This window comes from Paenibacillus sp. HGF5 (genome assembly GCF_000204455.1).
Classification (GTDB): Bacteria; Bacillota; Bacilli; order Paenibacillales; family Paenibacillaceae; genus Paenibacillus_AQ; species Paenibacillus_AQ lautus_A.
This window is the reverse complement of sequence record NZ_AEXS01000008.1, coordinates 1-41,860: the sequence shown is the minus strand read 5'-3', so window position 1 is coordinate 41,860 and position 41,860 is coordinate 1. Positions and strand designations below refer to the sequence as shown.

The window sequence follows — 41,860 nt, the reverse complement described above, 5'->3', positions numbered from 1 at the left end:
GATGACGGTCAGTTCTTTCGGGAAGGAGGTCAGCACCTCGACGCCATCGCCGGTCACGATGACATCGTCCTCGATTCGCACGCCGCCGATGCCTTGCAGGTAAATGCCGGGCTCGATGGTGAAGACCGCCCCAGGCTGCAATATGTCCTGATTCAACCCGTGAACGGACGGATATTCGTGGACATCCATGCCAAGCCCGTGACCTAGGCGATGTACGAAGGCATGGCCGTAACCCGCGTCGTCAATCACTTTGCGTGCCGCTTGGTCGATCGAGCCATAGGTCACGCCGGGTTTGACGGCCTGAATCCCGGCCAGATTCGCAGCAAGAACCGTCTCATAGATGTTAACGGCTTCCGGCTTCAGATCGCCTACGGCAAAGGTACGGGTAATATCCGACGCATAACCGCCGGCGTATACTCCCAAATCGAACATGAGCAGATCCCCGGCTTCGATTCGGCGCGCACCGGGAACGCCATGAGGCAAGGCGGTGTTGGAGCCGGATAATACCATCGTGGCGAAGGAGGGCGCGTCCGCGCCAAGCTTTTTCATCAAGTACTCCAGTTCCGCGACAAGCTCCAGCTCGCTGACGCCGATTGTTACCCGGGCCAGGCCTTGCGTCAGAACATCTTCGACCAGCCTCACCGCATTCTTGATGATCTTCACTTCCTCGGCAGACTTTCGAATCCGAAGATCCCGCAGTGCAAGGCCGACATCTTCGATGCGGTCCGCGTTCACATGCTGTCGCAGCTGTTCATAGCGGGAGACGGTCAGCTGATCCTTCTCCAGCGCCAGCGTTCCGGCGGTGCCTTGAATCTGCTCCTTAAGCAAAAGGTAAGGGTTATCGGTATCCTGATGCGTGACAATGTTCTTCACGGTTGAAGCGGCCTCGGCCGCGTTCGCGTCCAATGCCGGCACGATAAGCACCGGATCATTGGCGGAGGAGAGGAGCAGGCCGAGAAAGCGCTCATGGGGATCGCTCGCAAAACCGGTCAAATAATAAACGTGCTTGGGGTCTGTCACCAGGACATGATCCCAGCCCTGATCCTTCATGGATAACAGCAAACTTTGCAGTCGTTCGTTCATCCTGTTCATTCCTTTCTTTACTCAAAGACGTTCATCATGCCGTTAATGTAAGGGTATCGCGTTCCATCACGTAAGTAAAGTTCTCCTCGTGAATGAATCGCGGCTTGAGAAAATAGAAGCGTTTTTCCGTTACCTCTTGTACAATAGATCTCGTAATAAAGACATCTATTCGGAGGTAGAACATCGTGACGCATCCATACCGTATCGATTATGCCGTCAAAGAGGATTTGCCGGCCATTGTGGACATTTACAATTCAACGATTTCAAGCAGAAAAGTAACGGCCGATCTGGAGCCGGTCACGGTGGAGAGCCGCATACGCTGGTTTGAAGAGCACAGCAACGATTTTCGCCCTCTTTGGGTCATGCGATCTGATGACGGGCTGGTTGCGTGGATGAGCTTTCAATCCTTCTATGGCCGTCCCGCCTATAACGGGACAGCTGAAATCAGTATCTACGTTAACGAGAAATATCGCGGCGTTGGTGCCGGCAGCCTATTGATCCAGAAGGCCATCGAGGAGTGCCCGCGTCTTCGCGTCAGCAACCTCGTCGGATTCGTCTTCGGTCATAACGAACCAAGCCTCAAGCTGTTGAAGAAGTTCGGCTTCGACCAGTGGGGGCTTCTCCCAGCGGTAGCGGAGCTTGACGGAGTCAAGCGGGATCTGGTTATTGTAGGACGTGCGATCTAAGTAACGATACGTGAAGAATGAATTTCAGGCCCAATAGAGAAGTCATCGCAGCGCGAAGATGAAGATACGTGCAAACCCTTCATGGTATTCTGCATTCCAAACCTTAACCGATATCCAGTACACTTGGGGAAAACAAGGGACGAAAAGGGTGTGGAGGATGTGAAGGCAGAGATTCGCATATATCAAGCAGAGCTGAAGGATCTGGACAAAGCGGCCGCGATGTTGAATCAGTATCGGCAATTTTATGAGCGTGAAGATGATTTGGACGGGGCCCGGCAATATATCAGGGAAAGGCTGACCCGTGGCGATTCCGTTATATATTTAGCGGACTGCACCCGCGGGGAAACCCTGGCCACGCCAGGCTTTCCACAATTATATCCATCCTTCTCGTCGCTATCCATGTCCAGGTTGTGGATTCTGAATGATCTGTACGTGGATTCCGAATATCGCGGGCTTGGCATTGGAAGGGAACTGCTTCATCAAGCCCGTGCGCACGCCGTTCAGACCAAGGCTAAAGGCTTGACACTCTCGACGCAGCTTCACAACACGGCCGCTCAACGCCTGTACGAATCCGCAGGATATAAGCGGGACGATGAATTTGTGCATTACCATTTGAATTTATCCTGACGCATTGGGCATCCAGAACAAACAAAGACGATACCCCTAAGGAGTTATCGTCTTTGTTCTTTATTGATAAATCGAGCGTATTTTTCGAAAAACCTCAACCCGGGCAATTTTCAGCTCCCACATTTGGTCCAGCAGCTTCCGCTGTATATCTTTATCGTCTGTTGCTTTCAATTCATGATACAGGGCAGACATCCGTTCATTGATTTGATCCACGCATTGCCACAGCTCCTGTTCCGTGCATTCCTCCGACTTCGCTTGTTCCTCGCCCAGCGATTCCTGCATGTGGTGAAGTGTACGAATGATGTCTGCTTGCCACTTCCGATCTTCCAAGCGAATCGCCAAGTTGAGAAGATCCAGATAATCATCAAGGGACAGAGATGTCGGTTCTTTATCGCCATGTTCCATGTTGAATGCCCCCTTAGCAAACGTATAAACCTGTTTATACCAAGTATTATACTTGGAATTATGAGTTTTTCAAGTGAAAAAATAAGAGAATATTGTCATAAACATGCTTTCGATTGTTGCAACCGTGCGCTGGAATCAATATAGTTTACATAGGACCGTATTTTTCCAATCCAAGGAGTTATATGAATGAAGGTAATTCTCGTAGATGACGAACCGTTGGCCTTGAAGTATTTAGAACGTCAGCTGTTAAAACTGGATACCATGCCTATAGATGTAATCGGTACGTATACGAATCCTTTTGAGGGGCGTAAGGAAATTCTTGCAAGGGACGTGGATATCGTGTTTTTGGATATCAGCTTGCCGGAATTGAACGGGATCGAGCTGGCGGAACAGCTGCTGGAGCAGAAGCCCCATCTCTGCATTGTATTTGTGACGGGATATCACGAATATGCAGTTACCGCATTTGAATTGAATGCCGTCGATTATATCGTCAAACCGGTCCAGATCGATCGAGTAGCCAAAACGATGGAGCGGTTGCGAAGCCGCATTGCGTCCAGACCGGAAGAGGTCCTGAACCCCAATCGTAAAATTCGGATGACGATGTTCCGCCAGGTTATGATCGAACAGCCGAACGAGCAGGGGCAATTCGCCATGCTTCATTGGCGGACAACCCGGGCCCAGGAAATATTCATTTACTTGCTGCAGCATCGGGGGCAGCTGGTGCGCAAGTCGGCACTGATCGATATGCTATGGCCGGAGTTTGACATGGATAAGGCCTATCCCCAGCTGTATACCGCCATTTATCATATCCGGAAAACATTGGAGCCCTATGATACCCGATTTCAAATCACCAACACGACGGAAGGCTATGTGCTGAATGTCGAAGACGTGCAGCTGGACATCGAGGAGTGGGAGAACTGGTTCATGGCGACCCCCTCGGTATCGGCCGATTCGATCGATGGCCATCTTGAAATGATGAAGCTGTATACGGGCGATTACCTGCAGGAATATGATTATTGGTGGGCGGAAGGCGAGCGTCAAAGACTGAAGGAGCTGTGGCTCAGCGTATCGTTATCCATGGCGGAATGGTATGTGGATCAGGAACGCTTCGAAGAGGCCGTACTGTGCTTCGCCTCGATCCAGAGGCTGCATCCTTTGGAAGAGAAGGCCTATTATTCATTGATGAAAATATACGGCTTGCAGGGGAACCCGGCCCAGGTACACCGTCAATTCAGCCTGCTGCGTCAAGTGCTGGAGGATGAGATGGGTGAGGAGCCGAGCCCTTACATCAAGAAATGGTATGACGAGTGGAGCGATGGAATCCAAATCACCCATGTGCAATAAATGACCTAGCCAAGCAATCATAAGATAGGGAATCACCGGTCGCTGTGACCGGTGATTTTTTTTGTATGTGTCAGCCGAAGGGCCGTTCTTTTTGGTTCCTGTTCAGAAATTGTAGAGGACCGCCTCTTATACTGTAGGGTGTGAACCATAAGAATCGGGAGGTACAATATTCGGTTATGAAATTCATTCGGAAATTTAAGGAATCTTCGCTGCATAAAGCCATGGGGCTGGAGCTTGGTACGTTTCGGGAGATCGAGCTGGATGCAGCTAAGGATGTCCAGCATTGCCGAGGCTTCTATGTTTACTTCAACGGCAAGCGGATTGGCATCGTTGCTACGGACGAGGGACCGGTATTTCTGTGTGATCAGGAGAAGTTTTTGCTGGATGAGCGTACCGTTCATTTTTTGCTGCAAAAAAATGCCGAGTTTAATACGTTTATCTTCATGTGGAATGGAGGCGTGAAGCTCCAGATTCCATATTTGCGGTCGTTAATCGAATATAACGGAAGATGGGTGGATGATTCGATATTCGACTTTTTTTCGTGGATTTATGAAGCTTCCGGGAGAAAAAGATTCTACTCCTACTATACGGTGAAGTATGTATCCGCTGACGAATTATGCCCGCACCAGCCTCTTCAGCGTTCGGGCAAAACGCTTTCGATTGTTTAGGCGACCTGACGAACCCGTGGATTCATGTGAACTTTAGGGAATGGGAACAGACAATTGCATCGTAACGATGTAAAATAATGGACAGTTATGTAGTGTTATTGATTCTTACAATACGTTATATAAAGGACTGTTAATATTGTCGATCTATTCCAATATCAAATCGAAGCCCGTCTCCGGCAGAAGGTTGCTGGGGATTACTTTTCTGTTTATCGTGATTTTACTTTCCGTGCGCTTGGTCTGGTTCAACACCATTACGGTACCCGAGGAACTTCCATTCCGGGAAGGCGTGCTGGATCTTCGGGCTTGGCCGGCGGATGACCGGAGCAGGGTCGCCCTGAACGGGGAGTGGGCCTTTTATCCGAATCAATGGAAGGGCCCGGATGGAACGTCCCGAGGAGAGCCTGCGGGAGCCGACCCGCACTGGATACAGGTTCCGGGGCCATGGGAGGGCGTGAACGAGAATGGAAACCAAATCGGCTACGGGACTTACCGCCTCAAGCTGCTCGTACCGGATCGGAACAAAACTTACGGCATCTGGATCAGCGATATCCGTACAGCCTATCGTTTGTATGTAAACGGGGAATTATTGCACGCATCAGGACATCCGTCCGATCTGCCAGAGACCCATGTGGCCAGAATCGTCCCCCATATGGAGCTCATCCCCCCGACTGGCGGTGATGAGCTGGATATCATCGTGGAAGTGAGCAACTATCAGTATGCCGATTCAGGCGGGATCCGGCTGCCGATCCAATTCGGAACGGCGGAAGCGGTGATGAGGGGAAAAGCCTTCTCCGAGAACATGCAGCTGCTGGTGTGCATCGTGCTATTGCTCCATGTGATCTATGTTTTTATTTTGTACTTGATCGGCTATCGAAGTAGAGGGCTTTTTTATTTTGCCGGGCTTATTCTGTTTACGCTGCTGGCTACGCTGAGCGACGATGATAAGCTTCTGTTGGTATGGCTGCCAGGCATCCCTTTCGAGTGGGCGGTGAAGCTTAAGGTTATTGCTTATGTCGCGATATCTTTATGCTTGATTCTGTGCACCAAGCATTTGCTAAAGCCGAGGATCAAGGAGGGCTTTTACCAAGCCTACACGATGTTTGTGGTTTCGTATGCCGCAGTTTATTTGCTGCTTCCGTTTCATCTGATGGTCCATCTCTCTAAATATTTGTCGGTGGTATTGATAAGCGCCGTGCTGTTCGTGCCTTCGCTAGCCAGGAAGGCGGTCAGCGAGCGGACGGAAGCTGCGATCTTCATCCTGCTGTCGGCGGTTGCGGTTTCCTGCAACATTATGATAAGCGGAATTTTAAGATTCCGGTATTTTAAGGAACTGCCTTTTTACCCGATCGACCTGATCGTTGCGTTTCTCGGGTTTGCTTCCTTCTGGTTTATCCGGTTTACCAGAAACAGCGTCATGCTTAGGGAACAGGCCGAGCAGCTGCAGCGTGCGGATAAGATGAAGGATGAGTTTCTGGCGAATACGTCCCATGAGCTGCGAAATCCGCTGCACGGCATCATCAACATGGCACAAACGCTGCTGGAACGCAAAGGGAGCGTATTGGAGCAAGAGGATCGCAGTCAGCTGGAGCTGATCACCGGCATCGGCAGACGGATGTCACTGCTCCTGGACGACTTGTTGGATGTTTCGTTATTGAAGGACAAGCGCGTTCGGTTGAATGTTCAGAGCGTCCACCTCGGTTCGGCTGCTCAAGGCGTGCTGGACATGCTCCGTCCGATGGCGGAAGGCAAGCGAATCGAGCTCGTATGCGAGATCGCGGAGGAGGGCCCCAAGGTATGGGCGGATGAAAGCCGCTTGGTTCAAATCATGTTCAATCTGATTCACAACGCCATCAAATATACGGAGGCCGGACGTATCACGGTGGCTGCGGAGGTCATTGAAGGAAGGGCTAATGTCCACGTTCGCGACACGGGGATCGGTATGGACGAAAAGACGTTAAGCCGAATATTCCTCCCCTACGAGCAGGGAGATTCCGGTTTTGCCGCTTCGGGAGGCGGTTTGGGGCTTGGACTGGGCATCAGCAAGCAGCTGGTTGAGCTCCATGGAGGGGATATTTCCGTAACATCCGCTCCGGGTCAGGGGAGCGACTTTACGTTCACGCTGAAAGTGGACGGTATGATGAAGCAGGAGAACGCGGATAAACAGGAGGTTATCGCGGTCTCCCCAGCTTCAAATCCAGAGAAAGAGAAGGAGACGCAATCGAATATGTCAGATATGCACGAACAGGATGACGCCGAATCGGAGGCTCTGGCGCTTGCCCGTCCAAGCGACGGCAGGCTGCTTATCGTTGACGACGATCCGGTTAACCTGAAGGTCATCCATCATTTGCTTGCAGACGAGGGGTATCGGATCGTGGCCGTTACCCGCGCCGAGGAAGCTCTTCAGCTGTTGGAGCAGGGAGAATGGGATCTTATCATTTCCGACGTGATGATGCCCCAGATGTCGGGGTATGAACTGTCCAGGACGATTCGGCAGAGGTATATGCTATCGGAGCTTCCCATCCTGCTGCTGACCGCCAGGAATCGGCCGGAGGACATTCATATGGGGTTCATCTCGGGAGCTAACGATTACTTGATAAAACCGGTGGATCACCTGGAATTAAAAACGAGGGTACGCGCCTTGCTGGAGCTGAAGCACTCCATTAAGGAGAGGCTGCATATGGAAGCGGCTTGGCTCCAGGCCCAAATCCAGCCGCATTTCCTGCACAACACCTTAAATTCGATCGCTTCGCTAAGCGAGGTGGATCCTTCCCGGATGATTGCGCTCATCGCAGAATTCAGCCATTATTTGAGAGCCAGTTATGATATCAGCAACTTGGATCGTTTCATACCGTTGGAGCAGGAGCTTGGCTTGGTTCGCTCTTACCTGTATATCGAGGGGGAGCGGTTCGGGGAACGGCTGCGTGTCCGTTGGCATATCTCCGACGAGGTTGCCGTGCAGCAATGGAAGCTTCCTCCCTTGACGATGCAGACGATCGTGGAGAATGCGGTCGTTCACGGGGTGTTGGCACGGACCCAGGGAGGGACCGTAACCATCCGCATCGTACGAGAGGCTGAATCAGCCAAGGTGATCATCGCGGATGACGGCGCGGGGATGGATCCCGAGAAGCTCCGAAGGATGCTGGGAAGCGGACATCGCGCCACCAAGGGGGTCGGGCTTATGAACACGGACCGCCGTTTGAAGCAAATTTATGGGCAGGGCCTCATGATCGACAGCTCAAGGGACAGAGGAACCACGGTGTCATTTGTCATCAGGAAGATGGCATAATCAAAGCCTGAGCCTATTAGACCTATAGTCTTTGAATCTTGGACGAATGCCGCAGGTTTAGGTTAGGATGTAGAGATGATGATATTTTACTTAGTATAAGGGTGGACTTCATGATCTCTTCTTTCTTGGCTACGATTTACAGCGTATTCCTTCCGATATCGCTGCCCGTCATCGGCGGAGCGCTGCTTAAGCGATTTAAAGGAATTGAAACCAAGGGGCTCTCGGCCCTGTCTTTATATGTGCTGAGCCCGGCACTGATCTTCGAGACGCTGGAAAAGGCTTCGATCACCTCGAACGAGGTGACGGTGACGGTTGCCTTTTGCCTGTTGAACGTGATCATCCTCTGGGCGCTCAGCGCCTTTGCAGGTAAAATGCTCGGCTTGTCCCAGACGGAGAAATCGGGCCTCGCCTTGACCACCATTTTTACCAACAGCGTGAATTACGGGCTTCCCCTCGTGCTGCTTGCATTCGGGCAGGCAGGGCTGGATAAGGCTTCCGTGTATGTCATCGTGCAGATCATCATCATGAATACATTAGGCGTGTATTTGGCAGCGCGGTCTCATTTTTCGGCCGTAAAAGCGATCAAGACCGTATTTACACTTCCTTCGGTTTACGCCGCAGCGCTTGCCGTACTCTTCCGGTTGACGGATTTCCAGCTCCCCGAAGGGATGAATACCGGTGTTTCCATGCTGTCCGCCGCCTATGCGCCGCTGGCTCTTGTCATACTGGGCGCCCAGATGGTTGGGGTTCGGGAGGGTGGAGCGTCGCTCGCCGTCTCAAAGCGCGGATTCTGGTCGGGCATGGCGATGCGAATGCTGGTGGGCCCGTTGGTGGCTTGGGGATTGCTCGCGATGTTATCCATTGAGGGAACCTTGTTTGCAGTCATTCTGATTCTGTCGGCGATGCCTGCAGCCGTGAATGCGGTCATCCTTGCCGAAGAGTACGATGCCGCGCCCAAGCTTGTATCCAGGTGCATTCTGTGGACCACGCTGGCTTCTTTTATCGTTCTGCCTGCTATGATTGGCTTTCTTTAAGATTTCTCGCCTCCGGAAGATTGGTTCAACTCTTGGACGTGCGTGTAAAGAGTAGTAAGCGTCAAGAGATAACCATCATCTGCGAATCCGAATCGGATGGAGGTGGAAACTATGAGCAGACCGCGTGACCGAGACGTGGAGATCGAGACCCGCAATATCGAGGAGCGTAACGACTCCAGCAGGGTAGCTTCTACGTTGATCAAGTATGTTGCTTATCTGATCATCTTTTTTGGTTTCTTGTACTTCCTGATCAAATACGTATTCCCGATGTTCTAAGTTCAGGCCGGGTTACGTCGGTGAGAAAGCCTCTCCTTAGCCACAAGCGGGATGGAGGCTTTTTTCATGAAGCTAGGGCAGGATCGCAATGTGCCGTAATGGATGAGCAAGTTTTTCCTATCATTCCATGGACACGGCGGGAGCGTTGACTTTGGAGTCTAATGTAACTATGATGGTTACATGCTAGTCATCTGAAGATTTGGACCGTCAGGAGGGATCGCATGAACATAAGCAGCCGATTTGCAGTGGCCATTCATATTCTTTCCGTGCTGGAGATGAATAAGGCTGGCGTCAGCACTTCAGATTATATTGCGGAGAGTGTGAACACGAATCCGGTGGTCATCCGGCGGATTGTCGGCATGCTCAGCAAAGCGGGCCTGGTCGAGGTGAAACCCGGCGTAGCGGGAGCGAAGCTGGCTAAGCCTCCGTCCGGGATTACGCTCCTGGATATTTATCATGCCGTTCATGTCGTGCAGGAGGGTTCCCTGTTTGGTATTCACGAGAATTCGGACACGAAATGTCCTGTTGGCAAACATATTCAAACGGCGATCGTTCCGGTGTTCTCGGCCGCTCAGAAGGCAATGGAGGATACGCTGCATGAGGTGAATTTGGAGCAAATCGTCCGGGAAATCCATGCGTCTGCAAACGGAACATCCAGTGAATAGATGATATAGGATACGCTCAATCCTTGCAGGATGGGCGTTTTCTTTTGGGCCTGGGTTGGTGTGCCTTTGTTTATATGTTAATTACTGGGTTTGACAACGGGATGGTCCTGTAACTATAATGATTACAAGTAAGATGTAACTGTTTTGATTACAAGTTAAGCCTGTCGCGGACCTGAATATATTTTATGAAAAAATCAAACAACAACATTCAAGGAGTGAGAATATGACAGCCATTATACATCCATCCACAAAGCTCGGACCCGTATCTCTTCGGATTAGCAATTTGGCACAATCGGTACGCTTTTACACGGAAGTCGTTGGATTAAAAATGCTGCGCCAGCATGGCCGGGTGGCCGAATTGACGGCTGACGGCAAGCAGCCGCTGCTGATCATTGAGGAGGTTTCGGACCTGATAAGACCGCAGACCCGGACGGCAGGGCTGTACCACTTTGCGATCCTGGTACCGGATCGGGAATCGCTAGGGCTCGCGCTTGCCAATCTGATCGCTCATAACATGCCGGTCGGCCAAGGCGATCATCTGGTCAGCGAAGCGCTGTACATTAATGATCCGGACGGAAACGGCATTGAGATTTATGCCGACCGGCCACGGGATACCTGGAAGCGCGATGCCAAAGGGGAATATGTGATGGCCACCGACCCGGTCGATGTTGAAGGACTGCTGGCTCTCTCCAAAGAGAAGGAATGGCTTGGACTTCCGGAAGGGACCGTCATCGGGCACGTGCATTTCCATGTGTCCAACCTGCAGGATGCCCGTGCATTCTATTGCGATGTGCTGGGTTTTGAACTGACCGCCCATTATGGGGGAGCAGCGTTGTTTATATCCGCAGGAGGATACCATCACCATATCGGGCTCAATGTTTGGGCGGGAATCGGTGTACCGAATACGCCGCCGAACGCTGCGGGAATGGAGAATTATACGATCGAGCTTCCGAGCCATGAGGCGCTTGAGGCGGTAACCGGCCGTATTCGCGAAGCGGGGCTGCACCTGGAACAGCGAGACGGCGTCTGGGCCGTTCAAGATCCTTCGGACATCTGGATCCGGTTGGTTGTTGCTTAATATCATACGAACGAAGAAGCCTGCCCGCTATATTAGCGGCAGGCTTTTTTTAATGAATCATCACCGTTAGGATGATCAGCTAGACAGAAAGCAGGCAAGCTAGATCCGGTTTAATTCAACCAGCGTACGGAGCATGAACTCTGTGATATTCGGAATGTCTCCCATCTGCTCTTCGTTGATTTTGCGGGGAAAGCGAAGCTCGATCGCGTTATGGATGGGGACCGTATCGTTGCCGTAGGCGTAGCGTATCGTTTGCACCGGCGGGAGCTCGGGGTTCCATATCTCTTTAATCATCTGCGCGATAACCGGGCACGAGTAGGCAGGATCGGCAATGTTTTTATGAAAGCGGAGCTTCAACTCGCAGCCCGGCTGTTCTTCCGGAATTTCCAAAATCTCGGCAGCCAAATCCCGCAGCCCGGTCTCCAGGCAAATTTCGGCTGAAGCCGCGGATTGCTGAACCAGCTCGAATCGGAGGCTAAAACTTCTGGACAAGGTCGCCATATCCAGGAGGTCCTTCCGATCGGTAACGCGGATGATTTCATCGAGATTGTCGAGGTCATAAACCGTATTCTCGATGCCAACCTTTAAATTTTCGAATATAGTCGGGTCAAACATGGAGACACATCCTTTGATGAACATAATGTCATAATAGACGATTGTGGATACTATATCACAGCCGCCAGGCGAAGGGGAATGGCTCGTCTGATAAGCCGGAGACCGGCGTCCGGATTGACCGATAGATCTAAGTCATGGTAGGATGAAATCCAATCAAACAGTAAAATTAATTTTACCGATAAAATATATGGAGGTGTTAAAATAAAAATGACTGGTGTCTATAAAATTCAGACCCATGAGCAGCTCAAAGCGATTGCGGATCCTCTCCGCACCAAAATGCTGATGAATCTGGTGAAGGATGCCTACACCGGTCAGCAGCTGGCCGAAATGCTCGGCATCACGCGGAACAATATTTACTTTCATCTCAAGGAGCTGGAGAAGCATGGCATCATCCATGTGGTCAGGAAGGAAGAGAAGAACGGTATCGTGCAGAAATACTATCGCGCCGTTGCAAGCCGCTTCATTCCGGAGGATCATTTGCTGCCAAGCCTGGATTTGGTGGAAACCTCAAGACAGGTATTCATGGAGACGCTTGATGTAACGCGGGCCAAAATCGAGACCGCCCCGGCTTCTTCTTTTGCATTGGACAGTACGAGTGAGCACCACAGGAAAAATCTTGCGGGAACCTACCGCTTTCGTGCAACGCAGGAAAGCTTCCATGCTTTTGTGGAAGAATTCAAGGGGCTTCTGGATAAACACTTCAAGATGGAAGGGGCCGAATCCGGCAGAAGCTCGCTTTCCGAGGAGGAGAAGAGCTATTATATGTCGTTGATAGCATTCCAAGATGATCATGAGAATATCACCATTCGATAATCCTGGACGGGGGATACATACATATGGACAATAATCAATATACCATCGTGATCGATGATACGTGGTTTACGATATCGCAGCTGGATGAGGGCACGTTTGCCATCAGTGAGTACGGGCATTGGGAGAAGGTGCATTCGTTTCTGTTGATAGGGGACGAGCGTGCCGCATTGATCGATACGGGCCTAGGCATCGACGACATGAGGCGGATGACCGATCAGCTGACGGATTTGCCTATCATGGTACTGACCACGCATGTTCACGCAGATCATATCGGCAGTCACGGGCAGTACGGGGAGATTTACGTGCATGAGGCCGAAGAGGATTGGCTGGTCAGCGGCATTAAAAAGCTTTCGATTGAGCAAATCCGCAAGGATATATCGCGCGATATTACGAGACCCGTACCGGCTTCCTTCGATCCGGCAGCGTACACCCCTTATCGGGGGCGGCCGACCGGTCTGCTTCGGGATGGGGACGTCATCGAGCTTGGCGGGCGAAGCCTGGTCATCTACCATACGCCGGGCCATTCGCCCGGACATATTGCAATATTTGAACCCGACCACGGGTACTTGTTCACTGGCGATTTGCTGTATGATGAGACGCCGGTATATGCCTTCTACCCGACGACAAGTCCCGGAGATCTCGTTAACTCGCTGGAGCGGATCGCGAATATCGAAGGCGTAAATCGGATCTTCGGTTCTCATAATACGCTTGGACTGGACCCGGCATGGCTGGACGTGGTAAAAGAAGCCGTGCAGGAGCTCCGGGAAAAAGACCTTGTCCGATTTGGAACGGGCATTCACCGGTTCAACGGATTTTCGGTTCAATTCTAATATTGCCAAGAAGTAAAGCCGCCTCCGGATCAGCTATTGGCATCCGGAGAGCGGCTTTTTAGGCTAGCGATTGTCTTTAGGCGATTAAGCTATTTCCACATGCTCATGAGCGTCCATGCCTGATAAGACAAGTTCATCCGGGCTCTATCCGATATCGCACCGGGTTTCTTATGCTCCTCCAGCTGAGAAACGAATGTATTTAAAAATTTGAGCGCTTGTTCCCTGGAGCCCTTGCTCATGTGATGCTCTGCCTGTTTCAAGGCATTGCCCAACCGGGGCAGCAGCGGGTTAGCCAGTTCCCCTGCGCGGGCATACTCGCTCACCAGTTGATCCAGCACGTTCAGCATGCCCGGGGATTGATAGACGGGGATAGGAACCTCCGAGAAATCCGTATCGGATGCGAAATAAAAGCTGGTGTAAGAGGGCTGGTTATACGTTGTATTTTGTCTGGCAACCTCGACCCGATACTGCGGATCATGCATGAGCGTATAGAGCTTACGGTCGGTGACCTCAGTGCTCAGGTAAATCCGGAGGGCCGAGCTGTCCGTGGTCCGGACCACCAGTTCCTCTCTCCAATCCCCGAAAAGATCGGCGACGAGGGCAGGATTTCCCTTCGTCCCGTTATTGGTGCGCGTGCCTTCTGCAGTTAGCAGCGTCCCGTTGCGCCAGCTTTCGATGAACGGCGTCTGATCCAAGTTACCATTCACGATCTGGGTGGTCATATCCGCAGACCATTTGATGTTCATGTTCGTGCCCGGCATGGCCGTAGAGAGCTGTTCTCCATTTGCAGACCACGTGCCGACGGCCCATGTTTCGAGTCCCCGCTGATCGGGATCGATATCGCCGATCATGCCGCGTCCGGTGTCTTTTCCGGTATAGCCGCCGTAGAGGAGCCCGCCTGTTGCCGCATCACGGAGGGAATAGCCGTAAGAGGCGTAGGCACCGCCTTCATGAACCATGAAGATCTCAAGACCCGGCCGATCCGGATCGATGTCGGTGACGTGCATGGCGTCCCCATGACCAAGGCGGGCCATCGCTCCCGGATCCGCGCTTTGAGGAGGAAGCACATCCATGGAGCTGTACAGCAGCGTGCCGTCATGGTCAATCGTTGCCGAACCGTAGACGATTTCCTGCTTGCCGTCGCCGTCGACGTCCGCCGCGCTTAACGAGTGGGCCCCTTGCGTCGTTAACGTACCGAATGCCGCATCGGTCCCGTCCCGGCCATGCGGACTGTCGTTAAACGGATTGGTCATCGGGGTCCAGCCGCTGTCCACAACCCAATGCTCGCTTAAGTGCCGGCCATCCCACTTGTAGGATACGAGTGTGGATCGGGTGTAATAACCGCGGGCGAATACGGCATAGGGTTGTTCCCCGTCAAGGTAAGCAACGGCGGCAAGGAAGCGATCCACGCGATTGCCGGGTTCGATCCGGGCCATGGCGTAATCGCCCCACATGAGACCGTCGTCATGCCTGCCGGGTTTATACCGGATCGTCTCGAGCTCTTTGCCGGACGCGCCTTCAAATACGCTGAGATATTCCGGACCATCCAAGATGAACCCTTCGAACGCCCGGAGATTGTTGCGGGCGCTTCGCTGCGGCGCATAGGTGTCCATGAAGTGATCGACCATGCTTACGGCATCGGTACGGGATAACGGATAATGGTACTTCTTATCGATGCCGAAGCTTTCTTCGAGCGTGGCCGGCCAGCGGCCGCTTACGACCTCTTCATGCTGATGCCAGTTCATGAAGAGGTTTACCATGTGCTCGTAGTAGCCGGTTTTGCTCAGCCGGTAATCGTCCTGATTGGAATATCCGGCCTTCATATCCTCGGGCAGCAGCGTGATGTATCTCTGGGAGATCATGTTGCCGGCAGGATCATAGCGAAGAATCTTGGTGCCCGGTGCCGTTTTGAGCATCATTTCCGCTTTGCCGTCCCCGTCAAAGTCATACACCATGAACTGCGTATAGTGGGCGCCCGAACGGATGTTGACGCCGAGGTCGATCCGGTACAGCAGGATGCCCTCCAGTGTATAACAGTCAATGTACGTGTTGCCGGTATACCCGATTTGGGAAACGTCCTTGGAGTTGGAAGGGTCCCATTTGACAAAAAGCTCGTACCGCCCGTCGCCGTCCACATCGCCGACGCTGGCGTCATTGGCAGAGTAAGTATAAGGCTCCCCGGCCGGGGTGACTCCGCCATCCGGCTTGTTTAGCTTCAGATCGTAATAGGGGGAGGACCAGGGAGTGGAGGTGGGGCTCTGGTCGACCTCTTTTCCATTCACGACGGCAGATACGTAATAGGAGGACGATGACGTGCCGGATCGGTCCAGGTAATTGGTGCTGTTCTCGACGATGGCAATCCGGGTGCCGTCCCGATAGACATGAAAGGTTGGACCGGTAAGCCCCGTGTCGCCATATCCGGTTACTTCTCCGGCAAGCAATCGCCAGCTCAGAAAGTTGCCCTCTGAAGTGGGGGCCGATACGATCCCCCTATCCAAATACTCCAGCTGAATCCGGCTGGTTTTAGTGGCAACTTGCTGCGTGCCGCTTGCCGCTTGATGCGAGGGCGCCGCTAACGACTCGATGCTCCCCGTGATGATCATGGGGAGCGTAAGAGCCGCTGCCAACAGCTTGCGATGCAAGCTGAGTCTACTAAGATTCTTCATGTTCAGCCACCTTTCTCCTTGTGGTTCGGATGCTGGTGTGCAGCATCCCGTATGCGCTTTCACAAATGGTTGTGCGGCTCCTCCTTTCTGGTTGGAATGGGGTAATAATTAAATCACTTTCATTGTATGGAACCTGGAAGAATGACAACATACAAAAAACAGGCCATTTGATTTAAAAACAGAGTTAATTCTGATTCCGAAAGTCGATTTTCTAGGGTCAAGCCATAGAAGCAGCAAACAGGCCGGGCTCCTGGGAGCCCGGCCTGTTTGCTTGCTCGCATGATGGTCATGCAAGAAAAGAATAGCCGCCGCAGGGTAGCAAGCCATTCAGTAACTCCGGTCCATGTTCTTGCCGTAATAAATCTCGTCCATCTCCAGTTTGATGCGTTCGGTGATTTCCTGCTGCTCGGCCTCGGACAGCTTATCCTTCGTGTAACCGAACAGATAGTTGTCCAGATCGAACTGCTTCAGCTTGCACTTGGTATGAAAGATGTTCTCCTGGTATACGTTGACGTCGATCATATCGAACAGCTCCTTGGCTTCGTCCGGAATATAGTTCTGGATGGAACTGATCTCATGGTCGATAAACAGCTTGTGTCCGTGAATATCCCTCGTGAATCCCCGGATTTTATAGTCTATCGTCATAATATCCGTATCGAAGGAGTGGATCAGGTAGTTCAGGGCTTTGAGCGGTGAGATTTCCCCGCAGGTCGACACGTCGATATCGGCCCGGAAAGTGCTGATGCCCTCGTCCGGATGGAATTCGGGATACGTATGGACGGTAATATGGCTCTTGTCGAGCTGGAGCACCACGTTATCCGGCAGCGGACCCGGCGATTCGTCATAGGATTCCTCCGGCACCTCCACGACGGGGCCCTCGGAGACTAGCACCGTCACGCTGGCGCCCTGCGGAATATAATCCTGCTTGGCAATGTTCAGGACATGCGCGCCGATGATTTCGGCCACATGGCTCAATATTTTCGTCAGCCGATCCGCGTTATACTGCTCATCAATATATTCAAGGTACGCTTCCCGTTCCTCCCGGGTCTTCGTATAGCAGACGTCATACATATTAAAGCTGAGCGATTTCGTTAAGTTGTTGAACCCATGCAGGGTCACGCGTTGTTCTGGTGTCATATCCATATGAATTTCCCCTTGTGTCGTTAATATATCAGTTCGAGTACCTATTATTTCCGAAACCGTCGATTCCTAATCTGCCCATGCTCCGCCTTCCGGAGCAGCATTACTATGTTCTTACCCGGATCGGGTTCAACGTTAACAGAGGCGGAGCAATGCCAGAGGGGAAGCAGCGGCGGCTCCCAAACTCCAAAAAGGCCAACCGGATTTCTCCGGCTGGCCTTATCTATCAGAACGACACCTGCTGCATGCAGCTTATCCCTCTGACGTTTATATGGATTCACTTCGTATGCTTGAACATTGATGCTGCCGAACGGATGGATTACTCCGTAAATTCCAGCAGCTCGATCACATTGCCAAACGGGTCGCGGATGGCGCTGTACAGCCCGGGAGGGCAAGGCTTGGGCGTATCGAAGATGACGTCGACGCCTTTCGATTTGTAGTTCGCAATGGCTTCGTTTACATCCGGGGTCTCGATTCCGATGATCACCTGTGCCTCATGCGGGTATTCCGTATCCGTTGGACGGTCGCATTTCTGCAGAACGAGGGACATGCCCTCATGCTTCAAGCTGACGATCTGGTCATCATAAACCCTCGAGATTTCGAAACCCAGAACATCGCAGTAAAACTGTTTGGCTTGCTGTATATCGCTTACATTGATCGATAGAACGCATAGGTTCGGCATATGCTCGCACTCCTCCGCTCATGGTTTGTTTTACTTGCAGCACAGAATCCCGTTCCCGGATTCGATATTAGATTTCAAGCTGGCCAGCATCCCCTTCCACGCATCGATATGCCACTCCCGGGCTTGCCGGGACGCTTCGGAATCCTTCCAGCCTGTATGCTCAGGGTAATTCTCGTGTCGTCCGCCTCAGGGAAAAAGGCAACCTTAACCGCCGTCAGCTCGCCTTGATTCATCGTTTCCGCGAAGGGATCGGGACCTTTCCACTCAAAAACAAGCACGCGTGGCTCGTCATACTGCAAAATGGTACACCCGGCGGTGCACATCGATTCTCGATCGGCCGGGTTAAAATACAGCTCGAATTTTCCGCCCGCTCTCGGCTCGATTTCCGCAGCCGGCGCAAACCACTCGGTTATCCTTGCGGACTCGGTCCATGCTCGCCACAGGAGCTGCACATCGGCCTGAATCACGGTTTCTTGAATAATGGTCATGTTTAATCCTCCATCATATAGCGCTCATTGCTTTTGGGATAACGCTTCTTGCAGTTCCATTATAAATGGATAGGCGATTCAAAAATTCTTCTACTTTGCGCTGTTGTTCCGATCCTTCTCAAACAAGAGCAGAGGTAGATTTACAACAATCGGCGGGTCATAGGGCAGAGGCTCGCGCAAGGTAATCTTCACGGCGAGATCGGTTCCTTCGTCGATATGGACAGGCTCCTCCATCTTGCCTCGCAAGGATTTGCTCAGCAGAAAATAATCCCGCGGATTGAGGCTCCAGGGGATGCCCGCTGCCAGCACATAATACGTACCGGCCGGGATGCCGGTTAACGTGCAGGTCCGGTTCTTGAGGTTGACGGCCGTACCGGTTACGGGCTTCTGATCGGGCACGGGTCTTGGAAACAGACCGACGTAAATCATGCCGCGAAACCTCTCGGGAGCTTCGATCCGGCAATGAATCCGGGGCAGAGCATGCCCTTCTTCATCTGTCCAGGTTAATGGCTTGTGCTCATATTGATTCACGTAACGATGCAGGGACTCCGTGGTGGTGCGGAACTTTTTTGGAGACAGGCCGACAAACTGCTTAAAGCGGGTGTTGAATGTGCCGGGACTTGCCAAACCGATGTTCATTCCGATTTTCACAAGCAGGGAAGGGCTTTGAAGGAGCTCGGTTTTGCCCGATTCGACCCGGAGGGCGGACAGGTACTGCCTGACGGAAATGCCGGTTACCCGCTTGAATATCCTGGAGAAATGGTAGGGGCTGTACCCCGCGAGATCGGCGAGCAGCTCGGTTGTCATCGGCTCGTCCAGATGCTCCTTCATATATTGAATGGTTTGCCGCACGGCTTCGGCATGTTCATCGTTCATTAGGGATCACCAACTTCGTTTTAATGGCTCTACATGATATCAGGCTTATTTCCACATTTATGAAATTCCGCTCGTCGAATGCAATTTCCTTCCCCGATTCGGTTGCCCATTCATGGAAAGGCCGTTAAACTTAAAGGATGAGGGCTTTCTAAAACGGAAAACCAAGGCGAAATAAGGAGTTTATATCCATGAATGTGGAAACAAATGATAGAGAATCGATGAATATGGACACAGCGCGGGAATACCTGCAAAAATATTACGGCTATCCCGATTTTCGGGACGGACAGAAGAAAATCGTCGCGAGCCTGCTAACCGGCCAGGATACGCTCGGGATTATGCCGACGGGCGGGGGCAAATCCATCTGTTATCAGATCCCGGCACTCCTCAGCCCGGGCCTGACGTTGGTCGTATCGCCTCTGATCTCCCTGATGAAGGATCAGGTGGACGCACTTACGACGGCGGGCGTGGCGGCGGCTTATATCAACAGCACGCTCAGCGGCAAGGAAGTGAACGAGCGCATACGCGCGGCCAAGCGCGGCGACTTGAAGCTGTTATATGTCGCCCCGGAACGGCTTGAGCTGGATTGGTTCCGTGAGGAGATGGCAGGCCTCGACATTTCGATCGTTGCTGTCGACGAAGCGCACTGCGTATCCCAGTGGGGTCATGATTTTCGGACAAGCTATCTCTCCGTGGCTCCTTTCGTAAAAGGGCTGCCGAACCGCCCGATTGTCGCGGCCTTTACGGCGACGGCTACGCCGGAGGTTATGGAAGACATGCAGCGCCTGCTTCGACTGGAGCAGCCGCAGGTGTTCGTGACGGGACTTGGGCGCGACAATCTGGAAATGTCGGTGCTTCGCGGCGAGAACAAGCGGGAGTTCGTGCTGGATTATGCGGCTTCGCATACCCACCAGCCGGGCATCATCTATGCTGCCACCCGGAAAGAGGTGGATGATTTATGCCAGCGCCTGCAGGCGAAGGGGCTACTTGCCGGACGTTATCATGCCGGCATGAGCGATGCGGAGCGAGCGGACAGCCAGGAGGCCTTCCTGTATGACGATATTCGCGTCATTGTCGCAACGAACGCGTTCGGCATGGGGATCGATAAATCCAACGTTCGGTACGTCATCCACTACAATATGCCGAAAAATATGGAGTCTTACGTCCAGGAAGCCGGCCGCGCCGGGCGGGACGGAGAGCCCAGCCAGTGCATCCTGCTGTTCAGCGCCCAGGATATCATGACGCAGAAATTTCTGATCGAACAGAACCCCCAGGAGGGCGAGCGGAAGCAGAACGACTACCGAAAGCTGCAGCAGATGATCGATTACTGTTACACCACAAGGTGCCTGCGCAGCGCAATGCTGGATTATTTCGGGGAAGAACACGAAGACAAGCCCTGCGGTACGTGCAGCTCCTGCACGGACGACCGGGAGCTGGTGGATATCACGGTGGATGCGCAGAAAATCTTCTCCTGCATTCATCGGATGCGCGAACGCTTTGGCGTGTCTATGGTCGCCTCCGTGCTGAAGGGCTCACGGGCCAAAAAAGTACTGGAATACGGCTTTGACCGGCTTCCAACCTATGGCGTCATGTCGAACCGAACGGAGAAGGAAATATCCGAGACGATCAATGTGCTCATCTCGGAAGGGTTCCTGGCGCTGACCGAAGGCCAATATCCCGTCGTGAAACTTCAGAGCGAGGCGGCCGACGTGTTAAAGGGCCAGCGCGAAGTGATGCAGCGCGTTCCGCGGCCTTCCAAGGCTGCAGGCAGCCAGCGCAGCGGCAGCCGCCGCGACTACTCGCCGTCTGCCGTTAACGAGACGGTGTTCGAGCAGCTGCGCTTAATTCGGCGCGAGCTGGCAAGCAAGGAGCATGTGCCGTCCTACATCATTTTTAACGATGCAACGCTGCGCGAGATGAGCGTGGTCTGCCCGCAAAGCGAGGATGAGATGCTGAACGTCAAAGGGGTCGGCGAAGTGAAATTCCGTAAATACGGACGTCCGTTCCTTGAGTTTTTCCTGAATGGTCAGGGCGCGTCGAATGACGGTGACGATTTGTATGATTATGAAGAATAGGCTTGCATGACAGGCGGCACTCATGGCTTATTCCCGTTTTATCACTAAGGATAGTAGCGTTCGGTACCGTTCGATAATAAATAACATTATGTAGAAGGAAAGTGGGCCCTACCATGAAAGTCATACTATCAACCTTGAATGCCAAGTACATTCACACCTCCTTGGCCATTCGCTGCCTGAAGGCATACAGCGAGAAGGATTTCGATATCGAACTGACGGAGTACACGATCAAGGATCCCGTGATGAATATCGTCTCCGACCTGTTCCAGCGCAAGCCGGATGTGATCGGATTCTCCTGTTATATATGGAATATTGAAGAAACGATTAAAGTGATCGATATCGTGAAGAAGATTATGCCGGAGGTCACGATCATACTGGGTGGACCTGAAGTATCCTACGATACGGAGTATTGGATGAAACGGCTGCACAATGTCGACTTTATCGTTATGGGCGAAGGCGAGGAGACCTTCCACCATTTGCTGCAAACGATTGAAGGGGACCGGAAGTATCATTTCGTTTATGGCGTGGCTTACCGCAAGCAGGACGAAATTATCGTGAACCCGGGAAGACCGAAAAGCATCCTGGCCGAGCTGCCTTCCCCGCATCGTTTTCCGGAGGATATCCCGCACCTCGGGAAGCGGGTTGTCTATTTTGAGACCAGCCGGGGCTGTCCCTTCAGCTGCCAGTTCTGCCTGTCGAGCATCGAGGTGGGGGTTCGTTATTACGACATTGAACGGACCAAGGCGGACATTCTCTACCTGATCGAGAACGGGGCCAAATTGATCAAATTCGTGGATCGGACCTTTAATATTAAGCGGGATTATGCGCTTGAAATGTTCGAATTTCTGATCGAGAACCATGGCGGCTGCGTATTCCAGTTTGAGATCACGGCGGATATCATGCGTCCGGAGGTGCTGGATTATTTGGCAAACCATGCGCCTCCCGGCATTTTCCGCTTTGAAATCGGCGTGCAGTCCACGAATGATCCGACCAACGAGCTGGTGAAGCGCCGCCAGAATTTCACCAAGCTGTCACGCACGGTGACGATGATCAAGGACAGCCGCAAGATCGACCAGCATTTGGATTTGATCGCAGGGCTTCCGGAGGAGGATTACAATACGTTCCGCAAAACGTTTAACGACGTGTTTGCCCTTGGACCGGAGGAGCTGCAGTTGGGCTTCCTGAAGATGCTCCGGGGAACCGGGCTGCGGATCGATGCGGACAAGTATAACTACACTTACATGGACCACGCTCCATACGAAATTCTGGGCAGCGACGTGCTTCCTTTCTCGGATATCGTCCGGTTGAAGAGGCTGGAGGACGTGCTGGAGAAGTATTGGAACGCCCATCGGATGGACCATACCCTGAATTATTTGATGAAGCATGAATTTTCGTCGCCGTTCGATTTCTTCCAGGAGTTCGGCGACTACTGGGAAGGACAGGGCTGGCAAAAAATCGGCCATCAGCTCGAGGACCTGTTTACGCGTTTAACGGCCTTCCTGGAGTTTCGGAACACGCCGAACATGAACGCGGTCTCCGGTCTGATGAAGTTTGATTATTTCCTGGGTCATAAATACAAACCACGCAAAATATGGTGGGAACATGCCCAAGACAAAGCGCAGTGGAACGCCAATGTTCGTAAAATCGTGGAAGACCCCGCGGCACTGTCCGCCGATTTCGCCGATCTTGGGATCACGGAGCGCGATCTTCAGAAGCATGCGATGATCGAGGTGCTGCCATTCAACCTCGACGATGCCATTCAAGGAGGTACGGGCTATCCGGACCATGCGGTGCACGCCACGATGCTGCTGGTATTGTACCAGCAGAACGAAACAGGGCAGCCCCAGTACTACACGATGCCTTTGGAGTTAGCAACGCAGGCATAATAGGGGATATGAGGGACAAGTCTTTTCCAAGATTGGTTGTGACACGGACTGGTTGTTTTGGCGTAATTGCCTAATTTCCGCTGCCAGGAACTGGCGGCCCGCTCTTTAACGACCCTTTTGGGATCATAACGAGCTCTATCTAAAGGCGTTTCCGGAATAAAACAGCCCCGGCATCGGTATTCTAATTGGCATCAACCGATGAGGAGGGGATGTTATGAGCGACAATCGGAAGGGGCAAGAACAGCTTTCGTCTGATGAGCCGACCATCGCACCGGGCATGGAAACCAATGACGATCTGCGCGAAGAGGCTACCGAGGACGAGGTAGCGCATGGAGAGTACACCGAGGTCACGCAATTGATCATCGATCGCACGCCGAGCGATGAAGAGTAAGGTGCTTCGATTGAGCCTTTACGCTGCCAATGTCAAAGGTTCTGTATACACTAACGAACTGCTTAGCAGCATAATAAAAGGGATGCCCTGGATTTCAAAAAAACGGGGCATCCCTTTTATGTGTTGTGGCATCACACTTTGTTACATCACTCGTATCGATTCTTGCGGTACATTGTCCGAGCCGGAGGTGTGCCGTTCGAGCCAGTCGAGAACATCGGCTGCCACATCGGCACGGTTGGTCTCGTGCAGCATTTCGTGGCGGCCGCCCGGATACAAACGGTATTCGAGGTCCTGAACGCCATGCTTCCGGTACAATTCGATCAACCGCCGCACGCCTTTGCCGCGGTGTCCGACCGGATCATCCTCGCCCGAGAAAATATAGACAGGTTTATCCTTCGGAAGACATTTCATCAATTGAGGCTGGTGGATCTGTGACAGCAGCTTGAAGAAATCACGAAAGAAGCGAGCGGTGCACACCTTGCCGCAGTATGGGTCGTTGATATACTTATCCACTTCGGCTTCATCCCGGGATAGCCAATCGAACGGCGTGCGAATAGGACCGAATCCTTTGTTGTAAGGACCGAACACCAGGGCGTTCAGCATCAGGCTCCGGTGCGTGTTTCCTTGCAGGCGCATTTGTGCAGCCGCCAAGCTCATGCCGAACGTCAGTAGTCCCTGGGGACCGTTGGTGCCTGACAGGATGAATCCGTCGAATAATTCACCGTCCGAACAGATGATTTTTTGCGTCAAAAAGGATCCCATGCTGTGCCCCATCAAATAATGCGGAACGCCGTCATGGCGCTTCTTGAGCTCGGCAGCAAGAAGCAGCTGGTCTTCAATCATTCCTTCAAAACCGTCTTCCCCGGCATCGCCGAGATGCGTAAGCCCGGCCGTTAGCCCATGGCCACGGTGGTCGTTGCAGTATACGGCATAGCCGTGCTCCGTGAGCAATTCGGCAAGCTCCTCGTAGCGCTTGCCGGTTTCGCACATGCCATGCGCGATTTGCACAATGGCACGAACGGGATCATCCGGGCCGGGCAGCCATTCATATACAAAAACATGCATACCCTGCGTATTCAGCATCGTAAACGTGTCGGTTTGCATCATTAGGGCTGGCACCTCCACAAGAACGAATGGTTTATATCATTTATTTATACCCTGTTTAAGGCAAATATGAACGCAGAACCGTGGATTGCCCGTCCAATGTATAGGCCCCCAGATTCGCAGGCAGCAGGAAGCACTGTCCTGACGTGTAATCGATGGAGCCGTTATCCCAGCTGAGGGTTCCTTGGCCGTCGCATACAACCACGATCGTGAAGCTCTCCGCGGAAGTTGACAAGGACCATGCACCGCTCACGACGCCTTTTTCCACGACGAAATACGGGGATTTGGCAAGCTCAAGCCATTCTCCCGGCGCCGTTCCTTCCGTGCTCATGGTGGTTGCGCCCGATCCTTCATAGGCTGTCACGTTCAAGGAATCCTCGATATGAAGCTCGCGCGGCTTACCGTCAAGCCCCGGTCGATTATAATCGAAAATCCGGTAGGTTGTATCCGAATTTTGCTGAATTTCCGCTACTACAACGCCCGCACACAGCGCATGTACCGTACCGGCAGGTATGTAGAATGTATCTCCGGCTTTTACGGACACTTCTTGCAGTTGGTCCATAACCTTGCCGTTTTCCATGGCTTCCTTCAAGGTTTCCCGGTTCACGCCTTCTTTCAGGCCGTAGATGATTTTGGCGTCCGGCTTAGCATCCAGCACATACCACATTTCGGTCTTGCCAAGCTCGCCCTTCGGAAGCCCTTCGTAGTCATCGGTCGGATGGACCTGAACGGAGAGGTTGTCATTACAGTCAAGCAGCTTGATCAGGAGCGGGAAACGTCCGTTAACCTCGGAGAATCCTTTGCTTCCGAACCATTCCCGCCCGAATTGCTCCCGGACCTCATCCAGGCCGCGTCCGGCAAGCTCGCCGTTCACGATGCTGGTCGTGCCGTTCGGATGGTCGGCGATCATCCAGCCTTCCCCGATATGTCCTTCAGGAATATCCAAGCCGAACTGCTCTAGTGCCCGGCCTCCCCACACGCGTTCTTTAAATTCAGGCTGGAACAATAATGGATATGGTTTTGTCATTGTAATCATCTACCTTTCATCATGTTTGGAATATTCTATGGATGTGAAGTGCGGTACCTCTCCTAGAACTTATATCATATCGGCTTCTTTCGTTCCAGTGCAATGAGATATGGCGCTTCGGAACGCTGAAGGCCGCGATACAAAATCGTTTGCACTTTGTGCTGGGGCAATTCCCCCGCCCAAGCTTGGACCGCGTCCGCCTCGGCATCGCCGCCCTTGTGGCCTGGATACAGCACGATGGTGATAATGCCCCCGGGGCGGAGCAGCTCGATTGCAGCCTCCAGGGCCGTGAGCGTACTGGCGGTCTCCGTCATGATCCGTTTATCCGATGAATCCGCCGGAAGGTAGCCGAGATTGAACATGATTGCACCCATGCGGCCGTGCTCAATCTCAGGTACGCACTCCCTCATAAGCGAATGGCTCTGAAGAAGAAGGCTAACCTCCGCGAGGGTGCCGGTCGGCTCCTTGTCCAGCCTTTCCCGAGTCAGCTGCAGCGCCTGCTCTTGAATATCGAAGGCATACACTTTGCCTTTTGATCCTGTGCATTTGGCTAAATACAGCGTATCGGCTCCGGTTCCGGCGGTTGCATCCAGCGCGATGTCTCCGGGACGGAGCCTTTCGGACACCAGTTTGTGGGCAAAACTCAAAACCGAGAGGAAGCCCATCAGGATACCCCCCACAATTTACCCTGCCACGTATCCCGGCGCTTGAGCTCGGCGTCAATGCCGTTAAGCACTTCCCATTTTTTGAGACTCCACGTCGGTCCGATCAAGAGATCCCGGGGAGCGTCTCCGGTTAGGCGGTGGACGATCATTTCCGGAGGTAAAAACTCCAGGCTATCCACGATAAGGCTGATGTATTCGTCCTGCTCCAGGAATCGCAGCAGCCCGGCTTCGTATTGCTTCACCATCGGCGTCTTGCGCATAAGGTGCAGCAGATGGATTTTGATTCCCTGCACATCCATCTTGGAGACCGCCCGGCCGGTGGCAAGCATCATGTCATGATCCTCTTGCGGAAGCCCGTAAATGATGTGTGTGCAGACCCGGATATTATGTTTGCGCAGCTTCTCGACGGCTTCCAAATAACATTCGGTATCATGGGCCCGGTTGATCAGCTCGGAAGTGGAATCATGGATCGTTTGCAGACCCATTTCCACCCACAGATAGGTTCGCTCGTTCAGCTCCGCCAAGTATTCCACGACATCGTCAGGCAGGCAATCGGGACGTGTGGCGATCGACAAACCGACGACCCCCGGCTGCTGCAGAATGACTTCATAATATTCGCGAAGTTCTTCGACCGGAGCATACGTGTTGGTATAGGCTTGGAAATAGCCGATATATTTGGCGTTCGGCCATTTTTGGTGCTGCCGGTCACGGATGGTGTTGAACTGGGTAACGAGATCATCCCGCCGCCTTCCCGCGAAATCGCCGGAGCCGCGGGCGCTGCAAAAGGTGCATCCACCCTTGGCAATCGTGCCGTCACGGTTCGGACACGTAAAGCCGGCATCCAGCATAACCTTGAATACCTTCTCCTGGAACTGGCCGCGCATCTCGTAATTCCATGTATGAAAACGTTTGTCGCCCCATAAGGTCGGGGCGGGTATAAGTGGTGTGCTCATGTTTGCTCCTTTATAGCCGCTTAAGTTGAATTGAGACAGGTTCAGCCAAGGCCCTTGGGAACCCATAATTTACTGGCCTTTTACTTAAATGAAACAGCTACGTCCATTGTAACAAAAAATAAAGGATTGCGTTATATACAGGTCTTCAAGCCTAATTAAGACGTTGTTACTTGAATGGATTGCATATAATTGGTATATTTAAAATAGAAAAATAAAAAGATGATTCAAGCAATTTTGGCATGGGTATATAACGGATAGGATTCATATTTGTGTGACGTCATGGATACAATAATACCGTGAGGTGATTACGAATGAATTCATCGACAGTAAAGAATGACAGTAAAGACAAAATCGCTGTGGAGCTTACCCCGAATGAAGCCCTAGCCCTTACCGGCGTGGAGTTTAACTCCGACCAGGGAGTCAAGGCTTCGGCACGTCGCAAGATTCGCATCGCCTTTGAGAAGACGTTTGATTTTACGTCGGAAGAAAGGTAGACTATTCACAGTTTAACTATCGCGGAACCCCAATTCCAAATATAAGAAAAAGGAACCTAAAGCCTCTGCGTTGAGCAGAGCGTAGGTTCCTTTTTCTATGGGGCTCTTTACTTTTGGGGTCAACTTCGTCACAATAAATGCAGTATCGGGATATCATTCTAAATTTACTTGGAAAGTTTCGGAGGTATGACATGCGTTTACGCGGAAGAAAAGGTATACGGGAAAATCTGGAGCAGCAGGAAGACCTGGTCGTTTTGGACCCCGGTCAATATAGAGGGAAGTGGGCTTCGTTATTTGGCAACGACCTTCCGATCCATGTCGAATTCGGCATGGGCAAGGGCCAATTTATAAGCCAGATGAGTTACAAGCATCAGCAAGTGAATTTCATCGGCGTCGACATGTACGACGAGCTGATTCGCCGCGCAAGCGAGAAGGGGCGCAACGTCTGGGCCCAGGAGGGAGTCGATACCCCGCCGAATCTGAAGCTGGCGCTGTTTAATATCGAGAATGTCGAGGAGGTTTTTGAGCCCGGCGAAATTGAACGGTTATATTTGAACTTCAGCGATCCGTGGCCAAAAACAAAGCATGCACGCCGTCGTCTGACGCATCCGCGCTTTCTGGACAAGTATTCCCGGATCCTGAACGAGCGGGGGGAGATCCATTTTAAGACCGATTCGGTCACGCTCTTCGAATTCTCCCTGAATGCATTTGCCGATTATGGTCTGCAAATGACGAACATTTCGCTGGATCTGCATCGCGACGGGCTGAACGAAGAGCACGTCATGACAGAATACGAAACGAAATTCGTCGGCCAAGGCATGCAAATTCATCGCTGCGAGGCGATTGTAGGCAAGGAAGCCCTTGCTTCATACCATCAGAATCGCCTTGAAAAATACGGAAAATAACATCCAAATGTGATAGTTTCTCTCGGTGATAGCGTTTACAACTACTATAATAGAAGAAAATCTATCCATTCGGGTGATATGCTCGCGATAGAACGCAGCAAAAAAGGTGTGCTCCTCATTCAGGAGTACACCTTTTCGTTTTCCAGCATGTCGATGATGCTGCGGGCGCTTTGCATGGGATGAAAGCGTTCGATGTCCTGCAAGTTTTGCGCCCGTTGTTCTTGAATCAGGTCGTATTGATGAAGCAGCTTGTTCATCCATTTGCCCAGAACCTCCAGGGAATGGATGGGCTCTCCCAATCCCTGCGCCGTGAAGTACTGGCAGTTTTCTTCTTCCTGTCCCGGAAGGGGCTGATGGAACAGCATCGGAATTCCTTTGGCCAGGCCTTCGGTACATGTCATGCCGCCGGGCTTCGTAACGAGCAGATCCGACACCTCCATCAGCTTGTCGATCTCCCGCGTAAAGCCCAATATCCGGATGTTCGGATGCTGGAACCTGGAATTTCGCTCCATCTCCTCGCGTCCCTTATCATTATTGCCGAGGCAAAATATGATCTGGACTTCTTCTCGCCATCGGGTCAGAAATTCATGCACAACTTCGTCATTCATGATGCCCCAGCCTCCGCCCATCACCAGCACGGTAGGCATATCGGACAGGTTAAACCGCTCCCGGATTTCCTCTTTGCTCGGATGCGTCCAGAAGTCGGGATGGATCGGAATGCCGGTGACCTGAATTTTGGCTTGGGAAACCCCGCGATTGAGCAGCTTTCGCTTCACTTCCGGCGTGGACACGAAATATCGGTCGACCTCAGGGCTGATCCATGTATCGTGAGCATCATAATCGGTTATAACGGTACACAGGGGCACATTCGTGCCCAGCCGTTTCAAACGCGAGATGACCGCACTTGGTATGAAATGGGTGCACACAATGATGTCGGGTCGGAGCTGCCTGACCACGTTCTTGGTGCTTGTATAGAACATTCGGTGAAGAGCTAAAGCGGTAAAACGGTTAAAGGATTTTTGATGGCGGTACATGTACCCGACCAATCTTGGGCGAGTCGTAATGGTCTTTCTGTAGGCCGAAATGATCAGTGGAGCGATTTTAGGGTTCAAGAAGCTCCCGAGCTCGAGAACTTTGGTCTGTACGCTAGGGGACAACTGGCGCAGGCTGCTGGAGAGTGCATGAGCGGCCTGTGTATGGCCTGCACCGAACCCTTCAGATAACAGCAAGACTCTTTTTTTAGCCACTACTTTTCACCCGTTCTGCAGCGTTATTCTTTAACTTTAACATATCGATTCTGGGAAGAGAAATCAACCACTTTCCCCTTGAAGGTAAGGGACTTTGGTCCCGGAAACGGCCAATTGATTCGGCAAGCTTCTCGCTGGACCCTTGCTACTTAAGGTGTTAGCCAGCAGCGCGCATTTTGTAGAAAATCAGGGTCCGTGGACTTTTGACTTGAGTAGGAGATGCCGCTACAATGATTCAAACGGACGTCAAAAAGTTTATTAGAGAAAGAGCACTGAAAAAAACGAAAACTTTTTGGTTGTCTGTTGCGTTTATTTATTGGCGGACAAGTTGAAAAAGAAAAAATGGGCAGCCAAGAGAAATAAAAAGCAAGAAAACGGATGAAAATAAGAACTAAAGCCGTTTGAAACGAAGCTTGCTGGCAAACTGGAATGCAAGCTGAGCTCTTTTACGAAGTTTTTCCGTAAATTAGAGCATTCCACGGTTTTGACAAAAGATTCAAAAGTGTGGAAAATCGTGTATGACGTGCGAAGTTGCCCCGCGGCACCGAGGCTACTAGAAGGACAGACACAAGTCACAGGGTCATAGCAACAACAAAAATGCGAAGAACTTAGAGAGAAAAAAACAACAAACATTCTCGGGTTATAAAAAGGGGGTAACGGAGAATCATGACAGACGCCATCTTTATCGCGCTCCAACTATTCTTGGCCGCGGTGGGTGTGTACCAGTTCGTATTCTCTTTGTTTGGTCTGGTCAAAAGAAAAAAGAAACAACAGTTTGAACCCAATAAATCATTTGCAGTGTTAGTTGCTGCGCATAACGAAGAGCAGGTTGTCGGAGCATTAATGGAGAACCTGAAACAGCTTAATTATCCGAAACATCTGTACGACGTATTTGTCATTTGCGACAACTGTACAGACCGTACAGCAGAGATCGTCCGTGCCCACGGGATGAACGCCTGCGTGCGCACGAATCAGAATCTTCGAGGCAAAGGCTATGCCATCGAATGGATGCTGAAAGAGCTCTGGGCGATGCCGCGCCAGTATGACGCGGTCGTTATGTTTGATGCGGATAATCTGGCGGATCCGAATTTCTTGAATGAAATGAACAACGATCTTTGCTCTGGAGCGAGAGTTATCCAGGGATATATCGATACCAAGAACCCAGAGGATTCTTGGATCACCGCTTCTTACGGGGTTTCCTACTGGTATATCAACCGCTTGTGGCAGTTGTCCCGCAGCAATCTGAACATGGCCAACTTCCTCGGCGGAACGGGAATGTGCTTTGAGACCAATCTCTTGAAGGAGATCGGCTGGGGCGCGACCAGTCTGGTGGAGGACTTGGAGTTCACCATGCGCAGCGTCATGCGCGGCGTGTATCCGAAGTTCAATTACGACGCGAAGGTATTCGACGAAAAGCCGCTTACGTTTAAGGCTTCCGCCAGACAACGTCTGCGCTGGATGCAGGGTCACTTTACGGTTGCCCGCCGTTATTTCTTCCCGCTGTTGTGGCGTGCCATTAAGGAGCGCAGCCTTGTGAAGCTGGACTTGGCCCTTTACGGAGTCAACGTCTACATCGTGCTGCTGACTTTCTTGTTGACGGCCATCATCTGGGTTGACAGCTCGTTCTTCAATGGTCCGAACATCGCGAACCTGTACGGTTATTTACCGCTGTGGCTGAGCTTTACGGCAATTGCGGCGAATGTGTTCACGTTCATGATTGCGATGATTCTGGAGAAGGTCAAGTACAAGAAGGTATATATGTATCTTGTGCTGTTTCCGATTTATCTGCTGTCGTGGTATCCCATCACGGTATACGCGTTCTTCACGCAGAACAACAAGCAGTGGAGTCATACGGAGCATACCCGGGTTGTGCGCCTTGAAGAAGTTCAGAGCAAACAAGGCTAATCCAAAGTTTTATTCCATTTGTGTTGACAGATGTTAGGATGGCCTGTTATACTATTCTAGTCTGTTAAACAGAATATCTGATTGCAAGCAGAAGCGCCGCTTCTCACCTGACCGACATGCGTTGGCTGGTTTGATCACGAAATCAATGAATGGATTCAACTTCATTTGTGAGATGAGTATCAAATAGGGATGTCGGTGGTTAACCCGTCATCCCTTTATTTTTTGCAAACAGGAACAACAAGTAATTTGGAGGTGGAGGACTATCAGTAAGGAACATATGATCAATGACGAGATTCGGGCCAAAGAAGTACGTTTGGTTGGTGCCGAAGGTGAGCAAATCGGGATCAAGCCGATTCGTGAAGCACTGCAAATGGCAATTGATCTCAATCTGGATCTGGTGAACGTGGCCCCTCAGGCGAAACCGCCGGTATGCCGCATCATGGACTACGGTAAATTCCGCTATGAGCAGCAGAAGAAAGAGAAGGAAGCACGGAAGAACCAGAAAATTGTGGACATCAAAGAAGTATGGTTCCGAGCCAACATTGAGGAGCATGATTATCAAACCAAGCTTCGCAATGTCGTTAAGTTTTTGAAAGACGGCGATAAAGTGAAATGCTCCGTGCGTTTCCGCGGCCGTGAAATCACCCATGCTAACATCGGACAGAAGATTTTGGAGCGCGTGAAAACGGAAGTGGCGGATCTCTGCGTCATTGAGCGTCAGCCGAAATTGGAAGGCCGCAGCATGATTATGATTTTGGCTCCAAAAGCCTAAGAGAAATTAGAGGAGGAAGTACTACAATGCCTAAAATGAAAACACATAGCAGCCTGAAAGGCCGCTTCAAAATTACTGGTACTGGTAAAGTTAAACGTTATAAAGCTTACAAAAACCACTTGCTTTCCCACAAATCCAAGCGTGCGAAGCGCGTATTGTCCAATAGCCCTGTCATGGCGCCTGGAGATGTTAAACGTTTGAAGCAAGGTCTGGCTAACTTGAAATAGTAAACAACAATTATTGGGAGGTCTTTTGATATGGCACGAGTTAAAGGCGGATTTGTCGTTCGTCGTCGACATAAAAAAGTATTGAAGCTTGCGAAAGGTTATTTCGGTTCCAAACACCGCATTTTTAAAACAGCGAACGAGCAGGTTATGAAATCCCTCGTTTATGCATACCGCGATCGTCGCAATACGAAGCGTAACTTCCGCAAATTGTGGATCGTTCGTATCAACGCGGCTGCTCGTCAAAACGGTCTGTCCTACAGCAAATTGATGCATGGACTGAAGCTTGCTGGCGTGGACATCAACCGCAAAATGCTGGCTGATCTGGCTGTGAATGACTTGAACGCGTTCAATTCCTTGGCTACTGTAGCTAAAGAAAAAGTGAACGCTTAATTATACGTGTATGAAAAAACCGCCGTAATATTACGGCGGTTTTTTTTATTTTGCGTCCCCGCGCTATCCTACATCATTTCGGCGGCACGGGTGCTCGGCTCATCGAGAGAGTCGCCTATCTTTTGCTATCGTAAGGGCCATGAAACAAGCAAGGGAACTCCTTCCGGAATAAATTGAAATGTATATTACCTGAGGAGGGATCTTATGCACAAGCCTGTCAGCAAGGCGAAAGTGAAATCATATGTGGGCAAAGAGATCGTGGCGTATAAGAAAAACGGAACTGTGGTGACGGGCAAGCTGGTACGCGTCTCTGGCAACCGCCTTTTTGTGGAACCGGCAACCAAGGGGAAAAAGGTGAAAACCAAGGCGATTATTCCGCTCGCATTGTTTGACCTTCTTGCCATTGGTACGGCCCCTTATGCATATGGCGGCGGGTTTGGAGGCTACCCTGGCGGCTTTGGACCGGGTTACGGCGGCTTCGGGCCGGGCTTTGGACCAGGCTTTGGACCGGGCTTTGGACCAGGCTTCGGGCCAGGCTTCTTCTGGTAATTAGAGGAACCAAATCTTTTCCAGCTCATAACATCGGCTGAGTTCGATCATTCTGGTCACCGTATAGCCAAGCTTTCGGTAAAAATGAAGGCCGGTGTGGTTGCCGATGTCCACCATGACTTTGGCACGTTTGCATCCGCGGGATACAGCGAAACGTTCGGCATGTTCCATCAAGCGGACACCCCACCGTTTTCGCTGTGCGGTGGATGCGACGGCCAGCATATCGATATACAGCAGCTCGCCGTGCATCATGAAATGGATAAAAGCAACGATTTTTTCGTTATCCTGAGGCGAAGCGACAAGGGTCACGCCGCGCCGTAAACGAGAGGGAATATCCTTGCGGATGAGGTCCAGCTCTTTTTTGGTCATATGGGAAAGCGGGACGAGTTGGGACTCGATGAGCTGCAGAATCATCGGATCATCCTGGTCCGGTTTTCGGTAACGGATCATCGTGTTGTTTCCTCCCTTCACCGCGGTTAAGTCTGCTCCATTTATCATATGTAGCAGGGTTTCATAGGGTGTTTTGCTTCAAGGCGGCGGAGGAATTGCGCCCATTGTGAATGAAAACCTTTCATCGGAAGTAAAATAAATGTGTTGACTTCTGGATTGAATGAATCATATAATGTTTCTAAACATTTTAACGAATATATCCAATCGGCAATGATGAGGACGAAGTTTAAAGGGCTCTTTTGCTCAGAGAGTGGATGGATCAGCTGAAACCACCACCAAAACCCCTTTTATACGAGCTCACCTCGGAGCTGTTTCCCTGAAAGATGCTACGCTATGACTTTATCGCATTAAGTCGTAACAGCGTTTATTAGGGGGAATCGTCTTAGTCCGCGTTACGGACTGCAGATATTGAAGAGCTGTGTTCATGCGTTCTTCATACCTGCTGAGGCTCTGCACTGCGAGGTGTAGGGCAAATATGGGTGGTACCACGGAAGCTAAACCTTTCGTCCCTCACACGGAGATACTCCGGGTGTGGCGACGGAAGGTTTTTTTGTTGCTTGAATCATGGATGAAAGAGAAGAGTGCCAATATTTGAGAGGAGGATGACTGATGAGCGCGCAAACTCCAGAAGTGCGGTCTACAGAACAATTACGAGAGAAATGGTTGAAGCCTGAAGTGATTACCGGTTCGGAAATCTTGCTTCGGAGTCTTCTGCTCGAAGGTGTCGAGTGCGTCTTCGGATATCCGGGCGGAGCCGTCCTGTATATCTACGATGCGATGTATGGTTTTAAGGATTTCAACCATGTCTTGACCCGACACGAGCAAGGGGCCATTCATGCCGCTGACGGTTACGCCCGCGCAAGCGGCAAAGTCGGCGTATGCATAGCAACTTCAGGACCGGGGGCAACGAACCTTGTGACCGGTATCGCAACAGCTTACATGGATTCCGTTCCGCTCGTTGTTATTACCGGTAACGTTGCAACAACCCTGATCGGTACGGATGCTTTCCAGGAAGCGGATATTACAGGCATCACGATGCCGATTACGAAACACAGCTATCTGGTAAGGGACGTTAAGGATCTGCCAAGGGTGATTCATGAGGCCTTCCATATCGCCTCAACCGGCCGCAAAGGACCGGTGCTGATCGACATTCCGAAGGATGTATCGGCGGCAACCACGCTGTTCCAGCCGGAAGAGCGAATCCAGCTGAGAGGATATAATCCTCGGACGGTGCCGAACAAACTTCAGTTGGATAAACTGGCCCGCGCGATCGAGGAGGCCGAGCGTCCGATGATTCTTGCCGGCGGCGGCGTGATTTACTCCGGTGCTCATGAAGGACTGTACGAATTCGTGAACAAAACCGGGATTCCGATCACGACAACGCTTCTCGGCCTTGGCGCCTTCCCGACAGGCAACGATCTGTGGACAGGAATGCCGGGCATGCACGGAACCTACACATCGAACCATGGTATTCAGCAGTCTGATCTGCTGATCAACATCGGGGCAAGATTTGATGACAGGGTTACCGGCAAGCTTGACGGATTCGCGCCTCACGCGAAGATCGTTCATATCGACATTGACCCGGCCGAGATCGGCAAGAACGTGCCGACCGATATTCCGATTGTCGGTGACGTGAAGACGGTGCTTGAGATGCTGAACCCGATCGTTTCGTACGCTGCGAAAGCAGACGCGTGGAGAGACCAGATCCGCAAATGGAAAGCCGAGTATCCTTTCCGTTACGTCGATTCGGATACGGTGCTGAAGCCGCAATGGGTTATCGAAATGCTGAACGATACCACGAAGGGCGAAGCCATTGTAACGACTGACGTTGGTCAGCACCAAATGTGGGCCGCGCAGTATTACAAGTTCAACCAGCCGCGTTCCTGGATCACCTCCGGCGGACTCGGAACGATGGGCTTCGGATTCCCGTCCGCGATCGGGGCACAGATGGCGCATCCGGACCGTCTGGTCATTTCGATCAACGGAGACGGCGGCATGCAGATGTGTTCGCAAGAACTTGCCATCTGCGCCATCAACAACATTCCGGTGAAGATCGTTGTCATCAACAACCAAGTGCTCGGCATGGTTCGTCAATGGCAGGAGTTGATTTACGATAACCGATACAGCCACATCGATCTGGCAGGCAGCCCTGATTTCGTCAAGCTGGCCGAAGCTTACGGTGTCAAAGGACTTCGCGCCACGACGAAAGAAGAAGCTCAGCTTGCTTGGGCCGAAGCGATGGAAACACCGGGACCCGTCCTCGTTGAATTCGTTGTTGAGAAGGGCGAGAACGTGTATCCGATGGTGACGCAAGGGTCGACAATCGATCAAATGCTGATGGGGGATGCGTAAGATGAGTACAAAACATACCATTGCCGTACTAGTAAACGACCAGCCGGGTGTCCTGCAGCGTGTATCCGGGTTATTCGGACGCCGGGGCTTTAACATCGAGAGCATTACCGTGGGGCAGTCGGAGGAAATCGGCTTGTCCCGGATGGTTATCGTAACCACCGGAGACGAAACGACGCTGGAGCAGGTAGAGAAGCAGCTTTACAAGCTGATCGATGTTATTAAAGTCATCAATCTGAGCTCGAAGCCGATGGTCGCCAGGGAGCTCGCCCTGATCAAAGTAAAAGCCGAGCCGTCGGCAAGACCGGAAATTATGGGCGTTGTCGAGACCTTCCGCGCATCCGTCGTGGATATCGGCACGACCAACCTGATGGTTCAGGTTGTCGGCGATACCGTCAAAATCGATGCGATGATCGAGCTGCTTAAGCCTTATGGCATCCAGGAGCTTTCCCGTACCGGGGTTACCGCGATGATTCGCGGTAACGCGTAATGATGTAACATTATTCTTTTTATCCGGATGACAAAGTTATTGCAATATAAGCGTTAGACACCTGCATGGCATGAGCGGGTGTCTCAGCAGATCGGGTAAGCAGCGGTCTATTGAGATACCCGCTCATCATGAAGGGTCTTTAAAATCAAAGGAGGACTTATACAAATGGCAATTACTACTTATTATGAACAAGATGCAGAACTCAGCGTGCTGAAAGACAAAACAATCGCGGTTATCGGCTACGGAAGCCAAGGTCATGCGCAAGCGCAAAACCTGCGCGACAGCGGACTTCAGGTTGTCATTGGTCTTCGTGAAGGCAAATCGTTCGACAAAGCGAAAAACGACGGTTTCGAAGTACTCCCTGTAGCGGAAGCCGTTAGCCGTGCGGATGTAGTACAAATCCTGATGCCGGATGAAACGCAAGCAGCGGTGTACAAAAACGATATCGAGCCAAACCTGAAAAAAGGCGCGGCACTGATGTTCTCCCACGGTTTCAACGTTCATTTCGGTCAAATCGTAGCTCCTAAGGACAACGACGTTCTTCTGGTTGCTCCTAAATCCCCGGGTCACATGGTTCGCCGTACGTACGTTGAAGGCTTTGGCGTACCTGGATTGATCGCAATCGAGAAAGACGCGACTGGACAAGCTAAGGCGATCGGTCTTGCTTATGCAAAAGGCATCGGCTGTACCCGCGCAGGCGTTATCGAGACTTCCTTCCGCGAAGAAACCGAAACAGACTTGTTCGGTGAGCAAGCGGTATTGTGCGGCGGTGTCTCCGCATTGGTCAAAGCAGGTTTCGAAACGTTGACCGAAGCTGGATATGCGCCGGAAATGGCATACTTCGAGTGCCTGCATGAACTGAAGCTGATCGTGGACATGATCTATGAAGGCGGTCTTGCAAGCATGCGCGACTCCATCAGCAACACGGCGGAGTATGGCGACTATGTAACAGGCCCTCGCGTGGTAACCGAAGATACCAAGAAGGCAATGAAAGAAGTCCTGTCCGATATTCAACAAGGTAAATTCGCCCGCGACTTTATCCTTGAGAACCAATCGGGACGCGCTTTCCTGACAGCTACTCGCCGCAACGAGTCCGAGCATCCGATCGAAGTGGTGGGTGCAGAGCTTCGCGAAATGATGCATTGGATCAAAAAATAAGAATATATAGAATTCATAAGGAATTCTTCGGGGTTTGGGGCAGCCCGGCATGAGATGATGATGCTGCTGCCCGGACCCGTCAGATTAAGCAGCCGGCGGCAGGGGATTCTATCAACTGCCGCCGGATGTTTACGTCATGAGATAAACTTCAAGGAGGTGCCGACATGCGAAAGATTTATGTCTTTGATACAACGCTGAGAGATGGTGAGCAGTCTCCTGGCGTGAATTTGAACACTCGGGAAAAGGTGGAAATCGCCCTTCAGCTCGAAAAGTTGAAAATCGACCGCATGGAAGCAGGGTTTCCAGCGGCGTCACCCGGTGACCTTGCAGCTGTGAATGCAGTGGCACGCGCGGTTAAGGACGTTACGGTCATTGGATTGTCACGCTCCAGAGAAAATGACATCGATGCGGTTCGCGAAGCGCTTCAAGGCGCCCAGGACCCGTGCATTCACGTGTTCCTGGCCACTTCGCCGATTCACCGCAAGTTCAAGCTGCGGATGGAGAAGCAGCAGGTGCTGGAAACGGCGCAGGCTTCGATCCGTTACGCAAAGAAATACTTTTCCAAAGTGGAATTTTCCCTGGAGGATGCGGGCCGGACCGAGCTTGATTTCATGGCCGAGGTCGTCGCCATGGCAGTGCGCGAAGGCGCCAATGTCGTGAACATTCCGGATACCGTGGGATATTTGAACCCTTCGGAATACGGGGCCATCTTCAAATACTTGAAGGAAAATGTTCCGGATATCGAGAAGGTTCAGCTGAGTGCGCACTGCCATAACGATCTGGGCATGGCCACGGCGAACACCCTTGCCGCCATTCTGAACGGGGCCGATCAGATCGAAGGCACGATCAACGGAATCGGTGAACGTGCAGGCAATACCGCGATCGAGGAAATTGCGATGGCGCTCGAGACGCGTTCCGAATTCTTTGGAGCGAAGACGGGGCTGGCCTTAACCGAAATCGCCCGCACGAGCCGCCTTGTAAGCAAGCTGACCGGCATGGTCGTGCCAGGCAACAAAGCGATTGTCGGCGCGAACGCATTCGCCCATGAATCCGGCATTCACCAGGACGGTATGCTGAAGGAGAAGACAACCTACGAAATTATGACCCCGGAGTCCATCGGACTCAAAGAAAGCAAGCTGGTATTAGGCAAACATTCCGGCCGCCATGCTTTCCGGGAGAAGCTGCTGGATCTGGGTTATGAGCTGACCGAAGAACAGGTGAATGACGCATTCGCCAAATTCAAGGTGCTGGCCGACAAGAAGAAGGAAGTATCCGATGAGGATCTTCTGGCTCTGCTGGAGGAAAAACTGATCGATACGCCGGAGGTCTTCAAGCTGGAAACGATCTTTGTTGCTTACGGCAATGAATCAACGCCGACGGCGCGGGTACGCATTGCGACAGAAGATCAGACGATTGAAGAAGAGGCCGAGGGCAACGGCTCCGTGGACGCGATTTATAACGCGATCGACAAGGTGACCGGAGAAGAGGTTACGCTTGCGGATTATTCCATCAAGTCGGTAACGCACGGCAAGGATGCCCAAGGTGAAGTGCATGTCGTGCTGTCGCAAAACGACGTGGCCGCTCAAGGCCGCGGCTTGAGCACCGACATTCTGGAAGCGAGCGCACGAGCCTACGTCGATGCGGTGAACGTCCTGATCGAGAAACGCAAAACGTTTAGCCGGCGCGAGCGCGCTACGCTGTAATCCATACATGGCGTGATGGGAGCTTTACTTTCAGCTTGAGCGCTGAAGGTGCATGCCATAAAAAAAGAGGAGCCGCTATTGAAGCGGCTCCTCTTTTTTTGCTTTATAAAACTGTTGGCCAGACATGGAATGCAGGTATCGAGACACTAACATCGAGACACTAGCATCGAGCTTTAAACGGCCTCATAGCAGTGCGCCGATACCGGATTGATGCAGCTGATCAATGAGATAAGACAGGGGTTCGTTTGGGCGTCGATGCGGAGTCCGAATGTTACCAGGCGTAGGCCTGCGGGGCGGCGCCGCCCGGACCCGGGAATATTTCATCCAAGCGCTTCATCACGGATTCATCGAGTTCGATCTCAAGCGAGCGCAGGGAGCTTTCGAACTGCTCCAGCGTGCGCGGTCCGATAATCGGTCCGGTAACGGCCGGGTTCTTCAGCACCCAGGCAAGAGCGACGTTATCCTGGGGTTCGCCCAGCTCTTGGCAGAGAGCGGCAAACTGTTCCAGCTGCGCGCGGTGCTTCTCTACGCGCTCCGCATTGCCTCCGCTGCGCGAGCCCTCGATTTTTTTAAGGGCATTGCGTCCCAGCAGTCCCCCGTCCAGCGGACTCCAAGGAATCACGCCGAGACCCAGCTGCTGCGAAGCGGGGAGCACTTCGAGTTCCGGCAATCGGCAGGTCAGGCTGTATTTGTGCTGCTCGGAAACGAGACCGAGGAAGTGACGGCTCTGGGCCGCGGCCTGCGCAACCGCAATCTGCCATCCGGCAAAGTTGCTGGATCCGACGTATCCGATTTTTCCTTGATGAACCGCAACCTCAAAAGCGCCCCACAGCTCGTCCCAAGTGACAGAAGGATCGACGTGATGCATTTGGTACAGCTCGATATGGTCGGTCTGCAGACGTTTCAGCGACCCTTCGAGATGACGGCGAAGTTTATAGCTCGACAGCCCGGCTTCATTGTTGGGGCCATCCAGAGGATCACTCATGGAACCGTAGAATTTAGTAGCCAAAACGACTTTTTCGCGGCGGCCTCCGCCTTGGTTAAACCAGCGTCCGATGATGGTTTCGGTCAGGCCGGAATTCTCGCCCCAGCCGTAGATGTTCGCCGTATCAAAGAAATTGACGCCGGCGTCAAGCGCTGCATCCATAATGCGGAAGGCTTCCTTTTCATCCGTAGCAGGACCGAAATTCATCGTCCCCAAACACAGACGACTTACTTTCATGCCGGATTTACCTAGAGCTGCGTACTTCATAATCGATGATCACTCCTTGGTCGTTTAGGGTATAAGGCAAATTCACCCCTATTGTAGCGTATTGGCAGAAAAATGTAACTAACGGCGTTCGGAAACGTTAATATGGTTGCACTGAAAGCCGACTTACGGTTCATCTGTTCACGTTATTCGTCAAATTTTAAGAGCAAGAGCAGGGAGTAGAGAGTGGGGAGAGGGGGAGTAGCAGCAAGTAGCAGAAGCAAGTAACAGGGATAATGGTGTAAGTAACTGAAGCAAGAAGCTGAGGTAAGAAGCAGAAGCAAGAAGTAGAAGCAAGAAGCAGGAAGCAGAAGCAGAAGCAGGAAGCAGAAGCAAGAAGCAGGAAGCAGAAGCAGAAGCCGGAAGCAGAAGCAGGAAGCAAGAAGCCGAAGCAGAAGCCGGAAGCAGAAGCAGGAAGCAAGAAGCCGAAGCAGAAGCAGGAAGCAGAACAGAAGCAGAAGCCGAAGCAAGAAGTAAGAAGCAAGAATCTCTTCAAGTCGTTTCCTTCAAGAGCCGCCCTAATTTTATGCTTAGGGCGGCTCTTCATCTCCCCCCACCCTTGTGGTCAGGGAGATGTGCTCTTCTCCGGTGACCGGGCAATCCATTAGCTTC

General features: G+C 51.9%; 40 protein-coding genes. 25 read left to right on the top strand and 15 right to left on the bottom strand.

What is annotated here, in order from left to right:
- A partial coding sequence (locus HMPREF9412_RS00910) for a M24 family metallopeptidase (RefSeq protein ID WP_009589360.1) occupies positions 1–1,083 on the bottom strand: 1,083 nt, incomplete at its 3' end.
- A gap of 185 nt (positions 1,084–1,268) precedes the next feature.
- Here HMPREF9412_RS00910 and HMPREF9412_RS00905 point away from each other — a divergent pair.
- Positions 1,269–1,769, top strand: coding sequence for a GNAT family N-acetyltransferase (locus tag HMPREF9412_RS00905; RefSeq protein ID WP_009589361.1), 501 nt, complete (start codon positions 1,269–1,271; stop codon positions 1,767–1,769).
- Positions 1,770–1,919: 150 nt separating this feature from the next.
- Positions 1,920–2,396 (top strand): GNAT family N-acetyltransferase, encoded by a 477-nt coding sequence (locus HMPREF9412_RS00900; protein WP_009589325.1) that lies wholly within the window; start codon positions 1,920–1,922, stop codon positions 2,394–2,396.
- Between the two features lie 60 nt (positions 2,397–2,456).
- Here the strand turns inward: HMPREF9412_RS00900 and HMPREF9412_RS00895 are convergent, their stop codons facing one another.
- A complete protein-coding gene (locus HMPREF9412_RS00895; protein WP_009589352.1) occupies positions 2,457–2,801 on the bottom strand; it encodes a hypothetical protein in 345 nt (114 codons plus the stop codon).
- Positions 2,802–2,987: 186 nt separating this feature from the next.
- Here HMPREF9412_RS00895 and HMPREF9412_RS00890 point away from each other — a divergent pair, with 186 nt between their 5' ends.
- The 7 genes from HMPREF9412_RS00890 (at position 2,988) to HMPREF9412_RS00865 (ending at position 11,152) form a co-directional block, all read left to right on the top strand.
- Entirely contained in the window at positions 2,988–4,145 is a 1,158-nt protein-coding gene (locus tag HMPREF9412_RS00890; protein WP_009589362.1) for a response regulator, read from the top strand.
- A gap of 176 nt (positions 4,146–4,321) precedes the next feature.
- Entirely contained in the window at positions 4,322–4,813 is a 492-nt protein-coding gene (locus tag HMPREF9412_RS00885) for a hypothetical protein (protein ID WP_009589348.1), read from the top strand.
- A gap of 136 nt (positions 4,814–4,949) precedes the next feature.
- The gene (locus HMPREF9412_RS00880; RefSeq protein WP_009589333.1) at positions 4,950–8,099 is read left to right on the top strand and encodes an ATP-binding protein; all 3,150 of its coding nucleotides are present in this window, start codon (positions 4,950–4,952) and stop codon (positions 8,097–8,099) included.
- A 110-nt stretch (positions 8,100–8,209) separates the two neighbouring features.
- Entirely contained in the window at positions 8,210–9,133 is a 924-nt protein-coding gene (locus tag HMPREF9412_RS00875) for an AEC family transporter (RefSeq protein WP_009589353.1), read from the top strand.
- Between the two features lie 111 nt (positions 9,134–9,244).
- Positions 9,245–9,409, top strand: a complete 165-nt coding sequence (locus HMPREF9412_RS32730) for a hypothetical protein (RefSeq protein ID WP_009589346.1) — start codon at positions 9,245–9,247, stop codon at positions 9,407–9,409.
- A 221-nt stretch (positions 9,410–9,630) separates the two neighbouring features.
- Positions 9,631–10,074, top strand: coding sequence for an Rrf2 family transcriptional regulator (locus tag HMPREF9412_RS00870; RefSeq protein ID WP_009589351.1), 444 nt, complete (start codon positions 9,631–9,633; stop codon positions 10,072–10,074).
- Between the two features lie 223 nt (positions 10,075–10,297).
- Positions 10,298–11,152, top strand: a complete 855-nt coding sequence (locus HMPREF9412_RS00865; protein WP_009589337.1) for a VOC family protein — start codon at positions 10,298–10,300, stop codon at positions 11,150–11,152.
- 99 nt (positions 11,153–11,251) lie between these two features.
- Here the strand turns inward: HMPREF9412_RS00865 and HMPREF9412_RS00860 are convergent, their stop codons facing one another.
- Entirely contained in the window at positions 11,252–11,767 is a 516-nt protein-coding gene (locus HMPREF9412_RS00860) for a hypothetical protein (protein ID WP_009589328.1), read from the bottom strand.
- A gap of 207 nt (positions 11,768–11,974) precedes the next feature.
- Between HMPREF9412_RS00860 and HMPREF9412_RS00855 the strand changes: the two genes are divergently transcribed.
- A complete protein-coding gene (locus tag HMPREF9412_RS00855) occupies positions 11,975–12,580 on the top strand; it encodes an ArsR/SmtB family transcription factor (RefSeq protein ID WP_009589350.1) in 606 nt (201 codons plus the stop codon).
- Positions 12,581–12,603: 23 nt separating this feature from the next.
- Positions 12,604–13,410: an MBL fold metallo-hydrolase gene (locus tag HMPREF9412_RS00850; RefSeq protein ID WP_009589334.1), complete on the top strand. Its 807-nt coding sequence runs from the start codon at positions 12,604–12,606 to the stop codon at positions 13,408–13,410.
- Positions 13,411–13,499: 89 nt separating this feature from the next.
- On the opposite strand, the gene HMPREF9412_RS00845 is transcribed toward HMPREF9412_RS00850, so the two are convergent.
- The 5 genes from HMPREF9412_RS00845 to HMPREF9412_RS00825 form a co-directional block, all read right to left on the bottom strand.
- Positions 13,500–16,076: a rhamnogalacturonan lyase gene (locus tag HMPREF9412_RS00845; RefSeq protein WP_009589365.1), complete on the bottom strand. Its 2,577-nt coding sequence runs from the start codon at positions 16,074–16,076 to the stop codon at positions 13,500–13,502.
- Positions 16,077–16,403: 327 nt separating this feature from the next.
- On the bottom strand, positions 16,404–17,219 hold the full coding sequence (speD, locus tag HMPREF9412_RS00840; RefSeq protein ID WP_009589344.1) for an adenosylmethionine decarboxylase: 816 nt from the start codon (positions 17,217–17,219) through the stop codon (positions 16,404–16,406).
- Positions 17,220–17,535: 316 nt separating this feature from the next.
- Positions 17,536–17,898: a VOC family protein gene (locus HMPREF9412_RS00835; protein ID WP_009589356.1), complete on the bottom strand. Its 363-nt coding sequence runs from the start codon at positions 17,896–17,898 to the stop codon at positions 17,536–17,538.
- 74 nt (positions 17,899–17,972) lie between these two features.
- Positions 17,973–18,386, bottom strand: a complete 414-nt coding sequence (locus tag HMPREF9412_RS00830) for an SRPBCC family protein (RefSeq protein ID WP_009589345.1) — start codon at positions 18,384–18,386, stop codon at positions 17,973–17,975.
- Positions 18,387–18,476: 90 nt separating this feature from the next.
- Complete coding sequence (locus HMPREF9412_RS00825; protein ID WP_009589364.1) at positions 18,477–19,262, bottom strand: helix-turn-helix domain-containing protein; 786 nt, start codon at positions 19,260–19,262, stop codon at positions 18,477–18,479.
- 188 nt (positions 19,263–19,450) lie between these two features.
- On the opposite strand from HMPREF9412_RS00825, the gene recQ reads away from it, so the two are divergent.
- The 3 genes from recQ (at position 19,451) to HMPREF9412_RS32725 (ending at position 23,611) form a co-directional block, all read left to right on the top strand.
- Positions 19,451–21,334 carry a DNA helicase RecQ gene (gene recQ, locus HMPREF9412_RS00820; RefSeq protein ID WP_009589323.1) on the top strand — a complete coding sequence of 628 codons (1,884 nt, stop codon included), beginning with the start codon at positions 19,451–19,453 and terminating at the stop codon, positions 21,332–21,334.
- 113 nt (positions 21,335–21,447) lie between these two features.
- The gene (locus tag HMPREF9412_RS00815; protein WP_009589335.1) at positions 21,448–23,220 is read left to right on the top strand and encodes a B12-binding domain-containing radical SAM protein; all 1,773 of its coding nucleotides are present in this window, start codon (positions 21,448–21,450) and stop codon (positions 23,218–23,220) included.
- A 214-nt stretch (positions 23,221–23,434) separates the two neighbouring features.
- Positions 23,435–23,611 carry a hypothetical protein gene (locus tag HMPREF9412_RS32725; RefSeq protein WP_009589329.1) on the top strand — a complete coding sequence of 59 codons (177 nt, stop codon included), beginning with the start codon at positions 23,435–23,437 and terminating at the stop codon, positions 23,609–23,611.
- Between the two features lie 141 nt (positions 23,612–23,752).
- On the opposite strand, the gene HMPREF9412_RS00810 is transcribed toward HMPREF9412_RS32725, so the two are convergent.
- The 4 genes from HMPREF9412_RS00810 to HMPREF9412_RS00795 all read right to left on the bottom strand — a co-directional run bounded on the left by HMPREF9412_RS00810 (position 23,753) and on the right by HMPREF9412_RS00795 (position 27,360).
- Positions 23,753–24,718: an alpha/beta hydrolase gene (locus HMPREF9412_RS00810; protein ID WP_009589359.1), complete on the bottom strand. Its 966-nt coding sequence runs from the start codon at positions 24,716–24,718 to the stop codon at positions 23,753–23,755.
- A 55-nt stretch (positions 24,719–24,773) separates the two neighbouring features.
- Positions 24,774–25,742, bottom strand: a complete 969-nt coding sequence (locus HMPREF9412_RS00805; RefSeq protein ID WP_036670922.1) for a type I phosphomannose isomerase catalytic subunit — start codon at positions 25,740–25,742, stop codon at positions 24,774–24,776.
- 74 nt (positions 25,743–25,816) lie between these two features.
- Entirely contained in the window at positions 25,817–26,407 is a 591-nt protein-coding gene (locus tag HMPREF9412_RS00800; RefSeq protein WP_009589324.1) for a class I SAM-dependent methyltransferase, read from the bottom strand.
- The gene (locus HMPREF9412_RS00795) at positions 26,407–27,360 is read right to left on the bottom strand and encodes a TIGR01212 family radical SAM protein (RefSeq protein ID WP_009589327.1); all 954 of its coding nucleotides are present in this window, start codon (positions 27,358–27,360) and stop codon (positions 26,407–26,409) included. The genes HMPREF9412_RS00800 and HMPREF9412_RS00795 overlap by 1 nt, the downstream gene beginning before the upstream one ends.
- Positions 27,361–27,671: 311 nt before the next feature.
- On the opposite strand from HMPREF9412_RS00795, the gene HMPREF9412_RS00790 reads away from it, so the two are divergent.
- The gene (locus HMPREF9412_RS00790; RefSeq protein ID WP_009589330.1) at positions 27,672–27,854 is read left to right on the top strand and encodes a hypothetical protein; all 183 of its coding nucleotides are present in this window, start codon (positions 27,672–27,674) and stop codon (positions 27,852–27,854) included.
- Positions 27,855–28,045: 191 nt separating this feature from the next.
- Complete coding sequence (gene trmB, locus HMPREF9412_RS00785; RefSeq protein ID WP_009589338.1) at positions 28,046–28,759, top strand: tRNA (guanosine(46)-N7)-methyltransferase TrmB; 714 nt, start codon at positions 28,046–28,048, stop codon at positions 28,757–28,759.
- Positions 28,760–28,878: 119 nt separating this feature from the next.
- On the opposite strand, the gene HMPREF9412_RS00780 is transcribed toward trmB, so the two are convergent.
- A complete protein-coding gene (locus tag HMPREF9412_RS00780) occupies positions 28,879–30,006 on the bottom strand; it encodes a UDP-N-acetylglucosamine--LPS N-acetylglucosamine transferase (RefSeq protein ID WP_009589326.1) in 1,128 nt (375 codons plus the stop codon).
- 666 nt (positions 30,007–30,672) lie between these two features.
- Here HMPREF9412_RS00780 and HMPREF9412_RS00775 point away from each other — a divergent pair.
- The 5 genes from HMPREF9412_RS00775 to HMPREF9412_RS33145 all read left to right on the top strand — a co-directional run bounded on the left by HMPREF9412_RS00775 (position 30,673) and on the right by HMPREF9412_RS33145 (position 33,849).
- Positions 30,673–31,911, top strand: coding sequence for a glycosyltransferase family 2 protein (locus tag HMPREF9412_RS00775; RefSeq protein ID WP_009589322.1), 1,239 nt, complete (start codon positions 30,673–30,675; stop codon positions 31,909–31,911).
- A 277-nt stretch (positions 31,912–32,188) separates the two neighbouring features.
- Entirely contained in the window at positions 32,189–32,683 is a 495-nt protein-coding gene (gene infC, locus HMPREF9412_RS00770; protein ID WP_009589332.1) for a translation initiation factor IF-3, read from the top strand.
- A gap of 26 nt (positions 32,684–32,709) precedes the next feature.
- The gene (gene rpmI / locus HMPREF9412_RS00765) at positions 32,710–32,910 is read left to right on the top strand and encodes a 50S ribosomal protein L35 (RefSeq protein WP_007127239.1); all 201 of its coding nucleotides are present in this window, start codon (positions 32,710–32,712) and stop codon (positions 32,908–32,910) included.
- A gap of 30 nt (positions 32,911–32,940) precedes the next feature.
- Positions 32,941–33,300: a 50S ribosomal protein L20 gene (gene rplT / locus HMPREF9412_RS00760; RefSeq protein WP_006212255.1), complete on the top strand. Its 360-nt coding sequence runs from the start codon at positions 32,941–32,943 to the stop codon at positions 33,298–33,300.
- Positions 33,301–33,504: 204 nt separating this feature from the next.
- Positions 33,505–33,849: a hypothetical protein gene (locus HMPREF9412_RS33145; RefSeq protein WP_009589357.1), complete on the top strand. Its 345-nt coding sequence runs from the start codon at positions 33,505–33,507 to the stop codon at positions 33,847–33,849.
- Here the strand turns inward: HMPREF9412_RS33145 and HMPREF9412_RS00750 are convergent, their stop codons facing one another.
- On the bottom strand, positions 33,850–34,299 hold the full coding sequence (locus HMPREF9412_RS00750) for a GNAT family N-acetyltransferase (RefSeq protein WP_009589358.1): 450 nt from the start codon (positions 34,297–34,299) through the stop codon (positions 33,850–33,852). It lies immediately after the preceding gene.
- Between the two features lie 609 nt (positions 34,300–34,908).
- Here HMPREF9412_RS00750 and ilvB point away from each other — a divergent pair.
- The 4 genes from ilvB (at position 34,909) to HMPREF9412_RS00730 (ending at position 39,999) form a co-directional block, all read left to right on the top strand.
- Positions 34,909–36,651: a biosynthetic-type acetolactate synthase large subunit gene (ilvB, locus tag HMPREF9412_RS00745; protein ID WP_009589354.1), complete on the top strand. Its 1,743-nt coding sequence runs from the start codon at positions 34,909–34,911 to the stop codon at positions 36,649–36,651.
- 1 nt (position 36,652) lies between these two features.
- On the top strand, positions 36,653–37,138 hold the full coding sequence (gene ilvN / locus HMPREF9412_RS00740) for an acetolactate synthase small subunit (protein WP_009589349.1): 486 nt from the start codon (positions 36,653–36,655) through the stop codon (positions 37,136–37,138).
- 165 nt (positions 37,139–37,303) lie between these two features.
- Positions 37,304–38,296: a ketol-acid reductoisomerase gene (ilvC, locus tag HMPREF9412_RS00735; protein ID WP_009589347.1), complete on the top strand. Its 993-nt coding sequence runs from the start codon at positions 37,304–37,306 to the stop codon at positions 38,294–38,296.
- Between the two features lie 164 nt (positions 38,297–38,460).
- Positions 38,461–39,999, top strand: a complete 1,539-nt coding sequence (locus tag HMPREF9412_RS00730; RefSeq protein WP_009589363.1) for a 2-isopropylmalate synthase — start codon at positions 38,461–38,463, stop codon at positions 39,997–39,999.
- 271 nt (positions 40,000–40,270) lie between these two features.
- Here HMPREF9412_RS00730 and HMPREF9412_RS00725 read toward each other — a convergent pair whose 3' ends face one another.
- The gene (locus tag HMPREF9412_RS00725; RefSeq protein WP_009589355.1) at positions 40,271–41,251 is read right to left on the bottom strand and encodes an aldo/keto reductase; all 981 of its coding nucleotides are present in this window, start codon (positions 41,249–41,251) and stop codon (positions 40,271–40,273) included.
- Between the last annotated feature and the right edge of the window lie 609 nt (positions 41,252–41,860).

Excerpts from the sequence above, each read along its gene's own strand:
- ilvC (WP_009589347.1), top strand. The coding sequence starts at position 37,304 with ATGGCAATTACTACTTATTATGAACAAGATGCAGAACTCAGCGTGCTG.
- HMPREF9412_RS00775 (WP_009589322.1), top strand. The coding sequence starts at position 30,673 with ATGACAGACGCCATCTTTATCGCGCTCCAACTATTCTTGGCCGCGGTG.
- HMPREF9412_RS00895 (WP_009589352.1), bottom strand. The coding sequence starts at position 2,801 with ATGGAACATGGCGATAAAGAACCGACATCTCTGTCCCTTGATGATTAT.
- infC (WP_009589332.1), top strand. The coding sequence starts at position 32,189 with ATGATCAATGACGAGATTCGGGCCAAAGAAGTACGTTTGGTTGGTGCC.
- HMPREF9412_RS00810 (WP_009589359.1), bottom strand. The coding sequence starts at position 24,718 with ATGATGCAAACCGACACGTTTACGATGCTGAATACGCAGGGTATGCAT.
- HMPREF9412_RS00885 (WP_009589348.1), top strand. The coding sequence starts at position 4,322 with ATGAAATTCATTCGGAAATTTAAGGAATCTTCGCTGCATAAAGCCATG.
- HMPREF9412_RS00830 (WP_009589345.1), bottom strand. The coding sequence starts at position 18,386 with ATGACCATTATTCAAGAAACCGTGATTCAGGCCGATGTGCAGCTCCTG.
- HMPREF9412_RS00850 (WP_009589334.1), top strand. The coding sequence starts at position 12,604 with ATGGACAATAATCAATATACCATCGTGATCGATGATACGTGGTTTACG.
- ilvN (WP_009589349.1), top strand. The coding sequence starts at position 36,653 with ATGAGTACAAAACATACCATTGCCGTACTAGTAAACGACCAGCCGGGT.
- HMPREF9412_RS00870 (WP_009589351.1), top strand. The coding sequence starts at position 9,631 with ATGAACATAAGCAGCCGATTTGCAGTGGCCATTCATATTCTTTCCGTG.
- HMPREF9412_RS00865 (WP_009589337.1), top strand. The coding sequence starts at position 10,298 with ATGACAGCCATTATACATCCATCCACAAAGCTCGGACCCGTATCTCTT.
- HMPREF9412_RS00790 (WP_009589330.1), top strand. The coding sequence starts at position 27,672 with ATGAATTCATCGACAGTAAAGAATGACAGTAAAGACAAAATCGCTGTG.
- HMPREF9412_RS00730 (WP_009589363.1), top strand. The coding sequence starts at position 38,461 with ATGCGAAAGATTTATGTCTTTGATACAACGCTGAGAGATGGTGAGCAG.
- HMPREF9412_RS00845 (WP_009589365.1), bottom strand. The coding sequence starts at position 16,076 with ATGAAGAATCTTAGTAGACTCAGCTTGCATCGCAAGCTGTTGGCAGCG.
- HMPREF9412_RS00750 (WP_009589358.1), bottom strand. The coding sequence starts at position 34,299 with ATGATCCGTTACCGAAAACCGGACCAGGATGATCCGATGATTCTGCAG.
- trmB (WP_009589338.1), top strand. The coding sequence starts at position 28,046 with ATGCGTTTACGCGGAAGAAAAGGTATACGGGAAAATCTGGAGCAGCAG.
- recQ (WP_009589323.1), top strand. The coding sequence starts at position 19,451 with ATGAATGTGGAAACAAATGATAGAGAATCGATGAATATGGACACAGCG.
- rpmI (WP_007127239.1), top strand. The coding sequence starts at position 32,710 with ATGCCTAAAATGAAAACACATAGCAGCCTGAAAGGCCGCTTCAAAATT.
- HMPREF9412_RS00800 (WP_009589324.1), bottom strand. The coding sequence starts at position 26,407 with ATGGGCTTCCTCTCGGTTTTGAGTTTTGCCCACAAACTGGTGTCCGAA.
- HMPREF9412_RS00855 (WP_009589350.1), top strand. The coding sequence starts at position 11,975 with ATGACTGGTGTCTATAAAATTCAGACCCATGAGCAGCTCAAAGCGATT.
- HMPREF9412_RS00725 (WP_009589355.1), bottom strand. The coding sequence starts at position 41,251 with ATGAAGTACGCAGCTCTAGGTAAATCCGGCATGAAAGTAAGTCGTCTG.
- HMPREF9412_RS00875 (WP_009589353.1), top strand. The coding sequence starts at position 8,210 with ATGATCTCTTCTTTCTTGGCTACGATTTACAGCGTATTCCTTCCGATA.
- HMPREF9412_RS32725 (WP_009589329.1), top strand. The coding sequence starts at position 23,435 with ATGAGCGACAATCGGAAGGGGCAAGAACAGCTTTCGTCTGATGAGCCG.
- HMPREF9412_RS00815 (WP_009589335.1), top strand. The coding sequence starts at position 21,448 with ATGAAAGTCATACTATCAACCTTGAATGCCAAGTACATTCACACCTCC.
- speD (WP_009589344.1), bottom strand. The coding sequence starts at position 17,219 with ATGGATATGACACCAGAACAACGCGTGACCCTGCATGGGTTCAACAAC.
- HMPREF9412_RS00825 (WP_009589364.1), bottom strand. The coding sequence starts at position 19,262 with ATGAACGATGAACATGCCGAAGCCGTGCGGCAAACCATTCAATATATG.
- HMPREF9412_RS33145 (WP_009589357.1), top strand. The coding sequence starts at position 33,505 with ATGCACAAGCCTGTCAGCAAGGCGAAAGTGAAATCATATGTGGGCAAA.
- HMPREF9412_RS00795 (WP_009589327.1), bottom strand. The coding sequence starts at position 27,360 with ATGAGCACACCACTTATACCCGCCCCGACCTTATGGGGCGACAAACGT.
- HMPREF9412_RS00835 (WP_009589356.1), bottom strand. The coding sequence starts at position 17,898 with ATGCCGAACCTATGCGTTCTATCGATCAATGTAAGCGATATACAGCAA.
- ilvB (WP_009589354.1), top strand. The coding sequence starts at position 34,909 with ATGAGCGCGCAAACTCCAGAAGTGCGGTCTACAGAACAATTACGAGAG.
- HMPREF9412_RS32730 (WP_009589346.1), top strand. The coding sequence starts at position 9,245 with ATGAGCAGACCGCGTGACCGAGACGTGGAGATCGAGACCCGCAATATC.
- HMPREF9412_RS00890 (WP_009589362.1), top strand. The coding sequence starts at position 2,988 with ATGAAGGTAATTCTCGTAGATGACGAACCGTTGGCCTTGAAGTATTTA.
- HMPREF9412_RS00860 (WP_009589328.1), bottom strand. The coding sequence starts at position 11,767 with ATGTTTGACCCGACTATATTCGAAAATTTAAAGGTTGGCATCGAGAAT.
- HMPREF9412_RS00805 (WP_036670922.1), bottom strand. The coding sequence starts at position 25,742 with ATGACAAAACCATATCCATTATTGTTCCAGCCTGAATTTAAAGAACGC.
- rplT (WP_006212255.1), top strand. The coding sequence starts at position 32,941 with ATGGCACGAGTTAAAGGCGGATTTGTCGTTCGTCGTCGACATAAAAAA.